The sequence below is a fragment of the Mesorhizobium sp. WSM4836 genome (assembly GCF_055811815.1).
In genome coordinates this window covers 1-50,458 of the sequence record NZ_JBVVQF010000033.1, presented here as the reverse complement: position 1 = coordinate 50,458, position 50,458 = coordinate 1, and the positions used below count along the sequence as shown (strand labels likewise).

Here is a 50,458-nt window from a genome sequence, read left to right as displayed (position 1 = left end):
AGGCGGGGGTGGCGGCTGGGGCTGATCAGGTCAGACTGAAGATGGTTGCACGAGCCTGGGATCTGGTGGCGCTTTCATGACCTACCAAATTTCTCAGTCCCATCGACGCGCCGCCGAAGACGACAGAGAGAGCCGGGCTCTGACGGAAATGGCTGAAACCGTCCTCAGGGCTTCGCTCAGGCAGGCGGGGGAGGATTCAACAGCTGGCCGCATCACGCGTTCCGGGACGAGGCTGGCTCGCGTTCCGTCCCACCTTTGAGCGATGAGAGCTGACTGCCTCAGCAATTTGCGCTCGTCAGTGTGTGCGCATTTCGAAAAATCGCCACCACCATCACGGCCAGACCTTCGGCTTGTGCGCTCAGGGGATCGAGCTGCTCCTCAGCGCAAACCGTGTCGACCACGCGTTGGCAAATAGCCAGGTCATGATCCGATTCTTGCGCTGGTTCAGCATCGGGCCGACCCTCGAGGCCCGCTGCCCATGCAAGATTGCAGCGGGCCTTTGGCGAAACCGGAGGAGAGCAGATCCCGGTCTGACGAAAAAACGAAATGCAGCTCCAGTTTTGGCGACGGCAGGCGCGCCTCGTTGTGATATCATCCGCACAGAACAGACGCGCAAATGACATCGGATTCAGAGAAGGCTGCGGCGGTCGAGCAGTTGCTTGATACACCTGACCTTGCAACAGCACTCGAAAGTGAACAGTTCAAGAAATTCCTCGACCAGGTGCCGATCGCCATAGCCGTTTCGGACCTTGCCGGCGAGGAGCGCGTGGTCTACGCCAATCCGGAATTCGAGAAACTGTCAGGCCTGACAGCCGCCAGGCTCCAATGGATGCAGGTGCAGACTTGCGCTCACAAATGATCATTCGCCAGCTGCGGAAACACGCGCCATGTCACTCGCTCACAAGCCGCGCTGCACCAGGTGGAGGTCTTCCTAAAGGGCTGCTTTCCGGAATACGATTTTCTCGCCAATGGGAGGCGACGTCGTTCGACGGCGATTACCAGGTCCTGCCGGTCCGAGGGGTGGCGGCGATGAGCCTGGCACGCTGGGCGTGCTCGACTATCCCCAGCATCTGACAATGGCATCGCCGCGGCGCTGAAGGGTTTCAGGCCGGGCCGGGCACCGGCGTTGAAATAGAGGGACGGTCGCGCCGCCGGAGCTTCTTTGCGCCCCGCCGTCAAAGACGAGGAACGCGATGGCTTTTCCGCTCGTTGATCCTTATGCCCTCCGCTCGATTCGCAAAACGCCGCTACTTTAACGACCACATTCGCAGTCATTTCCGAACCGCCTGGTTGCGAGCGAAAGCGACCCGGGATGACCTTACCGGTCGGTGGCGATGTGGCGCTAAGTATGACCAGTCCTTGGGACCTCGTCCAGGAGATTTGGACCTTTGCTCGCTGGCAACTGGCCGTCGGGAGTAAGCTTGTCCACTGCCTCTGGGAGTTCTGTTGTGAGCCGGTCGAGAAGCTCGTCAATAGGACAATCCGCTTTGCTCGGCCAGATCGTCCAACGTTTGCGGGTCGATTGCTTTCTCAACCTGTTCGCGCTGAACGGGTCGGTTGGATCCTTTTCCTACCCAAGAATCTACCTGATCGCCCGCAACCGCATTTCTAAGACGGTCCAGGATGTCGCGGAGGCCGCCGGGGGAGCCAGCGCTAGCGTTGGGATCTTTCGATCTCCTGCCAGCGATCAACTCGCCGATCTTGTCTCTGTTGTTGTAGGCAAGCAGGCCAAGCAACGCTATGGCGACCTTTCCTATGTCAAGGCTCATTTCGCATCTCCTTCAATAAGAAGGCAAAAGTCATGCGCTTTTGAAAGGTTCCACGGTTCGGGTCTCCCACCGGAACTCCGGGCTAGCCCCGAACCTGTTGTATATTAGCATCTGCGGAACTTTCGGCCCTTTCGCATGCTGTGCTTTGTACTCCGGCCAGACAGCAAATTGTGATCACCTGTCGGTCAGACTTGGCCCGTCGGCTTCGGTCGGCGGGCTTTTTGTTGTCTTGGGTGGAACAACCCGCCTGCGACGATGGTTCGATCAGTAGCACTATTCGCCCAGATCGGACCCAGCATAGGAGAGCGCCGCTTGGCCACCGAGAAGCAAAGACACGACAGAGAGCAGCGCACGTCAGATGCCGCACGGGCGCTGATCGACGTCGAGCGCACGGCACGAGACGCAAAGACCGCGAGCCTCCGGGAGCAGCGGCTGAGGGCTGAGCCCACTCACCCTGTGGAATCACGCGATCGAACAGCTTCGCAGTGAACTGGTCGCATTGGCGGATCCAGGCTTTTGGGTTGCGCTGGTGGTTGCGCTGGTTCCGTACGGGATTTCCGTCGCACTGCCTCTGTGGGTAGCTAGTTGACTAAGGCGCAGGCGATTATCCGGTCCACAAACCCAATGCGCGCGATAGGATCAGGACAGGCGGGAACTCCCGTCTCACACCGCTGCGTCGAGGGGGCCGTTGATCTCGGCGGGACCCGGCCGACTTCGCGCTCGGCCTTTGGGGGCGGCCCAGCAGCTTGGTTAGGGGGTTAGGCCGCTGGGCCTGACCAGCGAGCTTTCGGGGGCTGCTCGACTGGCTGTTAATGTTTTAGCTAAATCTAATTAATGGAACCATGTGAACGAAGTACGGGGCGGCAATTCCGCTGTGTGGCAGCCAAGGGACACCACCTCCACGCCTCCAAGCCTCCAGGCCCGCAGTTCGTCGTCCCAGCTCGCCCATGGAACGGCTTGCAGACCGGCTCGACAGGGGATCGAAAGCGAAGGCATCCCGTCCCTGGCTGTCATCATGTGCTACTCGTAGATCCGCCTCTTGCGCAAGCCAGCGCTGGATGCGCCGCGCTGCAGTCTTTCCCGGCACGAACCAGCTTCTGCGCTCGTCGCTCCACCTGGCGCGCGGGAATGTCTGTCGAAACCGCTCAACCGCCGCGCGATCGTACGGAAAGCGCGCATCGGCACCAGGAGCTGGCTGCGGTGCAGCAGGGGCGTGGGATTTTTCCATCAGATTGCGAAGCACAGCACTGCCCGCAAACAACGCGGTGCAGCTCATTTGGGTCCAAGAACACCAGAACGTATAGTAGAGCCGCAGGGGAAAGCCGATGAGGCGATCGGTGAAACTGCTCAACGCGTAGCGTGGGGAAACCTTCGCCGCGCCGGACCGTTTATTCTGCACCAGGAGAGGTCCATTCATGCCCAGACGAGATGCAAAAAACCCAACGGCCAGACGGCCAAGGAGCCCTCGTTCGCGTCCCCTGAAAGGCGAGGAGACGGAAGTGAACCACATCGTCGAAACGCAAGACATATCGCCAGCCCAGGCGCGGGAGCTTGTGCGGCGCCACGGAAACGATTGGCGTAAGATCGATGAACGGGGCCTCGAACCAAGGAACGTCCGCACTAGATGATCCGGCAAAGATGCAACCGTTTACACCGACTCCAGCATGGCACGTTGCGGTCCGATGATGAGTTCGTGAAGGCGTGGCACTTACAGACGACGATCGCACGGCCATCGTCATGACCTGCGACGAAGAACGCGGCAAAGGCCATCGCGGCAAACGCACACCCGGAATTCTGCAGTAGCGTCAAGAAAAACGGCGCCGGTGACACCAACAACTAGTTTCCATAAGCGGTCGTGGTGGCGTTGCAGCTGCCATCCGAGCGCGCCAAGGCCCATCGAGTGATCTGCGACATCAGATCGTTGTGGCCTTGGCGCTACGCGCTTCCGCCGCACGCCGATTCACACTGATCGCCTCCAAACGGGCCGGAGAATGGTTGCGGATCGAAACTGGAGGCGGAATTTCGTTCCAACCGCCGGTTGGTGGACGCGTTACAACTCATGCGCCTAATGTCGACTTGATCCGCGCGCACCTGGCAAGCCCGCCCACCCGAATCCCCCGCCTGGTGCAACAGCGCTTGATCGGCCCCGCCGTACTTCATGTGCGGCGGGTTTTTATTCACTCGCTGGAACAACCGGGCCGGCGCGACGGTTCATCTCAACGCAGCAAGTCCCTCCTCATAAAAATTGCTGCCAGATCGTGTAGCACCGATCGGCCCGCGTCCTTCTCCCGGAAGCGCGGTTTTTTTGCATGCTGGTTTGGGCTACTCCACATTGACCTGCCGAGCGAAACCCTTGGTCGAATTCGTACATTAGGAATTTGGAACATAAGTGAGGCAGAAAACATTGTTGGCGCCATGGACAAGAGCGATGGCGACAATCTTCTTGAATGGCTTTCGAGCGGCCTGCCCGAAGATCAAGTGATCCGAGCAGACATCACGATGACGATTTCAAGAAAAACTGACGAGAAAAGTGGTCCGGCCGATTCGGTGGTCACGAAAGCCAGGCTGGATCACAGTCTCGTCCAGGAACAGGAAGAAGCTGACGCCTCCGTCGACCACCAACCATCCGTTCCGTTGCTCCTAGTCCTTTATGTGCTCTCGATGTTGGGATTGGTCGGATACGCGCTCGCGCGTTCGTATTTTCTATAACGCCAGCCACCTCTGGCTCGCGCGGCTCTTGAGCAGATCGTGTATTCAAGTATTGCATGCCGGCATCGGCATGGTCCCGGAAGACTGCAAGGTCGCCGGCCTGTTCCCGGGCATGGACATCGTCAACAACGTCGCGGCGACGGTTCTCTCTAAAGTGTTCTCGGGTGCAAATTTCTCCAATAGGAAGGCCGACGGCAGCCGTCCACGCAGGAGTTGGTCAAACTCGGTAGCCGCTGAGCCGCTAAAGCTCAGCTGAGAGTTGCCTTATCTCCCGCCTCCACGATCTTGTCGAGAACTGCTTCGGGCGCCACGTCCCGCTTCAGCTCCTTCAATTCCTCGTCTGCTTCCGTCTGGACGTCTAAACGCATCGCAATCTCCTCGACCATCTTGATCAGCTTGGTCGTCTCGTGTTCGTTCAGCAGGCTGACCTGGAGATCGAGATCAGCCCGCGCGTCATCTTCGGCGACCATTCGGTTCTGATTGATAAGCACAAAGGTGGAGAGAAATATTGCCTCCACGGACGCGAACATAGCTAAGATGACTAAAGAAGGATCCCAGGCCTGGACGATCGGAACGACACCAATGTTAAAGGCGATCCAGCCGCCAAAGAAAACAAGATGGATGTAGACGAAGATCATGCTGCCGGCAAACCTGCTGATTGCGGCGGCGGCCCTTTCCTCACGAGAAGCTGCTTTCGCCTCTCGCTTTCTCCGCTCGACGAGAGCCTCAATGTTGCGGGCCAACGCAGGAGCTAGCCCATCCGCGGCCGGCGTAGTTGGGGTGGCGCGTGCCGTATCGTTAGAGGGGACGCTGGGGTGCATAGGTCGCTCCTATCTCAACATCTGCCCCGATGCCTAACTGCGCATTTTGAATTTTGCTCCGTTAACCCCCCGGCGACGGCTAGCGCATGTACCAACAGGTAGCTTTTCGCGGGGAAGGTTGCGTCGCAAATCCGGCTTGATGGCCATCGCCGTCCAAGTGTCGGCCGGCTCAGGAAATCAACCAAGCGAGTGTGGCTCTCGATGACGGCGAATTTCTCGTCCGTCGCTGCTGCAAAGGCAACCCGACAGCTCGTCCGTGAGCGGAATTTACCCCGTTGCCGCCGCTTGGCCGATGCTCGCCAAGCCTCGACAATTGTTCTATGCTCTCCTTGGCACGGCATGGTCGTGAATGCGACACGGAAGGCTGTTGCCCTAGGGGGATCCATGTTCGAAGTCGTCGAAGACTGGTGGAAAACGGGCTCGAGAAGCTGGTTAGCCCTAAACACTCCTGGCTTGCTCGTCGCGCTATCGGTGCTGTTGTTGCCTGGGCTGGAAAGCGCGAATGCACAGACGAACTGGACACTCGACCCGACGGCCTCCGTGCTCACCTACCAGTCGGTCAAGAAGAATACGATCGTTGAAACCAACAAGATCAGGAACATAGCCGGCACTCTTTCTTCGACGGGTGAGGCCAAGATCACCTTTGACCTCAACTCCGTCGATACGGGTGTCGACCTTCGCAATGTCCGCATGCGGTTCCTTTTCTTTGAGACATTCAAGTATCCGTCCGCCGAACTGATCGCAAAAGTGGACCCTGCCGCATTTGCCGACCTGGCGACCAAGCGAAGGCTGAAGGCAGTGCTGCCATTCCGCCTCAACCTGCACGGGGTCGACAAGGATCTCGAGGCCAATGTCGTCGTGACCATGATCAGCGACAGCATGGTCTCCGTCGCTTCAGAGATGCCTGTTGCCGTGCATGTCGAGGACTTCGGACTGCTGTCGAATGTCGACAAACTGCAGCAAGCCGCCAATGTGACCAACATTGTTCCGACCGCTTCGGTATCGTTCGATTTCGTGTTCAACGCCGGCGGCAGCAAGCCCGCGGCCGTGCAGACAGTCGCGGCAAGTACTGCCGACGTCGGACCCGTCACCACCGATGCCGCGAAAGCGAACTTCAGCGACGAGGAGTGCCTCAACCGGTTCGCGGTGCTCTCCCGCACCGGGGCCATCTACTTTCGGTCGGCGAGCGCGCGGCTCGACAACCAAAGCCGTCCGCTGCTGGCGGAGGTGGTTGGCGTAGTCGGCAAGTGCCCCGGCCTGAAGGTAGAGGTTTCCGGCTACACCGATTCCGATGGGTCGCCTGCCGCCAACAAGCTGCTGTCGGAGCGCAGGGCCCAGGCCGTTGCCAATGCCATCGTTGCTGCGGGTATTGCCCGCACGCAGATCACGGCAACCGGGTATGGCGAGGAGCGGCCCGTTGCGGCCAACGATACGCCGAAGAACAAGGCGCTCAACCGGCGGATCGAGTTTTCCGCCACCAAGCTCGTCAACTGAGGAAGGACCTCTTGTTCCGGCGGTGGGGCTTCGATCTGATTGTCGGCAGTGCCCTGCGCGCGATCGGGCTGGTGACACTCTTGCTACTATTGACATTGACGGCGGCCAATGCGGAACGCCGTGTTGCTCTGGTCCTTGGCAACTCCCAGTACCAGCATGCGCCGGCCCTGACCAACCCGGTCCGCGACGCGCAGGCTGTTGCCGACCGCCTCGAGAAGTTGGACTTTGAAGTGGTCTCCGGTTTCGATCTGACCAAATTGCAGACCCAGACGACGATTGCGCAGTTCGCAAAGCAGGTGCGTGGCGCCGACATTGCCCTTTTCTTTTACGCGGGCCACGGTTTGCAGGTTTCGGGCAGCAACTACCTGCTTCCGGTCGATGCCGCACTGGAAGACGAGACCTCGCTTGATTTCGAGGCGGTGCCTGTCGAGTTCATTTTGCGGCAAATGTCGCGCGAGACCAGCATAAGACTGATTCTTCTCGACGCCTGTCGCGACAATCCCCTGGCCGAAGTGTTGGCAAAGGCCGCCGGCGTCAAGGGAGCGAGAAGTGGGCTTGCCGAAATTCCGATCGAGAATGGCGGCGCGGGCACGCTGGTCGCATTTTCCACCAGTCCCAATCAGGTCGCCTTCGACGGATCGAGCGAACATTCCCCGTTCACGTCGGCGCTGCTTTCCCATATCGGGGCCACGAACGTCTCCATCACCGACGCGATGAACATGGTCACCGCCGATGTCTTCAAAGCAACTGCCAGCAAGCAGCGCCCGTGGCTCAATGTCTCGCTGACCACCGAGGTCGTTTTGCACAGGGTCGATCTCAACGCGCCGCTGATCGTCGGCGAGGCAACTGCCCCGCAACAACCGGAAGGCGGCTCAGATGGGCGCAACGCCACCGCAAATCCGTCGGGCGCTGACGACGCCGAGCTTGCGCTGAATGTGCTGCGTCAGAAAATCCCTGAGCTGGCCTCCGACGATCCGATCTTTTTCAACCACCCCGTCAATTTCGGGGATCCGGCAATCGACGGAAAGAGTATAGCCGAGTTGATCATGGGCAAGCCGCTCTTCAGTCCGGTGGAAGGACTCGACACGTCTGTGTGGCAGGGCAAGCACTGCAATGGCTGCCATGAGTGGGATGAGGATCGGCTATGCGAACAGGCGAAGAATTTTGCCGCCAATGATGTCTCCGTGCTGCGCCTGCAACATCCGCTGGGAACACGCTTCAAGGTGGCGCTGGCCAAATGGGCGCAAGGCGGCTGCAAGTAAGATCTGGACCTTCGGTTCGAAAACCCCTGCTCAAGCCAGACGAGGGAGCCAATGCGCGTCTAATAAGCATCCGCCGATTGGCGCCGCGCCTCGATCTCGGCCATCTGCAGGCCCATTTCGACAAAGGCAGAAAGAACGGCAAAGCGATCCGCGAGTGCAACACGCGCCAGGCCTGCCAGAACACCGGCATTTACGGCATGGGCGGCAGGAAACGGCGGCAAGCCCGTTGGAGCGGCTGCGCCGACGACAGAGCCGGGAGCACCAAAATCCCCGCCAACACCATTGTCACGCCATGCCGCGGCCAGGGCAATCCAGGCGCCCGGGGTTGTCGGCGGCACTGCGGCTGCCTGGCCCAGCGAGGCGCGATGGTGGGGACTGTCCGGTTCGCTGACCCAGTTGTGGACCAGTGCGAGCAATTCTTGGTCGGTTCCATCGAGCAGCTCACTCAAATGCCGCAGGCATTCATGGGCCCACCAGACCGCAGCCCGGTCCGGAAGCAGGTAGGCACAAAAGGTGATTGCCTCTTCGGGAACGCGCCCGACTAGGAGATCGCGGCAAAACTCGATCGAACGCTGTTCGGTTGGAAGGGCTCTCATGTCTCTGGCAGCGGCGGGACAAGCCATGAAAAGATCCCGTGCCGTTTTGAATCGGAGCCCGTTGGCCATGACGCCACGCTTTCATCGAGAACCAGTTGGCACTCAAGCCCCCGGCGCGGCGCGGGTCAAGTCTCAACTCGCAGCCCGGCGATCCTATCGACACAGCCATGGGCTAGGTGTTTATCGCAGACAATTGCTTCGGAATTTGGTATATTCACGCTTGGTAATATCGGATGCTCAACAGGAGTAACCGCTATGCGGTGGGCCAGTTCACCCTTGGTGTTGGCGGTCGTGGTTTTCTCGACCCATGTTTTCGCCGACCCTGTCCAGAAATCAGAAGACATCGTCAAGTTTTTTGCCGGCGCGGCCGATCTTGGCAAGTCGCGTGGAATTTGTGTCGGCACCGAGGAGCAGTGCAAGAGCAAGACCAAGGCAAAAGAGGGACCCGCCGATAAATCCAGCCTCGACATGCTGATCAATTTCGGGCTCGATTCGGCCGAACTGGACGCAACCGCGCGCGCCGAGCTCGCGGAGTTTGCCAAGGCCCTGAAGGACAACCGGCTGAGCAGTTTCCACTTCGTCGTCGAAGGCTACACCGACGCTTCCGGTCCGGCAAACTACAATGAGCGGCTCTCACGGCGACGAGCGCAATCTGTGACGTCCTTCCTGACATCAAGCGGCATCGAGGCTGCCCGCATTAACCCGATCGGCCTGGGCGAAGCGCATCCGCGCAGCCCCAATCCATACGATGCTGTCAATCGCCGTGTGGAAATGCGCATAAAGACCGAGTAACGAAACGCTGGCGCATGCCGCCGGAAACTGTGCGGCAGTTTCCGAACCACAACTCGCATTGCCGCGGGTAGGCCAGCCGTTTGAATGTCCGCTGTCAGTCCTTCAGCATGCCGCCCACCACTCACACCGGCGCGGAAGTGCAGCGCCTTGGTCGGGAAATCGCCAACCCGGGGAATCAATCGGTCTGCGTCTCCGAAGCGGCAGCGACTTGCCCGCGCCGTGCCCTGGCTCAAAGCGCGTTCTGAACGGAGCTCAGCATCGCCGTGATCACCTGTTTATACTTTGCGAACTCGGGCGATGTCTGCCGGACCTCAGTCGTGGTCGTCGTCTGCTGGTTCGCCGCAGTGGTGGCTGGGCTGAGCTTTCGACCCATCTTCCTTTCGGCCCAGTCCACCACATAGCTGGCGGTCTTGCCGGTGAGAAAGGGATTGGCCTGAATGACGGCTGACCCGAGCACTGCGCTCAGTTGCGCCGAACCCGACGCCGACAGCACCTGATGCGCCCCCTCCATACCGAGGAAATGGCATAGATAGAGCCGGCCGGCAGTGATCTGGTGGCCGCGCGCTCGAAGATAGGCTTCGCCCTCTCGCGCCAGATTGCGAACCATCTCGCGCGAGATGGTGGCATCGTAACGCAGGGCAAGCAGGTCGGCGGTCGACAGCGTGCGTGCAAGTTCAGGCCGGTATGTATTCATCATCCGGATCCAGGTCTTGGTGATGAATTGACCGGCGCCGGTCGCTGAAGAATTCGGGTTCTTGGCACGGGCACTGCCGCCACTTTCGACATGGACGATGCGGTCGGTGAGCGTTTCCACGGCGGAAAAATCCGAAGCGACCGCGGTAACTGTGCCCAGCGGGTCGATCGCCGCGCCATTCTGGTAGAGTTCGAAATGCAGGTGCGGTCCGGTCGAAAGTCCGGTGGTGCCGATGTAGCCGATGATGTCGCCTGCCTTCACCTTGGTGCCGACGCCGCCCACGATTGCGAATTTCTGCATATGCGCATAGCGCGTCTCGCGCCCGCTTCCGTGCGAAATCTTGACCAGATTGCCGTAGCCGCCCCCATCGCCCTGGAAATTGATTTCGCCATCGAAGGCGGCCGCGATCGGCGTGCCGACCGGCGCCGCCCAGTCGACGCCCTTGTGGATGCGAACGGTTCCTAGAATTGGATGCTTGCGCGGCCCGAAGGTCGAGGTCAGGACCCCGTTGACCGGTGTGACCATGCCGTTGGTGACCGTCAGCGAGCGAACCTGATCGTCGCCTGTCACGCATGCAAGCTGGCCATCGCCCTGCTGGAAGACGAAACAGTCCAGACTTTTTGTCGTGCCCTGAACACCAACATACAGCACCCGCCCCGCGCTTTCGTCGTTGCCGCGCGGCGTCTGCGAATAGATCAGCACAAGACGCTGGTCCTCGCTTGCGAAGGCGTCCAGATCCTGTCCTCTCGACAGATACATGATGGCTTCGCCGATCACGCCGGTCGGAACGCTATTGCGTGCCGCTGTCGAGTAGATCGCGTCGAGCAGACGATACTGCCTTTTGTGGGCGCCTTCCGCCGGCGCGCCAGAGTAGTTGAACAGATCTTCGCGTACCCAAGGATCAACGCCGGATACGAACACGCCCGCGGCATTGCGCGTCAGCGTACCGACAAAGACGTTCTTGGCGTAGATCGACACCTGGATGAGGGACATCGTTGTCGTCTCGCGGTTCGGCCGGTATCCACGCATGGCCACGACATAGCCCGGCTCCAGGCCGTCCCGGCCGAAGAGCGCCTTCAGCGCCTCGCCTGCCTGCTTGGCCCCGTCGGCGGAGAAATGTGCATCGAGCGCAACGCTATCCAAACTGCGATCGTTGAGGATCTTCACGAACGTGTCTTCCGTTGCCTCGAACCGCTGATATTCGTTCGTGACAGTTGCGACGCTGGTGTTGTTTTCGATCTGGGTCTTCTGGAACGCGGGAAGAGCTGCATCGCCTGAATCGATTGTTTCACCCCAGCCGGCCTCCGGGTCATCGGCGTCCGCCAGTTGATCGGCAGCAGGCGCGGGTTCATCAGCGGCAGGAGATGGCTGAAGATTGTTCTGCAGATCGCTGGAGGCTGAGGGGACGGTCTTTCGTTGCGCCTGGAAGAATGCAAAATCCTCCTGCGTCGACGGTATGGTCGTCATGAATTTCTCGCTGGCGCTAAGCATGACGTCGGACAAAATCTCGATCTGTGGCGAAATCCCGGCATGGTCGAGTTCGGCCGGACGCGGAACAACGCGGCCCTTCGTTGCGGCGCCGGAATCGGGTGCAAGGTTGATCCACATCGGGTCTCCCGCCAGGCCGATAATGGCAGGCACATAGACAGAGGCATCGGCCGGCACATCGTCGGCTCCTTCGACCGCATGCAGCTCCTCGTCTTCGTCGCCAAACGACCAATAATCGGCGGTGAGGTAGAAGCCGGCGGCAATCGAACACAGGAAAACCGTGGCGAGGCCGGCGAGAAGCCTGCGCCAAAAGGTGCGCCGGCGAAGGGCAGCGCGTGCTTGCTTCTTCTCCTTGAAGCTTGTGTCGATAGCGTGCGTCACGGACTGCTTCCGGTCAGGAAAAACGTCCACCGCACCTGTTCAAGCGTATCGACTTCAACAAATCGCGCGGCAATATGGCCGCGCTGCCAGCATTCGTCGATGCCGCGTATCGAGAAACGCCGCCGCTCAATGCACATTTCGGTCGTTCCGGTCAGGATGGCGTCGCCGAAAACGTCAGTGGCATAGAGGTAGATGTAGCGGTTCGTCAGTTCCTCGCGGATGACGTTCACGCACTGATTTGCGCCGATGGTCCACCAGCCATCGGTCTGGTCGACATTGTCGACCTCCTGGCCGACGGCGAGGTTGACGACGTCGAGCGTCTGATTGCACACCGTGAATTCGGCGCGCGCTTCGTTGCATGAGAGCACGGCCAGCAACGCGGCGGCCGAAACGACCGCAAGCCTCATGTGGCCCCTCGACGCAAGCAAGCTTCGAAGCCGACCACGCTGCTTCAAGGGCAGGTCGGAAGACGAGCGGGGCCAGCCCGAGCTACGGAGTTCCATCGGGCGCCCATACTACCCGCCGAGCCGGAAATACTTGGCACTGGCCGAGAACCTGGACACGTCGGCCTCGATTTCCTCGAGAATTTTGGGCAACAGCCGTGAGGCTGGCATTGGCGTGGAGAAGGCAGCCGCCTGGATATCCTGGGGGCCGGTGATCACCATGATGATTTGCGGCACGGCCTTGCCTGCAGCCCTGTCGGCGGCGCCGAGACCGATCGGGATGCTGAAGGTAGCCTTGCCCGATTGTACGACCATGCGGTCATCGAGGTTGAACATCATGCCTTTGTGGTCAATCAGCAGCACGCTGGAAATGAGCCCGCCACGCGTAACCAGCGTACCGCTGATCGGCGTACCGTTTGGCACCGATGTTCGATCGAGAACAAGCTGCGGCTTTTCGCCAGCAGTCTGCCCCAGAAAGCGCAGGAAGTTGGTGACTTCGCACTGGCTCGGCTCGATGAGGCGCACGTTGATGTCCGGCTCAACGCGGAACCTTGCCTGGAAATCAGCCAGCATCTGCTCAAATGGCTGGACTGCGGTTCCAAATCCTTCGATGGCAGCGGTCTTATCGGTTATCGAGGTCACGGCGGCGTAGAAACAGTCGCCGCCGCTGAAGTCGCGAACCCACGAGACACGCTGCGCTATATCGTCGATTACCGGGGCAACTTCAGTCTTGGGCACGTTCAGGGCGACCGTGGCCTTGTCTGGTTCTCTGGCCGCCGGCAGGTCGGTCTGCTTCTCCTTTGCCCTCGCCGCATCCGCCTGGCGTGCAGGCGGCTCGAGAACGGGCGCTGCTGGTATCGCCTTCGCCGGCCGGCTCGCCTGATCTTTGGGCGGGGGCAGGTCGGCCTGCTGCTTCTTTGCACTCATCGCATCTGCCTGGCCTGCAGCCGGCTCGGGAGAGGGCGTGGCCGGTGTCGCCAGCGCCTGCTGGCTTGCCTGCTGTTCAGGCTTTTGGCTCGCCGCGGCGTCCGGTTGGGCCGCGGGCGCCATCGGAGCCTTTTCGACCGGCGGGAGGGCTGGAGCAAGCTTGGCAGGCGGCGAGGGCGAATCGGGGTGAATTGACGGCGCTGCGTTTTGGGCCGGCGGTTGCGCCGCACTTTCTGACGGCTTCGACGGTTCCTGCATTTGCGTGAGCATCTTGGGCGACGCTGCCGGCGCGGGCGTTCGAGCCGCGGCGGCCTCCGCCTGATTTTCAGCTGGCGTTAATGTAGCCTCCGTTTGCCGCTTTGGGGCTGGAACTGCCTGTGATGGCTCAGGCGCGTCCGCATCATTGTCCGTCGCCAGCGGCTTTGACGCCTGTGCCTCGGGAATTGATGCACCGGGGACAGGCATTGCTTGTGGTGCAGGTCGTGCTGGCTCTGGCGCGGAAAGCGAGATTTTGCCGGCGCTCGGTGCGGTGGGCGTTGTAAAGCCGCTGAAATAAAGGCCGGCAACTGAGGCGAGAGCCAATGTCGCCAAGGCAGAGACGGCGATGGTTCGGCCCTTTGTAGATTTTCCGCGAACGGCGCCAACGAGCGCACGTGGCGGCGCGGCGACCGGTGAGGCCCGCGGTTCGGACAACAGCGCTGGCCGGACATGCGGGACAAAGCGCTGCCCGCCCGAGCCTGCCAAAGGGGCGTCATGGGCCAAGACATTGGATGGCCGGGACGAGGCCTTCGGATCGGGCGCAAGGGTTTGCCCGGCGCGTGGCAAACCCGGCCTGTCGCGGTTTGCGATGAACGTCGGCGGCGTTGTCCCTTCATCCTCGTCACGCGTCATCCTGGCGATTTCCGCCATGCTCACCGGGCGGTCTCGCGGATCCGGCTGCAGCATGGCTTCAACAATGTCACGAAAATCGTCGTCGATGTCGGACAGGTCCGGCACCGTCCGGCGCTTTTCGATGATCTCGAATTGGGACCCGCTCATGTCGATCGGCTTGCCGCGCAGGGCAGCAACCAGCACCAGCCCCAGGCTGTAGATGTCGGACTGCTCGCTGACATCGCCGCTGTATAGCCCTAGCTGTTCGGGGGAAACGTAGTTGTACTTTCCCGCGAACTTTCCGCCGATCAGGGTCTCACCGCCAACAGTCGCTGATCGCGCGATTCCGAAATCGATGATCTTGGCGCGATCCACCCGACCTCCAGGCAAGATGATGTTGTCCGGGGAGAGGTCGCGGTGAATTGCTCCGGCCTGATGCACGGCGCTCAGACCCGACGTGAGCCGATGGCAGAGCTTGCGCACCTGCTCAGTCGGCATTGGGCCATGTCGCATGACGTCGTATAGCGACTCGCCGTCGACGAATTCCATCGCAAGGTAGGGACGACCGATCCCTGGATCGATCGTGAAGACGTGATATCTCACGACCGCATCATGCGAGAGGTGATTGAGGATCGACGCTTCCTTGCGGAACAAGGACAAGATCGTCGGGTCGCGGGCAAATTCGGGCAAGACGATCTTGATCGCGACATGGTCGCCAGTCTGGATGTTGTGGCCGCGGTAGACCTCGCCCATGCCGCCGAATGCGATCCGCTCGTCAAGTTCGTAGATGCCGCTGAGCTGCGTGCCCACGGCGGTGTTGGCCAGCTGCGGCGATATTCGCGTCTTGTCGTCGGCGCTCATCAGCCTCGACCCTCCGCTCTGGACAGATCAGGGTTGGCGGGGTGTCCATTGCTTCTGTTTGCGAATTTTACCAGCACAATCGTGACATTGTCTGTCCCGCCTCGCTCCAGCACCGTTTTCAGCAGAGCCTCACAGGCCGCCTGAGGTGTCGCAGACACGACCGCGGCGCCGATTTCGGCGTCGGTCAAATGCGCGGTCAGCCCATCGGTGCACAACACAAAGATGTCTCCCGGCATGATTTCGCCTTGCTGGAAATCGATGACGATTTCGTCGCTGACGCCTACCGCATGCGTGATGACATTGCGGCGCGGCCAGGTGAGCGCCTCGGCTGCGCTGATCATGCCGCGGTCGAGAAGTTCCTGAACTTCGGTGTGGTCCTTCGATATCTGCGAGATCGAGGCGTTGCGGATCAGATAGATCCGGCTGTCGCCCGCCCACAGGCAGGCAAATCGCCCATCCATCGCCAACAAAGCGGCAACGGTGGAGCCGATGGTTATGCCGCGGGATTCGGAGATCCTGCGGATTTCGGCGTTGGCGCGGCTCAGCCTGTCCTCGAAGCGCGCACGAAGATCCGGGGCGGAACTCGCAATGCCGATAGTGGCCAGATGATCGACAATGCTGGCCGAAGCGACCTCTCCGGCTTCATGCCCACCCATTCCGTCGGCCACCACCCACAGGCCGGTTCGTGGCTCGACCAGATAGTTGTCTTCATTGTGCTCACGGACGCAGCCATTGTGGCTCACGCCGAAGCTTTCAAAGGAAAGGGCGACATCGCTCAACTTGCCACCAAGCGCTTTTCGAAGCGTCCTCTGCAGCGCACTGTCAGGCGCTCGCTGGCGCCACTTTGCCACAGGCTCCAATATTAAAATATCGAAATCTAGCTTTGAGTGCGTGACCCTTGTGGCCAGGTCACCACGAGAAAGAGCTCGAGAGATAATTTGAGGGCGCGACGGCGCTCCCCTGGTCAACTGCGCATGCTGCGATCTCCCGGTCTGTCACAACGTGCCGGTGCCTAAGTGTTCCAGCGCGCCATGGGCACGAACAATGCGATTTCGACCGGCCCCTATGAGCCTTGCGGCATTTGGTCTGATGCGCTGTGGGCGAATCGGGATCAGCCGGATGGATTGGCCTACCAATCGCGACACGATTCCAGCGAGATCTGCCTCGCTCTCTTTGAGAGAGCTGATTGAGAGAGCTGACTTCAGCTTCTGCCAAAGCAAACCCGATCCTTATCGAGCATCTTCGACAAAGTTGCAGCAGTGCTCGAGATTTATGGGAATCCGTTGTCCGCCAAATAGTACATCAGCTAGCGCCGGCAGCCACACGCCCGTTCTGAACTACTGTTCCTTGGACGAACGCTGCTCGTCGGCTCCGGCCGCGGCGGTTGCTTGCCCCGGATCGGGAAGACATCGTTTGACAAGGCGACGGTTTGGACATGCAGACCAACCAGGCGTTGGCTGATGCCGCTCATTGACGCAAGACAAACCTCTGATCCACTAGACTAGATTTCGCGATCTTACTTGCCCACGCGAGGCTCAATCCATCTCAAAACGCCTTCGGACAGCTGAATGCGGAAAGCGCCGGAAGGAAGAAAGGGCTGGGGCCGGAACCGGTCTGGATCGTATAGGCGACGTCGCGTCCGCCGACCACGAAGCGCGCCTCAACAGTGCCGTCTTTGCTGGTGGTCGTCGCCTTGTCCAGCAACCGCTTGAGCGACCACGGCCCTTCGAAGCTGATAACGGATTCGCGGCCCAGCATTTCCGGCATCAGTCTCAGACTGGCGGACGCCGAGGCCGCGCCGTTCGGCCAGGACACCGTGCTTGGCGTGCTACCCGCCTGGTTGCTCTGGACGATCTGGCCATCGACGTCGAGCACCGCAGCGTCCGCATCGCCATTCAGCGAGAACGGGGTAAAGGTCAGGTCGACCGAGGGCATTGATCCGCCCGAGGGGAAAAAGGCGTTGCGGATTTCCGCAGCCAGCTGAAAGTTTTTCAGCGTCGACTTCGACAGGTCGCGCCCAAAGCGCGCATTCTGTTTCCAGGTCCAGTCCTGGCCGCTCATGTCGATCAAGGAAGCAAGGTTTTGTGCGAAGAACCGGTCCATCAGGCCGCCCGGAGAGAACAACTTGGCGAAGTCCGCCATCGCAATATCCTGGGTGCCATCGCCTCCAAAGGGGTAGCGGCCGTTGACCGCCTCCTCGCAGGGCCGCGTGACAGCCTGGTCGAGCATCTCGTTCAAATTCGTCAACGAAATTTCAGCCGCGTTGCCCTCAAATTCATCTGCAGTTGCGTTGACCATCCTGCCGAGTTGCTTGGGCAGGCGCGATGCATTGGCGCGAAGGGTGGCTATCTGCAGCTGCAGGTTGGCGTTGACACGTTCGGTCTGCGAAGGGACCTCGGTTGCCAGTTGCAGGCTCTGGTGGATGTCGCGGAAATTCTGGGTCAGCGCATCGATCGGTCGGCGTTCAGAAGGACCGCTTACCAGAGCCTGGAAGGATCTGAACTGCGCTTCGACGTTTGCCCCAGGGTTCTGGCTTCGAAATTTTGCAGACCCCGTACCGGCACGGCTTTGCGATTTGGCGGAGCTAATTTGAATGCCGATACGAGCCAGGCCCCTGGCCATGTCTGCGGCTTCCTGGGGCTGGCGCATGACGGTGCCGGCTTGCATTCCAGCGCCCGAGTTTTCGTCGGAGACAGGGTCGCGCGCCAGGGCAGTTTCGTCGGCAATCGCGGTAAAGAGCTGTTCGATCGGCGAGTTTGGTGAGGAAACGGCGGAAAGCGCGACATAGTGCGGCTTGTCGTTCAGCATGGCTTTGAATTTCAAAGCATCGAGAACGCTGTTCCACGCGGCTGCGAACGCCTTGCCGTAGCGATCGAGAAGTTCGGGGCCGAGCTTGAGCAACTCCTGATCGATGCCGCCTTGCTCGCCGCCACCGCCCAGTACCCACTGGTCGTCGACGAGTGTCTGCGCAATGCGCGAAAGCTGTCCGAGATAAAAGTTGTTGAATCCGGCATGGGTGTAGAGACCGGTAACACGCAGCTTCGACAGATCGCCGCCATCGACGCGCTCGAACACAAGCTGCGCTTCCGGCCCGCCTTTTTGCGAAATAGAAAAATCGTCCAACGCAGCCGCGTACAGCGCCGACTTGATCAATGCGGACGCACGGTCGGCTAGGCTCATACGCCCGAGCGAACGCTGGGCGGCTTCCACAAGCGGCTGGTTGAGTTCGAAAACCGGATCATAGGCATCGTCCAGCGCAAGCATGGCGCGTAAGTGCTTTTCGAGCTGCGCGCGTCCTTCCCGGTTGCTCTCGCCTGGATACCGGTTTTGTTCCCAATCCTGCTTCATCCAGGAGATGATCAATGCGTCATCGACCTTGGGTGCCTTGCCGCCGAGCATCAGGTAAATCTTGAGCGGTTCGTAAAGCGCGGCGGGCTCGGCCATCGTCGCCTGTACGGTCCGCTCCGCCTGAATAAGCAGACGCGACCGCAACATTCGTTCCAGTGCTTGCCGGTAGGCCGTTGTCGATGCCGAAAGAAGCCTTTCCCGCTGGCTAAGGCCGACCGTTTCCTCCATGCGTGTCGGTAAGTCACTCCTTTCGAAACCGGCCGGCATGTTGCGCAACTGGTCGAGCGGCCCGATGACGTTTTCAAGGTCGACATCGGTGACCGTCGTGCTTTTGAGCAGGGCGTCCGCTGTCTCGCGATATTGGCTCATCGCTTGGGTCGTGGAGGCGATCAGCGAGCGGTTGGCCATGAAGCTTATCGCGAGCGCGCCAAGGGCCGCTGCAGTGATCAAGGCTATGATGCCGAAGCCGCCATATCTGAGGGCCGCTGCCCGCCTTTCGGTCGCTCGGTCATAGGAAACCCATCCGGATTCAGCGAAAATGACATCAGTCAGGAGATCGTGCAAAAAGAAGCTCTTGCCGGTCCCGGACAGGTGGGGGCGGGAATTGTTGCCGAAACTGCGGCCGATTGCGCCCAACATCTGATCGATCGGCGTTCCTTCTTGGGTCCCCGACGAGAAGTAGAGCCCACGCAAGCTGACGTTCACCTGGCTGCGGACCGGATCGAACAGGCTGGTCACGAAGCCGGCAATTCGGCCCTTGAGTGCGTAAAACTGGGCCGGAAAGCCAAAGATCGATATGCGCGAGACCGGATCAGGCTCTTCCTGCAGGCGGTCAGGCATCTCGTCCGCCAAGCGGTTCGCCAGTGCATCGAATTCGGCCGGAGCCTCACCGGCCATGTTCTTGTTGCGGTCTGTGGTCTGGAATGTCGCGCCCCAGACCTTGCGCCTGCGCGGCTCCTCGAAATTGCCGAAATATTCCATGAAGCCGGAAACAAGATCGGCCTTGGTGAAAAGCAGGTACACCGGAAACTGGATTTTCAGCGTCTCGTGGATCTCCCTCAGGCGACTGCGTATTTCAACGACATGGGCGTCGAGCTGCTGGTCATCGAGGCTGATAAGATCGGCAAGACTGATGGCCAGGATGACCCCGTTGATCGGTTGTCTGATGCGGTATTTCTTGAGCAATGACAAAAACGCCAGCCAGCTCTTGCTGTCGCTTCCAGCACTGGAATCCTGCGTGGTGTAGCGTCCCGCCGTGTCGATCAGCACAGCCCCTTCAGTGAACCACCAGTCGCAGGAGCGGGTGCCGCCAATACCGGCCACCGGCTGGGCGTCTCCTGAGCCGGCAAGCGGAAAATTCAGACCCGAATTGACCAGTGCCGTCGTCTTGCCGGCGCCCGGCGGGCCAATGACGATGTACCAGGGAATGTCGTAAAGGAAATTGCGCTTGCCGCTCGACCGCTTGAGTGCTGCGATGGCCTCACTCATGCGCCCCTCGAGCACCGGTGAATCGTCATTGCCCCCATCGTCGCGGGCAACAACGGTCTCGAGCGCTTTTTGCGCCTTTCTCACCTGCCAGACGCGCACCCCGTAAACGATGGCCACGGACGCCACGATCGTGCCGATGATTGTCGCGCGTAACCAGACAGGTCCCAGCGGCCGGATATCGGCGAAGCGGATCAAAGGTCCAGCAAACCAGACCGCCGCCGCAAAACCGGCCAACGCGGCCGTGCTGAATATCCGCGGCAGCCAACGCATCATGTGCGTTTCCGACCGGCGGTGTTCACAGCGTTTCCTCCTTCGGGATCATCACGTCGACACGGCGGTTCTTGGCGCGGCCCTCGGACGTCGCATTGTCGGCAATTGGTTCATCTTCGCCCTTGCCGTCGGCGGTTACTCGCGAGGGATCGTTAAGTTTCGCGGCGATCATCGTCTCAACAGCCTTCGCGCGGGCAACCGAAAGGTCAAAGTTCGATTTGAACGTGCTTGATTTCCGTGGTTTCACATTGTCGGTGTGGCCAACGATCCTGATTGGCCCTGGCTCGTGCTCAAGGGCTGCGGCAATCTGTGCGGCCAGTGGCAGAAACTCGGGCTTCACTTCGGTCTTGCCCGGCTGAAACAACAATAGATTGTTGATCTCCACTACGATGAAGTCGCCTTTTGTACCGATGGTCATCCCGCCTCGCTCGACTTGCGTGGCCAGGGCCGAGCGGATGCGGTCGATCTGCTCGGTTGCGGCAGGCGAGGCGACTGTCACCGGTTCGGCAAGTGGTGCCACACTGGCGCGCTCGATCGTCACAGGCGTCGAGGGATTGAGCGCCAGCAATTGCCTGGCTGCAGCATCGCCTTCATCGGTCATGAACGCCCGCAAGGTGAAGAACGCGGCCGTCAGCAGAGCTGACGCCGCTGCGGCAACACCCCAGAGCGGCAGGCGGGCCGAAGACGGCATCATCGTCGCGGCCATGCCTTGCCAGCGGGGGGAGATGTCCTCTCCGGCGCGGGCCCTGAAGTAGCGAAGCGTCTCGTAGACGTCGCGCCGCACACGTTCGAGACTGGTATCCTCGCGCGCCAGGCCCCGATACTGGCCCTCGAATCCCAGGGACAGGCAGACATGCATCAGCTCCAGCAGGTCTAAGTGTGGCTCCGGATTGGCCAGCACCTTGTTCAGCGCTTCGTAAAAGCCGGCGCCAGTGGCTTCGACGTGAAAGAACCGCGACAACATACCGTGCTGTGCCCAGGTGTCCTTGCCGGCCCAGGGGAGGTTGCCAACAAGATCGTCGGCGGTTTCGCAAAGGGCAAACTTGGCGATCCGCGCATCTTCTTCGGGAACGCCTGACTTCTCCAGCGTCCAGTCGAACCTCTCGATCGCATCGGCGATATGTTCGGCCAATGGCGGCGCCTGTCTATCGACCGGCACGAGCCTGAGATGCCCGAACAGGACGAGCAATGGTGCTGAGGCAGCGAGGATCGGATTTGCCGTCGAATATTTGACCGTGTCTGCGGCGCCGAGCAGCACCTCCTGCTGAATGATTGGCCTTGACCCAGCTGCCTCGGCTCTGGCCGCTGCACGGGGTGATGCTCCCTGATAAAGAATGGTTCCGGATGTCCAGTCCGGCGGCATATGCCGACCTATGTCAGGATCGAAAACTGTCGATTTCTTGACATCCAAGGGCCCGACAGTCTTGGCAATCGGTTCGTTTGCGGTTGGTTTGGCGTTCTGCCCGCGCCGTGGATTGGTGCGGATGACGGTCTTGCCGACCGGGCCGAAAGGATCGTCCTTCGAGCTCATCGCTGATATGCCGCCCGATAGCGCAGGCAAGGATCATACTGGCACGGCCGCGGTCCGGAACTACAAGAAACTATGGCGCCGCAATATGACATCTGCCGCAGACCCCCAGGTCAATCAGGCTTACCCGCCTGGCGAACTGTCGTATGTGATCGTAATCTCAGATGTTGTCGATTGGAACATGATGCGGTGCGCCGACGCGCTTTTCTTCGTCAGCTGAGGCGGCGCAGTCTTTTGCGGCGGTCTATTTGTGCTTGTCAGCTTTGGCATACGCCTCGCTAAAATAGGCCAAGAATATATCCAGCATGCCGTTTTCGTGTGCTTCCTCCATGCTCCGCCACGTCCCGACAAAAGCGTCCCATGCTTGGGCCTTCTTCGAGGTAAACGATGTCGGCGGGATCTTTTTGCCGATCGCTTCCGGCGAAAGGTCGTCAAGCAGTCGCGAGAGCGCTGCTTGCATGGCGGCATAGGTGGCAAATTCGTGCGCCTTGAGATCGCGGAATGCGTCTTGGACGCTGTGCCTGGCATCGAGATAGCCGGCCCTGCGCCGTGCGAACATGATTTCGAGTATGTCGTCGGTGCCCGGGACAAATTTGAGGGGATTGTTTTCAGCCGAGCTTATCATCGTTCGGTGCGGGCTCTTGGCCAATGTCTTTGCAGCCGCACGTGCCTTCAGCAGCATGGCCAGTTGCTCAACCACCATCCGAAGCACCGCGCCGATTTCGGCAGCGACTTCATGCGGATCACGCAATTGCAACAATTCCGGCGAAATGCCTGCGGCAATTGCAATTTCCCGCAGCACCTCGTCTTTTGTCGGGAAGGTCGCAGGCAGCGACGATGTCGATGGCGGGGCTTGCCCGACCCATCGCTCTGACGAACTGAAGAAAGGCTCGCGTCCGGAATCAAGCAGCCGATCGGCCGCCGCCGGCATGTGTCGTTGCGTCGAACCTCGGTCGGCCTCCGGATGACTTGGCGTTGCGTCCTCTTCGTCAATCGATACAAAGATGACGTAGCGGCCGATCAGGAGCCTGTCGCCGTGGTCTAGCCGGCGCGGACCGGTGATGCGTTGGCTCGATCCATTGATGAAAGTGCCATTGCGCGAAATGTCGTGCAGCCAAAACGCGCCTTCCTCGTATCGGATCTGGCAATGCCGGCCGGAAATGAACTTGTCGGGGTCGGGCAAGATCCAGTCGCAATGTTCGCGCCCGATTTTGAAGCTGCGACTACGCGATCTGTAGCCGGGCGACACGCCTGCGGGCAGGGCGTCGACATTGCTGATCTGCAGACTGATTAACATGCGAAATCGCCTGTGTGATCGCTGGCGGCCTTGCCGACACGATACTCCATGTCTTTAGCGTCGCTAATCCCAAAATTCGCATCACAGTGGGCAACCTACTCGTGGTCCGCTTTGGCCTGCACAACAAACATGTGGTACGCTCGAAACGGACTGGCAACCACCAGGGTGATGTGATTTCGAGTTCCTGACCAGGATCGTCAAATCGACTGGGCTGGCCGCCAGGCGAGGAGGGGCACGACCCATGCCGAGTGAACAACGTGCCACGGTGGTGCAAACGCCAGTTGGCGCTGAGCTGTTGACCTTTACACATCTCGTCGGGCGGGATGAGATCAGTCGTTGTCTGGCCTACACGGTCGGGTTCGTAAGCCCCAGCCACGATATCGATCCGCTTAAGATGCTGGGTGGCCCCGTCTCGATCGAAGGTGAATCCAACCCCCAGCGCTGGTTCAGCGGCATCGTGTCGGAGTTTCGCCTCACCCGGATCGAGGACCGACTGGCCTATTACGAAGCAGTCGTCAGGCCATGGCTCTGGTTTCTCGGCAATACGACCGACTGCCGCATTTTCCAGAACATGAGCGTCATCGAAATAGTCGAGGAGGTTTTCTCGAAATACAGCACGGCAAAATTCGAGAAGCGCTTGCAAGGCTCTTATCCGCCGCGCGAATACTGCGTCCAGTATGACGAGACCGACCTCGATTTCGTGCAGCGGCTGCTCGAGCACGAAGGCATCCTGTATTTTTTTGAGCATGACGAGGGCAAGCACACGCTTGTGCTGGCCGACGCAATGAACAAGCTGAAGCCGGCGCCCGGCTATGAGAAGGTGCCTTATCACTTTGAAGGGCAGGGCTCCCGGCGCGATGTCGAATACATCACAGAATGGATTCCAGGCAGCTCCGTGCGGCCGGGTGCCTATGTTCATACCGACTATGATTTCAAGAAGCCGGGCGCCGACCTGATGGCGAAATCCGCCCAGCCGTTCAGTCACAAGCTGGCTGCGGGCGAGAATTACCGCCAGCCCGGCGCGCATCTCGACGTCGGCCGCGGCGACAGCCTGGCCGCGATCCGGCGCGAGGAAATCCAGGCGGTGCACCAGCGCATCGCTGCAGTCGGCACGGTGCGGGGCCTCTATTCTGGCTGCACGTTCAAGCTGGACGGCTTCCCAAGAGAAGACCAGAACCAGGAATATCTGGTGGTCAGCGCCGAATACAGGCTGTTCGATCCGGGCTACCGAGCCCATGCCGACGTCGAAAGCGAGAACTTCAAGGTGATCCTCGGCGTGGCGCCGACTGCCTTGCCCTATCGTCCGCCGCGGGTCACGACACGGCCGATCATGCGCGGTCCGCAGACGGCGACGGTGGTCGGCCCATCGGGCGAGGAGATATTCACCGATAAATATGCCCGGGTGAAGGTCCAGTTCCACTGGGACCGTCTGGGCAAGAAGGACCAGAACAGCTCCTGCTTCGTGCGGGTTTCGCAGACCTGGGCTGGCAGCGGTTGGGGGTTCATCCAGATCCCGCGCATCGGCCAGGAGGTCATCATCGATTTCATTGAAGGCGACCCGGATCTGCCGATCATCACCGGCAGGGTCTACAATGCCTCGCAGATGCCGCCCTACGGGCTGCCGGGCAGCGCCACGCAATCCGGCTGGAAGTCCGACTCATCGAAAGGCGGCGGCGGTTACAACGAGCTGATGTTCGAAGACAAGGCCGGCTCCGAACTGGTCAACTTCCAGGCGCAGAAGGATCATAACCTTCTGATCAAGAACGACCGCACCAAGCTGGTCCAGCACGACCAGTCGGACCGCATCGACCACGACGCCAAGCACTCCGTCGGCCACAACCTCGACGAGGACGTCGGCAACAACAAAACGGTCAAGGTCGGCGTCGACCAGACCACGGATATCGGCTCGAACGATACCGAGACGGTGGGCAAGAACCGTTCGCTGACTGTGGGCGTCGACGAGACGATAGGCATTGGTGCGAATTCAACCGAGACGATCGGGCAGAACCATACTCAGACGGTGGCGTTGGTACAGACGATCACCGTTGGCGCGGCGCGCATCGATTCAGTGGGTGCTTCTGAAACCCGAAGCGTAGGCGGGCCACAAGCGAATACGATAGGGGCGACACGGTCGGTGACGGTAGGGACGGCGCAGAGCCACAGCATCGGCGCGACAGACAAGTGGCAGATCGGCGCCGCCCAGACCGTTGACGTCGCCGCAGACCAAAGCTTTACTATCGGCGGCGCCCAATCCTTCCAGGTCGGCAAGGCGCGCCTGGCCAAGATTGCGGCGGACGAGGGGATCGAGATCGGCGGAGCCTATTCGCTAAAAGTCGCCAAGGCGAGCAGTGTCATCGTTGGCGAAGACGGCGTGATGAAGTTCGGCAAGAAGCTGTATATCGAGGCGGCTGATGAGATCACGCTGAAATGCGGCGATGCTAGCATCATCCTCAAAAAGGACGGTACGATCAGCGTCAAGGGCAAGGACATAAGGCTTGACGGCAGCGGCGACATCGACGTGAAGGCCGACGGCAAGACCAAGATCAAAGGCAGCAGTGTTCACAACAATTGAGGGAATTGAGGGCCGAGCGATGGACGTTGTAGAGCGTGTTGACGGCGTGATAATTGGGTTGCTGATCGGTTTCGATGACGGCTCGCCGCTCGTGGTTTTCGTCGGCAATCCCAGCGACACGGCGCTGAAGGCCCGCAGTCTCGCCGCTCTCGACGCTTCCTCTGTCGGCTCGGAAGTCGCACTCCTGTTCGAAGCGGGCGACACCGCCCGGCCGCTTGTGGTCGGACGCATAGTTGATCTGCGCCCCCAGCCGCATCCCGTTGAAGTGTTGTGCGACGGCGAGACGGTGACACTGGACGCGCGCGATCGCATCGAGCTCAGATGTGGCTTGGCGTCCATCATTTTGGAGAAGAACGGGCGCGTCTCCATCCGCGGCACACAGCTCAACAGCCACGCGACCGGTACCAACCGTATACGAGGAGCAGCCGTTCACCTGAATTAGGTCGAGCCGATGCAGCGCCTTGCGACGATCCCCGCCATCGTTGACCAGCACGCGGAGGACGCCGCTTTCCTCTGGTCGCGGCGGCGCCGCGAGATCGACGGACCGCTTCTGGGCGAACTCGACATCGGCCGCATCGACCAGCGACTGGACGCCAATCTTGAAGGCCTGTTCGCGTCGGGCGAGGCTGCTTGGGCGGCGGCGAACGCGCGTTTCTCCGATTATCCGGAAGCCCCAGAACTCTTTGTCATGGCGTGCTTGGCGCTCCATTGGGGACTGGAAAAGCCGCTTGCCGCAGTGATTGAGGCCGCCACCGCGCTCGGCGAGATCGGAATCAAGGCTCTATCGGGCGCCATCGCCCGGACACCGCGCGAAAAACTCCGTCCTTTTGTCGCCAAGTGGGTCGATTCCAGGGAAACGATGCTCACATGCCTTGGGCTCGCGGCACTCTGGCATCATCGCGCCGATGCCGGTCCGAGCCTCGGCGAATTAGCCGCAAATGCCCAGGCTGAGGTCCGGATCCGGGCGTTGCGGTTGGCTGGCGCGTTGCGCCGCCGCGATCTGCTCCCGGCAATAGCCGAGCGTCTCGCTGCCGATCGGCCGCCGGAGCGGTTGGCGGCCTCCTTCGCCACTTGTCTTCTCGGCGCAGGCCGCACGGCCCTGCCCGTTCTGGATGAATTGCTAGCCTCCGACAGTGTTCCCATCGGTGAGGTGATCGACATCCGGCTACTCGCCTCGGCGGGAACTTCCGCAAAAGCCTGGCTTCAGAAATGTCTGAACAAACCGTCGTCGCGACTACCGGCTCTAGCCGCCATCGGAATGCTTGGCGACAGATCGATCGTGCCCTGGCTGATCGAACGCATGCGCGAGCCCCAATTCGTTTATGCCGCGGGCCTGGCTTGGCGCGATCTGTTCGAGGTCGATTTCAATGACACCGACGTCTTTGCTGTCAATTCCGCGTCGCTTGGAAATCAATTCGCTGACATCGAGGATTCGCCACTTCCAATGGCGGACCGCGCGAGTGCATGGTGGGACGACGGGCGGGGACCAGGTAAGCACGCAATATTCCGCTCGATGCGTCGGCAGCGGCTCGCCGCCATCCGCGCCTCTTTCGAAAACCCCGACCTCCCCTTGGCCGACTGGCGGCGCACGCAGCGCTTCCCCGCCTGGATGTAATTCAGCCCGACCTGACCTTGCTGACCAGCGCCGTAGCGCGCAATCCGGCTTCGGACGCGACCTCGCACATGGCGACCGGGCCGGGCGCATAGCCGGCGGTGAAACTGTCGGCCGCCACGAGCAGCGTCAGCGCCCCGCCGGCCGCCCCTACCTCGCCGACAGTCATTGCCGGATAGGCAATCGGCAAGGTTTCGCGCCGTGTGCGATAGAAGCGAGACCGCGCTATGTTTGCTTCCCACCCGCTATAGCGCTCCCCATTGCCATTGCTGACGACAAAGACAATGTCGGGCTCTTTCGGACCAGCGCCGGTCCCATTCAACGCACCCTGAAGGGCACCAAGCAGCCCTTTGCCCTGGCTGTATCGCTCGGTCAGAACAGTATCGGCTTCCTGAGCAAAACCGGCGCCGTGGATGGCGGCGAGACACGGCGACTTCGGATCCGGTCTCGATTGCAGGCAAACGAAGGCCGCCGCTTCTCCGGGAACAAGGCCTTGAGCATTGTCAGAGCCCTTCAGCCGTCCCATTTCGGCGAGCCGAGCGATATCCTTGTCGTTGACCAGACTGTCGACGCCGCCGAGCAGAACGCGCTCGACGCCCGGATGGGCAAGCATATCGCACATTTGCTCAAGCACGCCGATGCTTGCTGCGGCACCGCCATCGAGCGCGCGCGAGGCCTCATGGAATGGGCCGCCGCATGCGTGCGCGACGGCATTCAGAAAGCCAGAGGGGCCGACTTCTTCGAAGGCCACATGGTTCCTGAAGTTCTCCGGCAACACGAGTATCAGCACGGTCGTGCGCGGATCCGCCGCCGCCGATACCAGCGCGTCCGTGATGGCGCGCGATGCCATGTTGACCAGCCAGTCCCAATCCGTGGTTCTCAGCGACCAATGAGTGGGAATTCGCGAGACGATCTGCGACGCACCCATAGGTTCGGCTAGCAGATACTCTTCAAACGCGGAGAGCCCGGCCCGGATCGTGGCGAGCGTTTGCCGCCGGTTCAGGCCGGCGGGCGTCACTGCGCCGCCGCCAGCGATATATAATGGTCGTTTCATGGCAGCCACACCGGGCGGTCAGTAATGGTGCCGTCAGTCCCGCGCAGCGCTAAATAATCCTTACCCTTTCGCTTCGCCGCAATCAGCGCCGGAGTGACATGGCCGAAGACGAGTTCGCGCAGTGCAGGTCGGTTGCGCCGCGTCGTCACAGCCACCCGCGCTTTCAGCGTCACCCGAAATATGTCAGGCTCGATGATGACCGTGTCTGCCTTGAAAACTTGGTCTTCGACGCGGTCGTCGAAAATCAGACGGATGGGCGCGACCACGCGCGGCAGCTTGAAGTTCCACCGGCCGGCGGGGGTGAGTCCCATCAGAGTGACCCGCTCGCCGCCGTTGAGATTTGGAAGTTGCTGGTCCGCCGGCGCCGCGAGATTGTAGCGCGGATCGTAATCCTTGGGCGGCAAGGGCCACTGGGTGTCGATCCAAGCCTGATCATAGGTCCCTGCCAACGGCAGGCGCGGCTGCCACCCGCGCCCGAGCGCCCCGAAACCGGCGGGCCGCGGCTTGTCCAAGGGGCTCATGAATGGCTCGGCCGGGTATGTTATGTTTGGCGCTTGCGTCTTGACTGCTGGATCAGCCGAGCGGGCATGCGCAAAACCCACTCCCAGCGGATTGCGCGGGTCGGTCTTCAGATCGGCGGTGGTGCCGCCGTAGGCGCGTTCATAGACGATAGGCATCCGTGTGAATGGATGTGGCGCGCTGTAGCTTCCGGCATCATAAATGCGGTCACCCGCGATACTGAGCACCTTTTGCAGTGGCCCGAACCTCAGTCCCACTTGCATTTCTCGAACCGGTTTTCCGTTCGGTGCATATGCGGTGCCGTTGACGATGACGTCGACGCCGGGCTTAAGCATCGCGATATCGGCCTCATAGCGCGTCGAAGAAAGGGTAGGATTGCCGAAAAAGATATCGCTGAGCGTCACCGGCAATTGTTCCTCGGCCGCCTCCAGCGCGGTCGCTTGCTCCGCGCCTTGGAAGCTCGCCGAGAAAAGGCCTAGGAAGACCTCCTGACCGTCCGCATCAGGCAGCGTGTAAGACGCCACAGCGAAGGGGGTACGATTCTCCAACCAGACAGCAAAGCTCATCGCTCAGCACCAGGCTCTGTTCTCATCCATGCCGATCGGCCAGTACGGCATACAGGCGATCAGGCGCACCAATTCCTCCTTCTTAGCGTCGATCAACCACTGCAGGAGCAGGATTTCGGGATAGACGACCTCTCCAGAGCTCTGGTTCGCCTCGCAGCAATCGAGCCAGTAATTGCGTACGATCCAGACTACGTTCCCATTCGCGGCTGCGCCGGCGGCGCGCTTGTTGAATGCCTTGCGGATAGCCTCGTCGCGATTCAAAGCCCACTGTTGTTGCGCTTTAACCGTGTCCGCCCACCAGGGCACTGCGATTTCGTAGGCCATCTGGATATCTTCCAGGTAGCCGTCGAAAAGATATTGGTGCCGCCCGGAACTCTGCGCGAGCTTGCGCGCCGCGATTTTGGCATCCCGAGGTTCGATGTAGCCGGGCTGGCGTAGCAGGCGGCGAATGCCGCGGTCGGTTTCAAAATAGGTGATCAGCGTCATCAGGTGATCTCTCCATCCTGATCGAGCCCGATCGGCACGAAAACGAAGCCGTTGACCACCTCGGCCAGATCGGGCGCCTTGCTGGGGATATCGTCGATTAGCAAATCTACGTGGCCAACATAGCGGGGGCTGTCGCCGAGGTCATCGACCCCCCATTTTTCCTCGGGCGACTTGTCGGCCTCCTCGACGAATTCGTGCTCGTTCTTTCGGTTCAGATTCTCCACCTCAAAATAGTGCGTCCGAAAGACATGCAGAAAGCGCGGGTGCCCGGAAATTCCAGTCGGCCAGATTAGTGAGATGGAATCGGAACTCTCGGCTGCGACGATGCCGCTCCACCAGGCTTTGATTTCAGGAAGAAGCGCGCGCAGTTCGGCGATGTAGCGCTCCTGGATATCGTCGTAGCTCTTCGCGATCGCGATCATGACACCCCCCCTTTACAGCGTCGCTGCATAGGCGTCCGCCTGACTTCCCTGACTACGAAAATGCGCTTCACAGTGAGGTTTGACCCTGCTTGCCCGTTCGAAATACTTTTTGAAATCCGCAATTTTCATATTGCATCCACCCAGCGCCCAGGCGACGCACAGCGGCGGCTGGTGGTCATGGGTCATATGGCCTTTGCCGCGCGCCATGTCCTTTCCATGTTTGGGATCCTCGTATCGTACGATCGCTCCACCGCTCGGTCGCGTAGTGCGCCAGTGAGCGCGCGTTACCCGTTTGTCGTCCCGCGTGCATTCCCAGCATGGCTTGTTGCGGACAGCCTTCTTCTGGGCCGGGGAAGGGTCCTTGTCCGGCCGGTGGACCTTCGCGTCGTAAGGTTTGCTCGGGCAGGGGCCGGGCTTGATACCTTTGCGTCTCAGCAGCGCCTTGAAGGTATTGATAGCCGTCTGGTCGATACAGTTGGGCAGATCGCTGGCCGTGTTCTGAGCCATCATGTCGCCGTGCCGGTCGACCCCCTTGCCCTCCGCCTTGACCGTGAACGACCACAGTTTGAAGACGCCCTTGCCCTTGATCTTGTGGGTGATGACGCCTGCACCGAGCCCCTGAGTCGCCGGCTCGTTGCCAGTGCTGGTCGAGATCTCCGAGGAATTCTCGATGGCAGTCGGCTCGCCGTCGATCTTGACGCTTTTAGTGCCGTTCGACAGGTCGGAGGAAGACAGCATATTGACATAGGGCACCGGAACCGGGCCTGCCGGCGGCGACGGCGGCGACAGACAGACATCGCCCGGCGCGATGCCCTTGCCATTGCTGCCCTTGTGGAAGAAGCCCATGTTCTCAGCGAAGACGGTAATGGCCATGATCAGCTTTCCTCCGCGGGCAGAGGCACTGTGCGCATGACAGGCAGGCCGTTGTCGGCCAGATCATGAATATCTTTGAAATGGCATTCGTGGACGTTCCAGCCGTCGGACCAAAAGACGATCCTGGCCTCCGCGCTGTTGGCTGACGGCGGCTGAGCTGCGTGGAGTCGCTCGGCGACCATGGGGCTCGTCCAGTAGTGCGATACCGCGTCACCCGCGATCTCAGACACCGCATCGAACCATCCGTCATCCACGCGGGGCTGGAGTCCGATGGCGGCAACAACGAATGGATATCTCCGCCCGACACGATCCTCGCTCATGCGCCACGCGCCTGCGCAAGGCTGATCGCAGAAGATGCCAGCGGGCACCGTGAAGCGCCAGACGCGCGGATCGAGTTCACCTTCATCAGGCCGCGCGCGCAATTCCATCGACATCCACCGATCCCAGCGGTCGATGAAGGTGCGCGGCAGGTTCGCAGCGACGAAATCGCCGCTTGCCGGGATCTTGCCGAAAAATCCGATGATTATATCTGCGGCGGACATGAAAATTTCTTGAACATTTGCAGGTTGTAGGGATTTTCAACGCTGGCGGCCTTGAGTTGGAAATCGGCGTACATGCCTTTGGTGCCCAGGCGCAGGCTGTAGACGTCCGACAGCGAGGTGCCGGTGAAGCGACCGCTGCGCAACATTCTCAGCCACGCCCAGCTGCCGGTCTCGTTGAGCAAGATCTCGGGCGAGCCATCGATCGGCTGGAAGGCAAGCGAGATGACGCCTGTGCCGTCCTTGCCGGGCCACGTCATCGGCTGCGGCCTTGTTGCGTTGTTATAGTAGACGAGGTTCTGGCCATCGAGGTTGAGCGTCACGCGCGCGACATTGGGCGACAAATCCTTCGGTTCGAGCGTGAAGCTCATCAGCGGGCCTGTACCGCCCGGAAAGAGATCATCGCGGATCCGCCTTGCCTGTTCGAACGCGGCCAGTGCCGACGGGTCGAGGCCGAAATCGGCGCGCCATTTCCATGGCTGCGCCGACGTGTCGACATAGCTGATCAGATGGTCGTTGATGAAGGTGTCGATCAGCCCTGCCGGTCCGAACAGACGGGCGAAGTCGCGGACATTGACGTCGACGGCGCTGTCAGGGCTGAAAGGATAGCGGTTGTTGAGTGCTGCCTGGCAGAACGGCAGGATATCGGCGCGCCAGATGGCGTTGAGCTCCGAGGTGACCGCCTTCTGCGTCAGGCCGCTGGTATCGCCGGCAATACCGCCCAACCAATCATCGATCGGGTCGGGCAGGATCTGCGCCTGCCTGGCAACGGCTCCAGTCAGTTCGGCGAGGCCGCCCTGCTTCTTGATGGCGTCCTGAGGATCGGGATTGGCCGTCACCGTCTGCAGCACGTTGGACAATGCGGTGAGCGCGACAATGGCGGCGTCGAGCGCCGGCGGCTGGCCGTCGACCTCGGCGATGGCACCCTTGAGCGGCTTGAAATGCTCGGCCACCAGACTGCCGGTAAGATCCACCTCGTCGGCGGAGCCGGCACGCGGCAAAAGCTTTGCTCCGGTTTTCACGATCTTTCCAAGCTTGCCTAGCTTGCCAAGCAGTTTCGACCCACCTGCCGCCGCTGCCTTGTCGTTTGCCGGCGCTTCATCGGATCGCGTAAGTTCGGTCTCCTGGACCACCGCGGTGACCAGGCGCTTCAGCGCGGAGTCGGCACTTGAAAGATCCTTGAGGTTCTCACTGGCGACGTTGAGATCGGTCAATGGCGCCAGCCTCATGTCGCGCAGGAAGCTGTCCCATTGCGCGATGTAGTCGTCGTAGTAAAGCTTCAGAATATCCTCTGACAGCGCTGACACCGAGGTTTCGGAATTTTCCGAGCAACCGCCGGCGAACACCGCCCGGTCGAGTGCTGCCTGGGCGGCGACATCCTCGACCCGGTCGAGAATGGCGTCATGGAAGCCGGCATAGGTAAACGCTCCCGAAATGCCGACCCTAAGCGTCTTGTCGGAACGCCGCGCAAAGACCTTGGCGCCGTTGGGGCCGGCGAAGTTGGCAGGAATCCATTCCTTGAGCGCAGTCACCGCCGGGTCGGCCAGCAATTGTTTATAGGCACGCGCCGGCAAAGAAATCGTGCAGACGGTTTTCAGTGCCTCCGCAACCAACGCCTGGTCCGGAGCGATGTAACTGGCGTCAACCGCCATGCGACGGATCGCGGCAAGCTGGTGCTGTTCGGCGTCAGCTGTCGGAAAGGGGGCAGCCGCGGCGAATTCGGGCAGACTGTTGACCCACCAGCTCTGGGCGAAGTCCGGATCCATCTGAGAAAGGCCGGTCATCATGCGATAGGTCTTCAGCGCGCCAAGCATGAAGTCCGGGTCGCGGATCTGCCGCCACATCGTCGCCTCGAGCAGCGCCACCATGTGCGGCTCGAGAACGTTGCGCAAAGCATGGTCGTAAGTGTCGGTCTGTGCCCGCACCAGTTCCGCCGAGGCTGATGGACCCAGCAAATCCTGTGCCGCGCCAGGCGGCGGGGTGCGGGCATTTGCGACTTCATCCATCGCACTGAGGGCGCCATCGATCGCAGGCTGTTCTACGGATGCCGGGTTTGCCGCGGCCGAGGTCAGTGGCGTCTGCAGCGCCTCGAACTGGCTTGCCTGGGCCGTGATCGCGTTGCGGTTGTCGTAATAGGACCAGGTGAACAGTCCGCTGACCAGCAGGGCGGCTGCGGCACATGCGGAGGCCGCGCCACGCCAGATCCAGGCACGGCGGCGTTGCGCCAGCGGATCGAAGGTGCCGAGCCCGGCTTCCTTGAAGATGACTTCTGTAAGCAGGTTCTTCAGGAAGAAGCTGCGTTTTTCGACACGCGGCGCGGCCAACGCCCGGCGCGGCGGAAGGCCAAAGGAGGCAGACAGCGCCGCGGTCAGCCGATCGATCGGCGCCCCTTCCTGGGTCGCCGACGTCAGATAAAGACCACGCAGCCAGGCGGCCTCCTCATACCGGCTTTCCCCGAACATCGCCTCGATCAGTACCTGGATCGGCTCGGACAGGCTGGCGAGTTGGGCGGGAAACCTGAAGATTTCGGCGCGGGCAGCAAGCTTGTCTTCATCCTCCAGCCGGGGCACCAGGCGCCGCTCAAGCTCGGTGGCTAACGTCGCGATTTCCCGCTCGATGGTCTTTGCATCGACATGCGCGTCGAGTGCGAACGTAGTCCCCCAGACCTGCTCGCGCGCAGCCGTCGACAAACCGCCGAAGAAAGCTTCGAAACCCTTGATCAGGTCGGCTTTGGTCAGCATCAGATAGACCGGAAGGCGGATTTCGAGGCGGTCGTTGAGCTCGGCCAGCCGACGGCGGATCTTGCGGCCATGCGCCTTGATGGCGTCGTCGCCCTCCGAAAGCACATCGATCGAAAGCGCGACGATCACACCGTTGAGCGCGCGACGGCCCCGGTGCTTCTTCAAAAGGTCGAGGAAGCCCAGCCACTCCACCGCGTCGGCGTCGGGTTGGCTCTCCTGTTGGACATAGCGGCCTGCAGTGTCGATCAGAACGGCGCTCTCCGAAAAGAACCAGTCGCAATTGCGCGTGCCGCCGACCCCTTGCAGGTCGTCGGTCAGGTCGATCGGAAAATTCAGCCCCGACTGGCGCAAGGCCGTGGTCTTGCCGGTGGCCGGCGGTCCGACGATCACGTACCAGGGCATCTCGCGCAGGAACTTGCGACCGCCCAGTTTGCGGCGCTTCAACTCGGCCATGACCTCGCCGAACTTGGCTCCGACGGCAGCGACATTCTCTTCGCCGGGGCTGAGTGGCTTCTCTACCGCCGGCGCCGCGATTTCGGCGACGAACATACGGTTGGCGCGGATCGCTCGACGCTGGGCAGCGATCAGCCAGATCAGCCAGAAGATGACCAGCAGCGCGATGATGACGATACGCACATTGTCGGAGGCGAAAGGGTCGTAGGGGCCGACCCTGACGATCGGCCCGAATACCCAGATCACAAAGGAAAGCAGCGTGATGCCAATCAGTGTCCACAGCCAGCGCGATGTCAGGACCGCCCAGAGGAAGCGCAGGATGAACATCTCACAGCCTCTTTTCGACCAGCACCTCAACGCGCCGGTTCAGGGCCCGGCCCTCGCGCGTGCCGTCATCGGCCACTGGATCCGTGGCTGCCCGGCCCTCGGCATGGATGCGTTCCTGCGGCACTCCGTTTTGCACCAGGATGTCGGCAATGGTCTGGGCGCGAGCCTCGGAAAGTCGCTGATTGGTCGACAGCGGATTGGTTCTTTGCAGAGGAACGCCGTCCGTATGTCCGACCACGGTGATGTTGCCGATCAGGTCCCGATTGGCCAGGATCACCTTGGCGATCGAGCCGATCAGCGGCTCGAATCCTTCCGTCAGTGTTGGCCGCGAGGACTGGAACAGTTCGGGATTGGAGGCCTGGATGACCAGCTTGGCCAGCGAAACGCTCTCTGTGCCGCTCAGAGCCGATCTGAGATTGCCCGGCGCGCCGGCCTCAAATTCGGGCAGCAGCGCGAAATCCACAGTCTCCGGCGGCGGGACATCGACGGTTGGCGATAGGCGGCTGATGTCGCCCCGGGTCGGCGGCGGCAATGCGCGGACCAGCGCTGAAAGCTCCACCGCCTGGCTGCTTAGTCCCATCGAGAGCCCGACATAGGTCGCGGTGGCGATGACCGCCGCGGCCAAGGCCATCACCCAGATCGGAACGATGAAGCGCTGCGGCTCGTCGGATGCGATGACGCCTTTCCAGTTTGGCGACAACGGTCCATTCTCGGCGTCGGCATCGCGCAGGAAACGTGCCGCGGCCACACGGACGGCATTGAGCGAGCGATCGCCCGACCGGCCGGGCACGCGATACTTGCCGCGAAAACCGAGTGCCAGGCAGTCATACTGAAGTTCCAGCAATTCGCGGTCTCGGTTCGGATGGCGTTCCAGTTCGTCGAGCCGTGTGAAGAACTGCGTGCCGGCGTCGACATCGCCGCGCAACATGACCACAAGCGGCTGACGCGGCCATGCGCTGGCCCCGCCCCAGGGCGTGTTCAGGGCCAGATCGTCGAGCAAGGCCGCCACCACCCAGGCTGCCTGATCGGCCCGCTCCATCGACGACCCCGCCGCCATTGCCGTGTCGCGTGCCCGAACCAGCTCTTCGAGCAGCCGGGTGCGCAACACTTCCGGATTCTCCGGTGGCAGCGCGCTTTCAAGCTCAGGCGCAAACTCGAGCAGGGGCGCAAAGGCGTTGACAAGGCCGTTCGGGTGGGTGCGCGAGCGTTTAACCGGCCCGCCCGGCAAGGATGCCGCCATCGGTCGCGGCATCGGCGTGCCGGTCAGCCTGATGCGAGTGCGTTCGCGATCCTCCGACAGTCCGAAAGGATCATCCCGGCTCATGGTTTCACCTGTTCACCGAATAGCAGTCCACCTGCGGTTCGCTCGGCAGTACACCCGAAACGCCGATGACGAAGCCTGGGGCACCGAGCAGCGATGCCCAGTGCTCGCTTTTCTGGTCGAGCTCGAGGCACAGCCGATCGCCGTCGTAAGGAATCTCGCGGGGTTGCGAATGAAGCGGTTTGAGCGGGATGCCGGGCAGGCGGGACTTCCACAGGCCCTCGAACTCATCAGCCGAGCCGACGGTCGCCTGGTTGACGAATATCTTGCGCAGCGCGTCCTCCGACAGTTCCGAACCGACCCGGATGACGATCCGGCTGGCCACCAGCAGCTTCGGATTGTCGATGCGGATTTTCCAAACATTGGTCGAATGGCGCATGACGGGCAGCGCGCGCGATTTCGGCTCGATATAGCGCAGGCTTAGGATCAGTGAGCGCAATGCATCCGCCAGCGCCGAAAACGGTGGACCGGGCGCCATGTGATCGTAAGCCGGCAGCTCACCCAGTCGCCGCGCGCTCGAGCCGTATGTCGCCATCGAACCGGCAAGCCCGGCCAGCTCCAGGTAAAGTTCGGCCGGATGGAAAACATCCTGCGCCAGCATGTGAGCCAGTCGCGGACGCGCCGCGTTGGCGAGGTTGAGCATCAACAGGTCTTCGACGCTGCGCCCTGGCCCGCCCATGACCATCTTGCCATGCGCCTCGGCGATCTGGTCGAGGCCTGTGACAACTTCCAGAAGCAGTTGCCGGTACCAGGCCGCTGCACCAGTAACCAGGGCCGGTGGCAGGAACGTCTCGTCCAGCGAAACGCCGCCATCGGCTCGAATCCCCTTGATGTCGGCTATGGGCAGGGCGGTATAGCCGCCGACCGATTTGCCGGGTGCAAGCAACAGCGATTGCGGCCGGGCGATTTCGATTTCTTCGGGGTCTGAACCGCCCTGGACGGCATCGCGCACCGAAACGATCCGTCCATGATAGCGCGCACCGCTGGGTGGCGTATGCGCGGGATCGAAGCCGACCCCGCCGGCCGGCTCGAGCGGCAAGGCGACCAGCACCGGGCCGGCGCCTGTATCCGGGGTGACCGGCAGCGGACGCGGCGCGTCCATCAGATCCGGAATGGAGAAGGCGGTTCCGTCCGGGAAAATGCCTCGTGCAGACAGGATCGAGATCTGGCCGGCATCGAGCAATGCCTTATCCAGGGTCAATTGCTGAAAGCCGAACGTATGCAGCTGGCCGGCCTGCAACGCGCCGCGCACAGTCGCCTCAAAGAAACGATCCTGCTGCTGGAAATGCTGGGTCCGCAGAAAAAGGCCCTCGGACCACAGCACCCTGTTTGCATCGCTCATCCGGCTACTCTCTGCATCGAACTCCCCTTGCCTTGGCCGTCAGGCGGAAATGCCGCCGCTGCCGAGTGTGACATTGACCGTAAAGTTTGATCCGGGCGAAACCGATTTGGTGGTCCGCCAGTTTCGCCCGCCAGGCTCACGGATAAGTGCAACGAAGCCCAGGGCCGTCGCATCCGGTTCAACTGTAATGGTCTTGGTCGCGGTTTTTCCAGGCCCGACAGCAATCTGGTCGGATCCGATGAGATCGCCTGCCAGTGCCGAGCCGGCATCCCCCTGTAAGGCAAAGTAGTCGGCGGAGTTGAACTTACCGGTGCTGCGGAGCCGCATGACCAGCACTGTCACTGGCCGGTCGCCGCCGCCTGGTCCAGGGTTCATGCCGGCCGCTCCTGTCAGCTTCACGGTGATGACCGACGGTTTTGGCGGCCCGGCGCTTTGACAGGCCGTAAGCAGCCCGGTCGCACCCAAGGCAACTATCAATTCGCGTCGATCGATCATGTCTTACTCCTCCTCATATGCATCCCGAAAATCGGCGCCGATTTCGCCGAGAAAGCTCTTTTCTGCGCTCTCGGCGATTTCACGATGGCGTTTCTGGTAGAGCTCCCACAGCTTGGCGCCGCGCCCGCCCGACAACAGCGTGCCGATCGCGGAACTCGATTTCAGCTCTTCTTCAATGGCAGCCGGCTCAAAACGGTCGACCATCCGCCGCAAGGCGGCCTGCACACCGCGCCAGGCGCGCACGTGATGTTGTGCAAGGTCGCGAACCGCATCCGCGATAGCCGCTTCGCCGGCGAGAAACCCGGGGCTGCGCTCGGCAATAAGCGTCACGATTGCGTCGTCGACTGTCGGCAGAAACTTGAGTGGATTGACTTCGGAGGCTCCGACCATTGTCTGGGCAACGCGGGCATTTCCTTTTTCTTCGGCGCGCTTGCGCAGCAGCTGCATCAATCCTTCCATCATAAGCCGATATTCGCGGCCGAACTTCTCCATCTCGGCGACGGCGTCGCGCCCGGGAAAATCGGCTTCCGCGAAACCCATACCGCGCAGGAATGCGGTGCGAAGCGCCATGTCGGCGTGCTGCCTCGCAGGCGGCTGGCGGGCGGGGCTGGCGGCTGCGCCTGCTCGCATTGGGGGAGGGGCATCTGCCGCTCGCACGGGCAGGTCCCAGGGATTGGCCGCTTGCAGTGGCTGGGTGTCGCGCTCGCGCTGACCGGTCGAGCGCGCATCGCTTTCGGGGCTGGCCGCCGCTGGCCCAAAACCGAAGTCGTCGTTGAATTCCGGCAGCTTTGCCGTCGCGGGCTCCGTTAGGCCGTGGGGGAACGCTCCCAAGTCGCGGCCAAATGGGTCTGTCTGCTTGGGTGCGCTGGCTGGTTCTGGATAGTTTGCGGTGCCTTTGGACACCGGTGTTGCGACCGGATCGAGGCTGAACGGGTCGTCGAAAGCAGGCGAGCTGCGCTGTCTGGAATTGGCGCGCTCGAACGCTCCCGGGATCGGCTGCTCGAACGGGTTCGGCAGCTCGGCTGGACGTGACCGCTGCGGCTCTTCTTCCACCGCGGCTGAAAAGAAATCGTCACGGCCGATGCTGACCGGCGCCCGAGACGCCGGCGGTGAGCGCTCCGGAACTGGCGCTGCGGCTGCTGCTGTGGCTTGGGCACTCGACGTCTGCAGATCGACATGCACGATGTAATCGCCCAGTTTCAGCCGCATGCCATTGCGAAGACGCGTCGACTTGCCTGCGCCGAGCGGGCTGTCGGAGTCGTCTATGAACAATCCGCTGCTCGACGTATCGGTGACGAAATATCCGTCGCGCCCACCAGTGATCCTGCAATGGGCGCGTGAAACGAACATGTCGGGATCATCGATCTGCCAGCCGGCGTCGGCGCTGCGGCCGATCACCAGTTCCCCCTCGTCAAGCCGGGTCTGCCGTACCGCCTGGGTGCGTGGCCCATGCTCCAGCGTCAGCAGCAGACTCATGCCGCGACCTCCGCCCCTTCCTGCCGCCAGCCGACTAATGTCCGCAGCCGCATGTCGTCAGCATCGCCCCTTTCAGCGGGCCGCGCAAGCCACGCGGTCCGGGCGAGTTGCATGGTTCCAATACGCGGCGGCGGAACGGCATCGCGCGCCAGCACGATGCGCAGATCGACGTCGAGCGATTCGCCGACCATGTCGCTAACGGCTTGCTTGAACAATTTGAGGCGTTGACCGCCCGGCAGGAACGCCTTGAACTCCTCATAGCCCAGCGGGCCGACGCGAAGCTCGATCCTGCTTTGACGATTGAAGACGCGCGGACCGATCGTCGCTCCCCGACCGAGCCCTGCGTAGGCTTTGCCAAGGCGGGTCTGGAGCGCGGCTGGTATGGTCATCCAGGCAGCGATGAACTCCCTGATCTGGACCGGCACCTTGAACGCCTCAGCCAGGAACAGCGTCAGCCGCTCGGCGCCGTCGACCTGATTGGCAAGCGAGGCGGCCTGGCGCAGCTTCACGGCGTCCAGTTCGGGATTGTGGGTGCCGGGAAGCCCCATTCCCGCCATGGCTTCAAGCATGGCGCGAACGCGCCCACCTACCGGACGCTCGACCTGAACCGCCGGATGGGCGTCCGCCCACGCCCTGTAATACAGCGCAATCATGCGGTTCTGAAGAATGTTGGCGAAGTCCATGAACGTCGTGTCGCTGGTCTGCTGCGCATCGGCGCCAGTGAACCAGCGTTGCGACAGGCGATCGAGTACCCAGCGCGTCAAATGCAGGGGCATCGGACCTTCTGGTCCCATCAGACCAATGTTTGCGACCGTAACCCGAGCGGGCGCTTTGTCAGTCGCTTCGCGGAATTCTGCCAGGTCCTTGGCGGAAAAGCTGAGACGGACATGCTGTCCGAGCCGCGAGGGCTCGCGCTCCGGCGGGCCGGAATAGCCGAACAGCCCGCCTCTTCGTTCGAGTCGCCGCAACAACTCGAAGAAGTCGAATGCATCCGACAGCTCTTCTGACCGGCCAGGCTTGTCTAGATCAGGTAGCGATTGCCGGGCGTCATCGGCCATGGCACATCCTCCTGCTTCTGCAGCAGCCATGTGCGGGTTCGCACAAAGCCGTTTATTCCGGCATGACGGGCAAACAGCCGTGCCAGCAAGGCCGAAAGCAGCAAGGTGCTCTGCCCCGCCAGAACCGATTGGTCGACATGCAATGTCACCTCGGTGCCTCGTCCGAAGCACATCGGCCCATGGATCTGCAGCCGTTCGATGACCGACCGGGAGTCGATGCGCACGATCGAGTGCACATTGCGGGCGAGGCTCGGGTCTCCCCTGTCGGCGTAAAGCTCAAGCAGCGCATGCAGCGGATCGACGCCGCGACCTTCCTTTGCAAGGCTTAGAAAGTTGAGCGCGAGCTGCGCTACAAGCCGCCAGGCGAGATTGTCGGCTCGCGATTCACCCGCCGCGCCCGCCGGCAGCGCTGCGGGGATGGCTGGGCGAGGCGGGCGCAATGCGCCGAGAAGCCGGATCGTTTCGACCGGATCGCCGGCTTCCAGAGTCAAGGTAGGGTTGTCGTCAAGAATCGGCAGATCGCGGTTGGTGCAGAGCGCCACGATGTCGACGCGCTTCAGCGGCCGGTTCGCTGGACTTTCCGCTGGGCGTGAAATCGCCAGGAAAACGTCATCGCCAGTGTATGAAGTGCGGGTGAGGCCGTCACGCCGTTCCTCCTCCGTCGGGCGGCGTGGGCGCCGTTCGGTGGAATAGACCCAACCGCTGCCGCGGTTCTGTCCCAGGCTGAAGAGCTCCGGGATTGCGGCGTCGCTCCCCTCACTGTCGGCGTCCTCGACGCGGACAACCCGATAGATTTCGAAGTCCCGCGCTCTCGTGCGGTCGGCATGCAGCACCTGACGCGTCTTGCGCGGATCGAGCTCGACAACGTTGCACTCACGTTCGAACAGATTGATGATCGGCGTTGCGAAAAGTTCAAAATCGGCCGCCGTCACATCGGCAAGTTCAGGCACCGGGCGCCTGAAGACGAAGATGATCTCGAGCTCGGCTGTGCATCTGCGCACGATGGGCTGCAATCCCGAAATCCGAGCATACTGAAAGCGCTCCGGCATCATGAAATATTCGCGCAGAAGACGGTATCCTTCGAAGGTCGGACGTGTACGAGGCATCAGAGCTTCGTCATCGCTGATGCCGACCATTTCAGGTACCGGCAACGGCGATATCGGGTTGGCCTTGCCTTCCGGCCGTGCACCAAGGGCCGAGCAGGCGCCGAAAATCGCGTCGAAAAGCAGCGGTGCCTTGGTGCGCGCCGAAAAGTAGAGATCAAGCCGGTCGAGCGACAGTTCGTCGAGCTTGCCTTTTCCGGTACGAGCCAGCGTGATGCGAAGCGCCGCCTCGCCATTCACACCGCCGATCCGAGCGATGCCGGCTGCAGCCAAGGCGCTGCGATCCTGAAAATAGCCGAACGAGGTGATGGCAATCGGCCACAGCGTGATGTCCTGGGCGGTGGTGAACGTGCAACGCGTCGACAGGCCTGGCTGGAGGCTGGAAACCAGACGCGTTTTGCGCTTGACGACATGGCCCCCAATCATTGTCTGGACCTGCTGGCCGGGTTTGAACACCACCATGGCCGTTGCCGGCGCCGGCGTGACAAGATCGGGATAGAGAACATCAAGGACGGCGCGCGAGAAACGCGAGCGTTCCGCATCGACCTTGAGCCGGGTCCGCGCGGCCAAGAAAGCAACGCCGTCAAGCAGCCGCTCGACGTAGGGGTCCGGACAGGGGACCGTATCGAGTGAAAGGTTGCGCGCCACCGCCGGATGCATGTCGGCAAATTCTGCCGCGAGCGCACGGATATGGGTCAGTTCCTCCTCGTAATATTCTACGAAGACCCGGTCCATCTCAGGCTTCCCTAAATTCGGTCCGAGCCAAGCCGTTATCGAGATTGATCGTGGTGCGCAGGCGCATGCGTTCGGGCGTGGGCGTCATGATCAACACCGCATCTATCTCGATCTTCAGGCCCACGGATTTGTCGCCAAGGGTTACCGCAACCTTTGTTGCACTATCCTTGAGACGCGGCTCGAAGGTGGCAAGCACCGAGCGGATCTCGCGCGCCAGGGCCTCGCGATCAAAGTCGCGGGAAGAACGGCCCGAGAAGGAGGGCACTCCGTAATTGACGACGCTGCGACGCACCTCCGGAAAATCGGCGAGGGAGGGTGGGTTGTCCGCGGCCTGTTCGCTTTCAAGGTCGGAAAGAAGCGGAACGGCCTCGAAGCGCTCGGTATTGAACAAAGCCTCGACGTCGCGCCGCACGGCTTCCTTGAGCACACGAGCCGACACCACCACGCCCCGGCATTCGATTTCAGCGCGGTGCTGGCTCTGAAAGGCGAGGCGATGCAGACGTCGCTTCTGGTCGGCCGTCAACTCCGCGTCGGTGTCGATGAGCCGCGCACTGGCCGCAACCAGGTTGTCCAGCCGCTCCGCGCCAAGCTCGTCCTGCAGCGCCTGGCGCAAACCGTCTATCTCGGAGGTCACGCCCGGCAGATCGTTTACGAGGCGGTCCCATAGAGAGGGCTGGACCGCTTCGCGCTTTGCTCGCGAGCTGCCGCTACCCAGCGACTTGTCCGCGCCGGGCCGCCGGGCCTCACTTGCCGACATAGACATCCATTTCGATTTCGTCGTTGTCGTCGTAGACGAACTTTATTTTCTTGTAGGCAAAGCTGACCTCTTCCTCGATCAGGTCCTCCTCATCCTCCGCCTGCGACATGTCGTATTCCATGATCGAGGCGTCGGTGAGTGTGACGACCAGGTAATCCTTGGTCTCGCCATCAATGGTCCGCCGCGCCGAAAACACGACTTCGTCCAGGGCCTTGTTTTCGAACAGCGCCTTTTTCAGGTAGGGCGAGGATTTGTCGTAATGCTTGGTGAACTTGATCATACCCAAGGACACACGACCGCGGCGCGAGAGCGAATTTGGATCATAGGGTGCGATCATCTTGTAATCGACGCCATGGATTTCGATTTCGTCCTCATGGCCATCTCGAGTGCTTGGACCCTTGATATCCGGAACCTTTAGAAAGCCATCAATCTTCGTATTTGTGGGCATTGTCTTTCTCCACCGGTTTCAAAAACCAAGATGTTGTTGTTGCAAAATCAAGTCTTTACGGACGGAAGTTCCGAAACCAGTCGGAGCGAGGCATTGATACCCTCCAGCTGATAATGCGGGCGCAGATAGAAGCGGGCATTGTAGTAGCCGGGGCGCCCTTCCACGCTGTCCACCTGAACCTCGGCGGCGGCGAGCGGGCGCTTGGCGCGCGCCTTGTCGTCGGCAAAGGCCGGGTTGGCCAGCACATACCGGTTGATCCATTCGGTCAGCCAGATCTGCATGTCGGAGCGCTCCTTGAACGAACCGACCTTGTCGCGCGCGATCGCCTTGAGGTAGTGGGCAAAGCGCGAGACCGGGAAAAGGTAGGGCAGGTTGGCGCTCAGCCGCTCGTTGGCCTGCGCATCGGGGTCGACTAGCCGTCCCGCCCTGGTCTCGTCGTCCTGCAGCGAATGGGCGCCAATAAAGGCGGCGAGATCGGTGTTCTTTCGATGCAGGATGGGCATCAGGCCGAGCTTGGCCAGCTCCGCCTCGCGCCGGTCGTCGATGGCGACCTCCGTCGGACATTTCATCGCTATCGAGCCATCATCGGTCGGGAAGCTGTGCACCGGCAGGTTGAGGACCGTGCCGCCATTTTCGACGCCGCGGATCTGCGTGCCCCAGCCATAGAGCTTGTGGCTGCGGTTTATGTTCACGCCCATCGGGAAGGCGGCGTTCATCCAAACATATTTGTTGTGGTCGCCATGTACCTCCTCCTCGAAGGTGAAGCCCTTCACCGGAACGGTATCTGTGCCATACGGCAGCCTTGCTAGAACACGGGGCATGGTCAGGCCGATGTAGCGTGCATCCTCGCTCTCGCGCAGCGACTGCCACGAGGCATAGGCGGGGTTGGAGACGATCTGCTGCAGGTCCTGCGGGTTCGGCAATTCCTGCCAGCTGTCCATGCGGAACAGGCGAGGCGAGGCAGCTGCGATAAAGGGCGTGTGCGCTGAGGCGCAGATGCCGGAGATGTTGCGCAGCAGACCGACATCGCGCGGGTGGTTGGAAAATTCGTAGGCACCAATCACACAGCCGATCGGCTCGCCGCCAAGCATCGAATATTCGTCCGTGTAGACTTTCTTGAAGATCGGGCTCTGATCCCACATCTGGCCCTCATAATCCTCAAGGGTGTCGGCCAGCTGCTCCTTGGAAATGTTCATTACCCGGATCTTCAGCTTCTGATCTGTCTCGGTATTGTTGACGAGATACCACAGGCCACGCCATGTGCCCTCCATTTCGCGCACTTCCGGCGCGTGCAGGATCTCGTTGACTTGTTCGGAAAGCATCTTGTCGATCCCGGCGATCAGCGACTTGATCGATTTGATCGCATTCGACGAGATGGTCGTAGTATCGGAACGCGTCTGCGCTGCAAGTGCGAGATTGCGCACTAATTGCTGCAGCTTTTCGCTGTCATCCTTCTTGACCTTGAAATCCTTCTCGAGAAGCCCGCTGAATTCTCCAAGATCGATGGTTTCCGCCTCGGCGACGGCGGCGGTTTTTTGCTGTTCGGCCATGGTCATTCCCCTGCCTTGTCGTCCGCCAGTGCCTGGCTGGCTATCTTGCCAAGAAGCGGTTCATTGTTCAGCAGTTGCGCAATGCGCTTTTCGGCGTCGACGCGCCCGTCCATGAAGCCGAGAAGTTCCTCGAGCTGGCGGCGCATCTTGAGGATTTCGGCCAACTGTGGGACCTGCTCGGCAATCTTGTCCGGGGCGAAATCGCCCATCTTGGTGAAGGTAAGATCGAGCGCCAGTTCCTCGTCCCGCTCGGCCCCTTCAGCCTGGGGCAGCGTGTTCTTCACGCGGGCTTTGACGCGTGGTCCAAGTGCCTCCATGAAACGCGGGAACCGGTTCGCATCGGTCTCGACAAAGGAGCGGTCCAGCACCGACTTCGACGCTTCCTTGGTCTGCGAAGCCCCCGAAAGGTCGGCCATGACGGCCATGACAAACGGCAGCTCGATGGTCGTTGGACTGCCATAGGTTTCCACGTCGTAGGCGATCTGCACGCGCGGCGCGCGATTTCGTTCGATGACCTTGGCTTTGCTTTCGGCTGGCATTGCTTGCTACCTTTCATCCTTCTGAGCCGTCTTCTTGGCGTCGGGAACGCCGGCAAGAAGCCGGAACTCCTTCAGTCCCGACGGGGCGAGATCTTCCATCAGTTCAACAAAATCCATATGCACCATCCGGCGCACACGGCGGGCGAGGTGGGGGATCGGGCTCGACGGTTCGGTGCGGTCATAAAAGGCGACGACGAGGTCCAGGCATTTCACCACGTCGTCGCGCGAAGTAATCCGGTCGGGAAGTCCGGTGCTCGAGTCCGCGTAGCTAGCCACACTTGCCATAGTATCGGCTCCATGACCGTTTCGGGCAGGCATTACCGGTTCTGCAGGCGAAGCGGACGGCTTTGCCGCGCCATCCGCCATCGCGCCGGCAGCCGAGTTGCGCTCGAGGGTTGTCAGCAAACGCTGCAGGAAACGTTTTAATTCCGGGATAGTGGTCCCGCCGCTGCCTTCAAGGTGAGCGTTGAGGGCTGTCTCGACGGCTTCCAGTGCCGCGACCGCTGCGCCCGCATCGCCGATGAGTGACTGCATTTCCTCATCGGCTTGATCCGCCTGTGCCGCGCACCCGGCACGAACCCGGTTCAACAGTTGTCCGTGCGCACTGACAAGCGCTGCCTTTTCGGCCGCATTCAATCCTGACGCTGCTTCTTGCAGCATGACGCGGTCGTCGAGCGCAGCGTGTTCCAGGTCGCGTCCGCAGATCGGCCCGATCGAGCGTGGCGCAAATAAAGTCATTTGCCGCAGGTTGGCCAGTAGCCCGTCCTGACCGTTTTGAAGGTCGAGCAGCGCGTTGATGCGACGCAAGGCGGCCTCGCGAGGCGACGTGTTGGGCCGCAGCGCCGGGTGCATGGATTCCCAATACTGGTCGAATGTCCGCCCAATAAGCGTCAGACCCTGCGCCAACCCGGCCAGTCCCTGCTCGTTGGCCAATGCGCGTGTGACAATTACAATCAGGCGCAGGTCGCGGCCACGCGCGCGCAATTCCTCGGCCTTGGTGAGCACTGCTGGCCAGTCGACGGGAATGGTGCTTTGCGAGACGGGCCTGTTGTTGCCGTCATGGACAACCTTGACCTGGGGCTCCGTCAGGCGCTCCAGTTCGTGAAACGCCGGATCGTTACGCAAATCCTCTCCCGACGGATTTTCACCGTCGAGTGGAGCAAGCCAGAGTGCGACGTCGATCACACCGATCCCCCAGTCACCGGCCCTGAGGCCGACCTGCCCCTACGTTATCACACGGTTGCGCTTTTCCACAATTCAGCGAGTGCGGAAAAAATTAACAAAAGCTAATGCAGCCTTGTCTTGATTGTGGAATCTGGAGGCGTGATTGGCGAGCCCTGGACCGGGAACGCGTCGTGCTGGGATGTCACGACCCGCGTTGTTTGCGGCCGGCGATGCAGGATCTTCCACCAATGGTGGGAGCCCGCATAATCGGGCATTGCAACCTTTGTTCATCCCGCACTTTGTCAAGTGACTGCTTATGTGGCAGGTTATCCACTTGCAGAGTGCAGGAGCACGTTCGATGGAACAGCGCCGGTCATCGCAGAGTTTCAAACGCAAGGAACTGGTCGGCAAGCTCAATCCTGTAGGGTTGCGCGCCTTCAAGGCAGCGGCCGACAGTGCCAAGCTGCGCGGCAATCCTTACGTCGAACTCGTCCACTTCATCGAGCAGCTGGTGCTCTCCGACCGCTCGGATGTGCAAATGATGATCGCCGATGCGGGACTGGATACGAGCCGACTTACGGCCGATATGACGCGCGCGGTGGACAAGCTGCCCTATGGCGCAACCTCGATCGAAGAGTTTTCCGACCATATCTTCCACGCCATCCAGGAGGGCTGGAATCTGGCAACACTGGAATTCGGCGTGGAGGAGGTCCGCAGCGCACATGTTGTACTTGCTTGCCTGAAGACACCGGTGCTGGAAGGCCTGCTGTCGAAGATCAGCGGCGAGTTCGACAAGATCGACGCCGACGCCGTCGTGGCGCGCTTCGCTGATGTCACGGAGGGCTCACTCGAAGCCGGCGCTGCGCCAACGGTCACCGCGACAGAGGCGCCGCGGCGGGCTCCGGGCGGGGATTCGGCACTGGCCAAATATGCCACCGACCTGACCCAGCGCGCCCGCGACGGAAAGATCGATCCGGTCGCCGGCCGCGATCCGGAGATCAGGCAGATTGTCGACATACTGATGCGGCGCCGGCAGAACAATCCGATCCTGACCGGCGAGGCGGGTGTCGGCAAGACCGCAGTCGTGGAGGGTTTTGCTCTGCGCATCGCCAAAGGCGATGTGCCGCCTCCACTGCAGGGGGTGAGCGTGCGCATGCTCGACGTCGGATTGATGCAGGCAGGCGCTAGCGTAAAGGGTGAATTCGAAAAACGGCTGAAGGCCGTAATCGACGAAGTTCAATCGTCTGAAGCGCCGGTCATCCTCTTCATCGACGAAGCCCATACCCTGATAGGGGCCGGTGGTGCTGCCGGAACCGGCGACGCTGCCAATCTGCTCAAGCCGGCGCTGGCGCGCGGCGAACTTCGCACGATAGCGGCAACGACCTGGGCGGAATACAAGCAGCACATCGAGAAAGACCCGGCACTGACCCGCCGCTTCCAGGTGATCAAGATCGACGAGCCTTCGGAATCGGTTGCCATCCTCATGTTGCGCGGCGTGGCTGGCGTTCTCGAACAGCACCATAAGGTTCAGATATTGGATGAGGCGATCGACGCGGCGGTCGCTCTGTCGCATCGCTATATCCCGGCGCGGCAGCTGCCGGACAAGGCGGTCAGCCTTCTCGACACCGCCTGTGCGCGTGTCGCCGTATCGCAGCACGCCACGCCGGCCGAGGTCGAGGACATTATACGGCGTCGCCAGGCGCTGGAGGTCGAGCGCGGCATTATCGGCCGCGAGGCTGCAATCGGCATCGAAGTGGCCGAGCGGCAGGCTCGGGTCGAGGCCGGACTTGCCGAGACCGAACGCACGCTCGCGGCCGCGCAGCAGCGCTGGGAGCGCGAAAAGGCGCTGGTGGCTGAGATACTCGAACTGCGTGCCAGGCTGCGCGGTGACGGCGTGCCGCTCGATGCCGTGGAAGGGCAGGGGGCCGCCCCTGAGACAGAGAGCGTCGAGGTGCCAGGGAGCGAACAGTCCACTGCCGGGACGAAGGTTCCGGCGGCAGATGGTACTCCGTCTCCCGATCCGGCTGCCGATCTCGCTCGGCTGCGCGAACTGATGAGCGAACTGGCCGAGGCGCAAGGCGAAACACCGCTGATCCTGCCATCGGTCGATCGCAACGCCGTGGCGGCCGTGGTTCGGGACTGGACGGGCATCCCGACGGGGCGGATGCTGTCGAGTCAGACCGAGAAGGCGCTGCGGCTCGCGGCGATCCTGTCCGAGCGCGTTGTCGGACAGGATCACGCCATGGAGATGATCGCCAAGCGCGTGCAGACCAGCCGCGCCGGTCTCGGCGCTCCGGAAAAGCCGGTGGGTGTATTCCTGCTTTGCGGCCCCTCGGGCGTCGGCAAGACCGAAACCGCCTTGGCACTGGCCGAAACGCTCTATGGCGGAGAACAGAACCTGATCTCGATCAACATGTCCGAATTCCAGGAGGCGCATACGGTCTCCACCTTGAAGGGCGCGCCGCCCGGATATGTCGGTTACGGCAAGGGCGGAATTCTCACCGAGGCGGTGCGACGCAAGCCCTATTCGGTGATCCTGCTCGACGAGGTCGAGAAGGCGCATCCGGACGTGCACGAAATCTTCTTCCAAGTCTTTGATAAAGGGATGATGGACGACAGTGAAGGCCGACGGATCGATTTCAAGAACACGCTGATCCTGCTCACGTCGAACGTCGGCTCCGAAGTCATCATGGACCGGACAAGGAACGGGGCGGAACGGGCAGGGCTCGACGAGTTGGACACCGCGTTGCGCAGTCCGTTGCTGAGGGTCTTTCCTGCGGCCTTTCTCGGCCGGGTGGTGACCATCCCTTACTTTCCGCTTTCGGATTCTATGATTGAAGCGATCACTCGTCACCAGTTCGCCAAGATTGCTCGACGGCTGCGCGCAACCAACGATGCGGAATTGGTCATCGGCGATGGTGTCATGGATCTGGTCAAGGCCCGCTGCACGGAGATCGAATCCGGCGGCAGGATGATCGACGCCATCCTGACCAACACTCTTCTTCCGGAATTGAGCCGCGGCGTGCTGAACCGGTCGCTCACTGGCGAAAAGATGACGAAGGTGACAGTTGGCGCCTCAGCCCAAGGGTTTACTTATTCGTTCGAATAAGAGCGCGAACATTACGGGCGGCTCCTTTCGTCAGCTGTGGCGTTAATCGCTCATGCGGCAGCAAGCCAACATCACCCATCTTTGCTAGGTCGTGAACTCATAAACGTGGAAATGAGCTCGAGGGGGTGGATTGTGGACATTGTTGAGAGCCAATAGACT

40 protein-coding genes are annotated in these 50,458 nt (G+C 61.3%); 11 read left to right on the top strand and 29 right to left on the bottom strand.

Features of this window, described 5'->3' with window-relative positions; all coding sequences use genetic code 11:
* Nucleotides 1-616 precede the first annotated feature (616 nt).
* Nucleotides 617-859 (top strand): PAS domain-containing protein, encoded by a 243-nt coding sequence (locus AC0L2P_RS28750; protein WP_473506191.1) that lies wholly within the window; start codon nucleotides 617-619, stop codon nucleotides 857-859.
* A gap of 483 nt (nucleotides 860-1,342) precedes the next feature.
* Here the strand turns inward: AC0L2P_RS28750 and AC0L2P_RS28745 are convergent, their stop codons facing one another.
* Nucleotides 1,343-1,534, bottom strand: a complete 192-nt coding sequence (locus tag AC0L2P_RS28745) for a YidB family protein (protein ID WP_473506189.1) — start codon at nucleotides 1,532-1,534, stop codon at nucleotides 1,343-1,345.
* Entirely contained in the window at nucleotides 1,470-1,769 is a 300-nt protein-coding gene (locus tag AC0L2P_RS28740; protein ID WP_473506187.1) for a YidB family protein, read from the bottom strand. The genes AC0L2P_RS28745 and AC0L2P_RS28740 overlap by 65 nt, the downstream gene beginning before the upstream one ends.
* A gap of 1,995 nt (nucleotides 1,770-3,764) precedes the next feature.
* Here AC0L2P_RS28740 and AC0L2P_RS28735 point away from each other — a divergent pair.
* Together AC0L2P_RS28735 and AC0L2P_RS28730 are read left to right on the top strand one after the other, a co-directional pair.
* On the top strand, nucleotides 3,765-4,478 hold the full coding sequence (locus AC0L2P_RS28735) for a hypothetical protein (protein ID WP_473506185.1): 714 nt from the start codon (nucleotides 3,765-3,767) through the stop codon (nucleotides 4,476-4,478).
* 70 nt (nucleotides 4,479-4,548) lie between these two features.
* Entirely contained in the window at nucleotides 4,549-4,734 is a 186-nt protein-coding gene (locus tag AC0L2P_RS28730) for a hypothetical protein (RefSeq protein WP_473506183.1), read from the top strand.
* Here AC0L2P_RS28730 and AC0L2P_RS28725 read toward each other — a convergent pair.
* Nucleotides 4,727-5,299, bottom strand: a complete 573-nt coding sequence (locus AC0L2P_RS28725; protein ID WP_473506181.1) for a DUF1003 domain-containing protein — start codon at nucleotides 5,297-5,299, stop codon at nucleotides 4,727-4,729. The two genes, AC0L2P_RS28730 and AC0L2P_RS28725, sit on opposite strands and share 8 nt — an antisense overlap.
* Before the next feature lie 201 nt (nucleotides 5,300-5,500).
* Here AC0L2P_RS28725 and AC0L2P_RS28720 point away from each other — a divergent pair, with 201 nt between their 5' ends.
* Together AC0L2P_RS28720 and AC0L2P_RS28715 are read left to right on the top strand one after the other, a co-directional pair.
* Entirely contained in the window at nucleotides 5,501-6,793 is a 1,293-nt protein-coding gene (locus tag AC0L2P_RS28720; protein WP_473506179.1) for an OmpA family protein, read from the top strand.
* Between the two features lie 11 nt (nucleotides 6,794-6,804).
* On the top strand, nucleotides 6,805-8,055 hold the full coding sequence (locus AC0L2P_RS28715) for a caspase family protein (RefSeq protein ID WP_473506177.1): 1,251 nt from the start codon (nucleotides 6,805-6,807) through the stop codon (nucleotides 8,053-8,055).
* Between the two features lie 59 nt (nucleotides 8,056-8,114).
* Here the strand turns inward: AC0L2P_RS28715 and AC0L2P_RS28710 are convergent, their stop codons facing one another.
* The gene (locus AC0L2P_RS28710) at nucleotides 8,115-8,720 is read right to left on the bottom strand and encodes a DUF6931 family protein (protein WP_473506175.1); all 606 of its coding nucleotides are present in this window, start codon (nucleotides 8,718-8,720) and stop codon (nucleotides 8,115-8,117) included.
* Between the two features lie 186 nt (nucleotides 8,721-8,906).
* Here AC0L2P_RS28710 and AC0L2P_RS28705 point away from each other — a divergent pair, with 186 nt between their 5' ends.
* On the top strand, nucleotides 8,907-9,443 hold the full coding sequence (locus AC0L2P_RS28705; protein WP_473506173.1) for an OmpA family protein: 537 nt from the start codon (nucleotides 8,907-8,909) through the stop codon (nucleotides 9,441-9,443).
* A 229-nt stretch (nucleotides 9,444-9,672) separates the two neighbouring features.
* On the opposite strand, the gene AC0L2P_RS28700 is transcribed toward AC0L2P_RS28705, so the two are convergent.
* The 4 genes from AC0L2P_RS28700 to AC0L2P_RS28685 form a co-directional block, all read right to left on the bottom strand.
* Nucleotides 9,673-12,006 (bottom strand): M23 family metallopeptidase, encoded by a 2,334-nt coding sequence (locus tag AC0L2P_RS28700; RefSeq protein WP_473506171.1) that lies wholly within the window; start codon nucleotides 12,004-12,006, stop codon nucleotides 9,673-9,675.
* Entirely contained in the window at nucleotides 12,003-12,413 is a 411-nt protein-coding gene (locus tag AC0L2P_RS28695) for a DUF1036 domain-containing protein (RefSeq protein WP_473506169.1), read from the bottom strand. The genes AC0L2P_RS28700 and AC0L2P_RS28695 overlap by 4 nt, the downstream gene beginning before the upstream one ends.
* Before the next feature lie 108 nt (nucleotides 12,414-12,521).
* The gene (locus AC0L2P_RS28690; RefSeq protein ID WP_473506167.1) at nucleotides 12,522-15,107 is read right to left on the bottom strand and encodes a serine/threonine-protein kinase; all 2,586 of its coding nucleotides are present in this window, start codon (nucleotides 15,105-15,107) and stop codon (nucleotides 12,522-12,524) included.
* Nucleotides 15,107-15,886: a PP2C family protein-serine/threonine phosphatase gene (locus AC0L2P_RS28685; RefSeq protein ID WP_473506195.1), complete on the bottom strand. Its 780-nt coding sequence runs from the start codon at nucleotides 15,884-15,886 to the stop codon at nucleotides 15,107-15,109. Before AC0L2P_RS28685 ends, AC0L2P_RS28690 begins: the two co-directional genes overlap by 1 nt.
* A 252-nt stretch (nucleotides 15,887-16,138) precedes the next feature.
* Here AC0L2P_RS28685 and AC0L2P_RS28680 point away from each other — a divergent pair, with 252 nt between their 5' ends.
* Complete coding sequence (locus AC0L2P_RS28680) at nucleotides 16,139-16,297, top strand: RES family NAD+ phosphorylase (RefSeq protein ID WP_473506193.1); 159 nt, start codon at nucleotides 16,139-16,141, stop codon at nucleotides 16,295-16,297.
* Between the two features lie 355 nt (nucleotides 16,298-16,652).
* Here AC0L2P_RS28680 and tssM (AC0L2P_RS28675) read toward each other — a convergent pair whose 3' ends face one another.
* From tssM (AC0L2P_RS28675) to tagH (AC0L2P_RS28665), 3 genes are all read right to left on the bottom strand, one after another.
* Nucleotides 16,653-20,216 carry a type VI secretion system membrane subunit TssM gene (tssM, locus tag AC0L2P_RS28675; protein WP_473506165.1) on the bottom strand — a complete coding sequence of 1,188 codons (3,564 nt, stop codon included), beginning with the start codon at nucleotides 20,214-20,216 and terminating at the stop codon, nucleotides 16,653-16,655.
* A gap of 22 nt (nucleotides 20,217-20,238) precedes the next feature.
* Complete coding sequence (gene tssL / locus AC0L2P_RS28670; RefSeq protein ID WP_473506163.1) at nucleotides 20,239-21,744, bottom strand: type VI secretion system protein TssL, long form; 1,506 nt, start codon at nucleotides 21,742-21,744, stop codon at nucleotides 20,239-20,241.
* A gap of 241 nt (nucleotides 21,745-21,985) precedes the next feature.
* The gene (gene tagH / locus AC0L2P_RS28665; protein WP_473506161.1) at nucleotides 21,986-23,038 is read right to left on the bottom strand and encodes a type VI secretion system-associated FHA domain protein TagH; all 1,053 of its coding nucleotides are present in this window, start codon (nucleotides 23,036-23,038) and stop codon (nucleotides 21,986-21,988) included.
* Between the two features lie 241 nt (nucleotides 23,039-23,279).
* Between tagH (AC0L2P_RS28665) and AC0L2P_RS28660 the strand changes: the two genes are divergently transcribed.
* Genes AC0L2P_RS28660 through AC0L2P_RS28650 form a run of 3 tightly spaced genes read left to right on the top strand, consistent with a single transcriptional unit; the run spans nucleotide 23,280 to nucleotide 27,225 of the window.
* On the top strand, nucleotides 23,280-25,610 hold the full coding sequence (locus tag AC0L2P_RS28660) for a type VI secretion system Vgr family protein (protein WP_473506159.1): 2,331 nt from the start codon (nucleotides 23,280-23,282) through the stop codon (nucleotides 25,608-25,610).
* Nucleotides 25,611-25,629: 19 nt separating this feature from the next.
* Complete coding sequence (locus tag AC0L2P_RS28655; protein WP_473506157.1) at nucleotides 25,630-26,052, top strand: DUF6484 domain-containing protein; 423 nt, start codon at nucleotides 25,630-25,632, stop codon at nucleotides 26,050-26,052.
* A gap of 9 nt (nucleotides 26,053-26,061) precedes the next feature.
* On the top strand, nucleotides 26,062-27,225 hold the full coding sequence (locus AC0L2P_RS28650; protein WP_473506155.1) for a hypothetical protein: 1,164 nt from the start codon (nucleotides 26,062-26,064) through the stop codon (nucleotides 27,223-27,225).
* Between the two features lies 1 nt (nucleotide 27,226).
* On the opposite strand, the gene AC0L2P_RS28645 is transcribed toward AC0L2P_RS28650, so the two are convergent.
* Genes AC0L2P_RS28645 through tssA form a run of 18 tightly spaced genes read right to left on the bottom strand, consistent with a single transcriptional unit; the run spans nucleotide 27,227 to nucleotide 47,211 of the window.
* Nucleotides 27,227-28,276 (bottom strand): hypothetical protein, encoded by a 1,050-nt coding sequence (locus AC0L2P_RS28645; RefSeq protein WP_473506153.1) that lies wholly within the window; start codon nucleotides 28,274-28,276, stop codon nucleotides 27,227-27,229.
* The gene (locus AC0L2P_RS28640) at nucleotides 28,273-29,361 is read right to left on the bottom strand and encodes a DUF2169 family type VI secretion system accessory protein (protein WP_473506151.1); all 1,089 of its coding nucleotides are present in this window, start codon (nucleotides 29,359-29,361) and stop codon (nucleotides 28,273-28,275) included. The genes AC0L2P_RS28645 and AC0L2P_RS28640 overlap by 4 nt, the downstream gene beginning before the upstream one ends.
* Nucleotides 29,362-29,364: 3 nt before the next feature.
* Complete coding sequence (locus tag AC0L2P_RS28635; RefSeq protein WP_473506149.1) at nucleotides 29,365-29,847, bottom strand: hypothetical protein; 483 nt, start codon at nucleotides 29,845-29,847, stop codon at nucleotides 29,365-29,367.
* Nucleotides 29,847-30,269: a hypothetical protein gene (locus AC0L2P_RS28630; protein WP_473506148.1), complete on the bottom strand. Its 423-nt coding sequence runs from the start codon at nucleotides 30,267-30,269 to the stop codon at nucleotides 29,847-29,849. The genes AC0L2P_RS28635 and AC0L2P_RS28630 overlap by 1 nt, the downstream gene beginning before the upstream one ends.
* Nucleotides 30,270-30,281: 12 nt before the next feature.
* On the bottom strand, nucleotides 30,282-31,142 hold the full coding sequence (locus AC0L2P_RS28625; RefSeq protein WP_473506146.1) for a DUF4150 domain-containing protein: 861 nt from the start codon (nucleotides 31,140-31,142) through the stop codon (nucleotides 30,282-30,284).
* Nucleotides 31,143-31,144: 2 nt separating this feature from the next.
* Nucleotides 31,145-31,684, bottom strand: a complete 540-nt coding sequence (gene tagF / locus AC0L2P_RS28620) for a type VI secretion system-associated protein TagF (RefSeq protein WP_473506144.1) — start codon at nucleotides 31,682-31,684, stop codon at nucleotides 31,145-31,147.
* Nucleotides 31,666-35,202: a type VI secretion system membrane subunit TssM gene (tssM, locus tag AC0L2P_RS28615; protein WP_473506142.1), complete on the bottom strand. Its 3,537-nt coding sequence runs from the start codon at nucleotides 35,200-35,202 to the stop codon at nucleotides 31,666-31,668. Before tssM (AC0L2P_RS28615) ends, tagF begins: the two co-directional genes overlap by 19 nt.
* Before the next feature lies 1 nt (nucleotide 35,203).
* Nucleotides 35,204-36,526 (bottom strand): type IVB secretion system protein IcmH/DotU, encoded by a 1,323-nt coding sequence (gene icmH / locus AC0L2P_RS28610; RefSeq protein WP_473506141.1) that lies wholly within the window; start codon nucleotides 36,524-36,526, stop codon nucleotides 35,204-35,206.
* Between the two features lie 4 nt (nucleotides 36,527-36,530).
* Nucleotides 36,531-37,865, bottom strand: coding sequence for a type VI secretion system baseplate subunit TssK (tssK, locus tag AC0L2P_RS28605; protein WP_473506139.1), 1,335 nt, complete (start codon nucleotides 37,863-37,865; stop codon nucleotides 36,531-36,533).
* A 39-nt stretch (nucleotides 37,866-37,904) separates the two neighbouring features.
* Complete coding sequence (tssJ, locus tag AC0L2P_RS28600) at nucleotides 37,905-38,360, bottom strand: type VI secretion system lipoprotein TssJ (RefSeq protein ID WP_473506137.1); 456 nt, start codon at nucleotides 38,358-38,360, stop codon at nucleotides 37,905-37,907.
* 3 nt (nucleotides 38,361-38,363) lie between these two features.
* Complete coding sequence (gene tagH / locus AC0L2P_RS28595; RefSeq protein ID WP_473506135.1) at nucleotides 38,364-39,836, bottom strand: type VI secretion system-associated FHA domain protein TagH; 1,473 nt, start codon at nucleotides 39,834-39,836, stop codon at nucleotides 38,364-38,366.
* Nucleotides 39,833-40,894, bottom strand: coding sequence for a type VI secretion system baseplate subunit TssG (gene tssG / locus AC0L2P_RS28590; RefSeq protein ID WP_473506133.1), 1,062 nt, complete (start codon nucleotides 40,892-40,894; stop codon nucleotides 39,833-39,835). The genes tagH (AC0L2P_RS28595) and tssG overlap by 4 nt, the downstream gene beginning before the upstream one ends.
* Nucleotides 40,858-42,732 carry a type VI secretion system baseplate subunit TssF gene (gene tssF / locus AC0L2P_RS28585; RefSeq protein WP_473506131.1) on the bottom strand — a complete coding sequence of 625 codons (1,875 nt, stop codon included), beginning with the start codon at nucleotides 42,730-42,732 and terminating at the stop codon, nucleotides 40,858-40,860. The genes tssG and tssF overlap by 37 nt, the downstream gene beginning before the upstream one ends.
* A 1-nt stretch (nucleotide 42,733) precedes the next feature.
* Nucleotides 42,734-43,489, bottom strand: a complete 756-nt coding sequence (gene tssE / locus AC0L2P_RS28580) for a type VI secretion system baseplate subunit TssE (protein WP_473506129.1) — start codon at nucleotides 43,487-43,489, stop codon at nucleotides 42,734-42,736.
* Entirely contained in the window at nucleotides 43,476-43,937 is a 462-nt protein-coding gene (locus AC0L2P_RS28575; protein ID WP_023678576.1) for an Hcp family type VI secretion system effector, read from the bottom strand. The genes tssE and AC0L2P_RS28575 overlap by 14 nt, the downstream gene beginning before the upstream one ends.
* A gap of 47 nt (nucleotides 43,938-43,984) precedes the next feature.
* A complete protein-coding gene (tssC, locus tag AC0L2P_RS28570; RefSeq protein WP_023720342.1) occupies nucleotides 43,985-45,487 on the bottom strand; it encodes a type VI secretion system contractile sheath large subunit in 1,503 nt (500 codons plus the stop codon).
* 2 nt (nucleotides 45,488-45,489) lie between these two features.
* Nucleotides 45,490-46,026 carry a type VI secretion system contractile sheath small subunit gene (gene tssB / locus AC0L2P_RS28565; RefSeq protein WP_352479410.1) on the bottom strand — a complete coding sequence of 179 codons (537 nt, stop codon included), beginning with the start codon at nucleotides 46,024-46,026 and terminating at the stop codon, nucleotides 45,490-45,492.
* 6 nt (nucleotides 46,027-46,032) lie between these two features.
* Nucleotides 46,033-47,211, bottom strand: a complete 1,179-nt coding sequence (tssA, locus tag AC0L2P_RS28560) for a type VI secretion system protein TssA (RefSeq protein ID WP_473506126.1) — start codon at nucleotides 47,209-47,211, stop codon at nucleotides 46,033-46,035.
* Nucleotides 47,212-47,548: 337 nt separating this feature from the next.
* Here tssA and tssH point away from each other — a divergent pair, with 337 nt between their 5' ends.
* Complete coding sequence (tssH, locus tag AC0L2P_RS28555) at nucleotides 47,549-50,299, top strand: type VI secretion system ATPase TssH (RefSeq protein WP_473506124.1); 2,751 nt, start codon at nucleotides 47,549-47,551, stop codon at nucleotides 50,297-50,299.
* The last annotated feature ends 159 nt before the right edge of the window (nucleotides 50,300-50,458 follow it).

What these genes read in the sequence shown, in the direction of transcription:
- AC0L2P_RS28750 (WP_473506191.1), top strand. Translation starts at nt 617, where the DNA reads ATGACATCGGATTCAGAGAAGGCTGCGGCGGTCGAGCAGTTGCTTGAT.
- AC0L2P_RS28740 (WP_473506187.1), bottom strand. Translation starts at nt 1,769, where the DNA reads ATGAGCCTTGACATAGGAAAGGTCGCCATAGCGTTGCTTGGCCTGCTT.
- AC0L2P_RS28730 (WP_473506183.1), top strand. Translation starts at nt 4,549, where the DNA reads ATGGTCCCGGAAGACTGCAAGGTCGCCGGCCTGTTCCCGGGCATGGAC.
- AC0L2P_RS28725 (WP_473506181.1), bottom strand. Translation starts at nt 5,299, where the DNA reads ATGCACCCCAGCGTCCCCTCTAACGATACGGCACGCGCCACCCCAACT.
- AC0L2P_RS28720 (WP_473506179.1), top strand. Translation starts at nt 5,501, where the DNA reads ATGACGGCGAATTTCTCGTCCGTCGCTGCTGCAAAGGCAACCCGACAG.
- AC0L2P_RS28710 (WP_473506175.1), bottom strand. Translation starts at nt 8,720, where the DNA reads ATGGCCAACGGGCTCCGATTCAAAACGGCACGGGATCTTTTCATGGCT.
- AC0L2P_RS28705 (WP_473506173.1), top strand. Translation starts at nt 8,907, where the DNA reads ATGCGGTGGGCCAGTTCACCCTTGGTGTTGGCGGTCGTGGTTTTCTCG.
- AC0L2P_RS28695 (WP_473506169.1), bottom strand. Translation starts at nt 12,413, where the DNA reads ATGAGGCTTGCGGTCGTTTCGGCCGCCGCGTTGCTGGCCGTGCTCTCA.
- AC0L2P_RS28690 (WP_473506167.1), bottom strand. Translation starts at nt 15,107, where the DNA reads ATGAGCGCCGACGACAAGACGCGAATATCGCCGCAGCTGGCCAACACC.
- AC0L2P_RS28680 (WP_473506193.1), top strand. Translation starts at nt 16,139, where the DNA reads ATGGGCACGAACAATGCGATTTCGACCGGCCCCTATGAGCCTTGCGGC.
- tssM (WP_473506165.1), bottom strand. Translation starts at nt 20,216, where the DNA reads ATGATGCGTTGGCTGCCGCGGATATTCAGCACGGCCGCGTTGGCCGGT.
- tssL (WP_473506163.1), bottom strand. Translation starts at nt 21,744, where the DNA reads ATGAGCTCGAAGGACGATCCTTTCGGCCCGGTCGGCAAGACCGTCATC.
- tagH (WP_473506161.1), bottom strand. Translation starts at nt 23,038, where the DNA reads ATGTTAATCAGTCTGCAGATCAGCAATGTCGACGCCCTGCCCGCAGGC.
- AC0L2P_RS28660 (WP_473506159.1), top strand. Translation starts at nt 23,280, where the DNA reads ATGCCGAGTGAACAACGTGCCACGGTGGTGCAAACGCCAGTTGGCGCT.
- AC0L2P_RS28655 (WP_473506157.1), top strand. Translation starts at nt 25,630, where the DNA reads ATGGACGTTGTAGAGCGTGTTGACGGCGTGATAATTGGGTTGCTGATC.
- AC0L2P_RS28650 (WP_473506155.1), top strand. Translation starts at nt 26,062, where the DNA reads ATGCAGCGCCTTGCGACGATCCCCGCCATCGTTGACCAGCACGCGGAG.
- AC0L2P_RS28645 (WP_473506153.1), bottom strand. Translation starts at nt 28,276, where the DNA reads ATGAAACGACCATTATATATCGCTGGCGGCGGCGCAGTGACGCCCGCC.
- AC0L2P_RS28640 (WP_473506151.1), bottom strand. Translation starts at nt 29,361, where the DNA reads ATGAGCTTTGCTGTCTGGTTGGAGAATCGTACCCCCTTCGCTGTGGCG.
- AC0L2P_RS28635 (WP_473506149.1), bottom strand. Translation starts at nt 29,847, where the DNA reads ATGACGCTGATCACCTATTTTGAAACCGACCGCGGCATTCGCCGCCTG.
- AC0L2P_RS28630 (WP_473506148.1), bottom strand. Translation starts at nt 30,269, where the DNA reads ATGATCGCGATCGCGAAGAGCTACGACGATATCCAGGAGCGCTACATC.
- AC0L2P_RS28625 (WP_473506146.1), bottom strand. Translation starts at nt 31,142, where the DNA reads ATGGCCATTACCGTCTTCGCTGAGAACATGGGCTTCTTCCACAAGGGC.
- tagF (WP_473506144.1), bottom strand. Translation starts at nt 31,684, where the DNA reads ATGTCCGCCGCAGATATAATCATCGGATTTTTCGGCAAGATCCCGGCA.
- tssM (WP_473506142.1), bottom strand. Translation starts at nt 35,202, where the DNA reads ATGTTCATCCTGCGCTTCCTCTGGGCGGTCCTGACATCGCGCTGGCTG.
- icmH (WP_473506141.1), bottom strand. Translation starts at nt 36,526, where the DNA reads ATGAGCCGGGATGATCCTTTCGGACTGTCGGAGGATCGCGAACGCACT.
- tssK (WP_473506139.1), bottom strand. Translation starts at nt 37,865, where the DNA reads ATGAGCGATGCAAACAGGGTGCTGTGGTCCGAGGGCCTTTTTCTGCGG.
- tssJ (WP_473506137.1), bottom strand. Translation starts at nt 38,360, where the DNA reads ATGATCGATCGACGCGAATTGATAGTTGCCTTGGGTGCGACCGGGCTG.
- tagH (WP_473506135.1), bottom strand. Translation starts at nt 39,836, where the DNA reads ATGAGTCTGCTGCTGACGCTGGAGCATGGGCCACGCACCCAGGCGGTA.
- tssG (WP_473506133.1), bottom strand. Translation starts at nt 40,894, where the DNA reads ATGGCCGATGACGCCCGGCAATCGCTACCTGATCTAGACAAGCCTGGC.
- tssF (WP_473506131.1), bottom strand. Translation starts at nt 42,732, where the DNA reads ATGGACCGGGTCTTCGTAGAATATTACGAGGAGGAACTGACCCATATC.
- tssE (WP_473506129.1), bottom strand. Translation starts at nt 43,489, where the DNA reads ATGTCGGCAAGTGAGGCCCGGCGGCCCGGCGCGGACAAGTCGCTGGGT.
- AC0L2P_RS28575 (WP_023678576.1), bottom strand. Translation starts at nt 43,937, where the DNA reads ATGCCCACAAATACGAAGATTGATGGCTTTCTAAAGGTTCCGGATATC.
- tssC (WP_023720342.1), bottom strand. Translation starts at nt 45,487, where the DNA reads ATGGCCGAACAGCAAAAAACCGCCGCCGTCGCCGAGGCGGAAACCATC.
- tssB (WP_352479410.1), bottom strand. Translation starts at nt 46,026, where the DNA reads ATGCCAGCCGAAAGCAAAGCCAAGGTCATCGAACGAAATCGCGCGCCG.
- tssH (WP_473506124.1), top strand. Translation starts at nt 47,549, where the DNA reads ATGGAACAGCGCCGGTCATCGCAGAGTTTCAAACGCAAGGAACTGGTC.